A 55,958-nucleotide genomic window follows, 5' to 3' on the forward strand; every position below is an offset into this window, starting at 1 on the left:
CGACATGGCGGACCTGCCGGCCGACGTCGACGTCGTCTACACCACCCGCTGGCAGACCACCGGCACCAGCAAGCCCGACCCGGACTGGCGCACGCTGTTCGCGCCGTTCCAGGTGACGTCGGCGCTGTGGGAGAGCAGCCCGAAGGCCGTGTTCATGCACGACCTGCCCGCGCACCGCGGCGACGAGGTCACCGCCGAGGTCCTGGACGGGCCCGCGAGCATCGCCTTCGACCAGGCCGAGAACAAGATGCACAGCGCGATGGCGGTCCTGGAGTGGTGCAGGACATGACCCTGACCGAGGCCGCCGGTGCGGTGGCGGCCGACCCGCCGCTGCGCCGCAACCGCGACTTCCTGCTGCTGTGGTCGGGGGCGAGCCTGTCGTTCCTGGCCACCCGGGTCACCTCGGTGGCGTACCCGCTGATCGTGCTGTGGCACACCGGGTCGCCGCTGGCCATGTCGGTGGTGTCCACGGCCGCGCTGCTGCCGCTGCTGCTGGTGCAGTTGCCGGCCGGGGCGGTCGTGGACCGGTGGGACCGGCGCCGGGTGATGCTGGGCTGCGAGGCGGGCCGGATCGCGGCGGTCGGCAGCGTGGCCCTGGCCCTCGCGGCGGGCCGGCTGTCGGTGGCGCACCTGGCGGCCGTGGCCTTCACGGAGGCGTCCCTCGCCGTGTTCTACCGGCTCGCCGAACGCGGTGCCGTCCGCAACCTGGTCCCGGCCTCCCAACTGCCCGCCGCCCTCGCCCAGAACGAGGCGCGGGGCCGGGCGGCGGGCCTGCTGGGCCAGCCCGCCGGGGTGCTGCTCCAGTCGGCGGGCCGCGCGCTCCCCTTCGCCTTCGGCGCGGTGGGCTACCTGGTCTCGGCGGTGAGCCTGCTGCTGATCCGCAAGCCGTTCCAGGAGGAGCGGTCCGACGGCGCCGACCGCTCCTCCCGGCTCGCCGGCGAGGTCGCCGAAGGGCTGCGGTGGCTGTGGCGGCAGCGGTTCCTGCGGTCCGCCCTCGGCTACGTCGCCGCCACCAACGTGCTGTTCCAGATGCTCGCGCTCGCCCTGGTCCTGCGGATCAAGGAGGCCGGGCTGCCCTCGCAGACCCTGGCCGTCGTGGTCGGCATCGGCGGTGTCGGCGGACTGTGCGGGGCGCTGGCGGGAGGCCGGCTCCAGCGCCGTGTCCCGCGGCAGCGCACGCTGCTCATCGCCGGCGCGGTGTCCTGGGCCCTGCTCATCGGGGCGATGGGGCTCACCGGCAGCCCGGTGGCCCTGGGCGCCCTGTACGCGGGGACCGGTTTCGTCGGCGCGGTCTTCAACGTGGCCGCCGCCGTCTACCAGGTCCGCACCACGCCGGATGCCCTCCAGGGCCGGGTGGCCGCCGCCGCGGGGCTGATCGGCTCCGGCACCAACGCCGTCGGCTCCTTCGCCGGCGGACTGCTCCTCGCCGCCTGGGGCGCCCTGCCCACCGTACGCACGATCGCCGGTGCGATGGCCGTCCTGGCCGTGGTCGCCGCACTGGCACCGGATCTGAAGGGAGAGCTGACGGATGACGCACCCGACGAAGACCGCGCCGACCGAGCGTGAGGACCCCTGGCTGCGCCGCCACCCCCCGAGGCGCGCCGCCCGCCTCCGCCTCGTCTGTTTCCCGCACGCCGGCGGCAACGCCCAGCTCTTCCACACCTGGCCCGCCCACCTCCCGGACGACGTCGAGCTGGTCGCCGTCCGCTACCCCGGCCGGCAGGAGCGGCTGGCCGAGCCCTGCGCCGAGGACATGGCCACGCTCGCCGACGCCGTCACCGCGGCCCTGCTGCCCCTCCTGGACCGGCCCCTCGCCCTGTTCGGGCACAGCATGGGGTCCTCCGTCGCCTACGAGACCGCGCTGCGGCTGGAGGAGCGGCACGGGGTGGTGCCCCGGCGCCTGTTCGTGTCGGCCCGCTCCGCCCCGCACCGCGCCCGCCCCACCGGACTGCACCTGCGCGGCGACGACGAACTCGTCGCCGGCGTACGCAGGCTGGGCTCGTTGGGTTCCGAGGTCTACGACATCCCGGAGCTGCGCGAACTGCTGCTGCCCGCCCTGCGCGCCGACTACCGCCTCATCGAGAACTACCGGCCCGCGTCCCCGCCCCGCCGCACCCGGGCCCCGATCACCGCGCACCTCGGCACCGAGGACCCCGGCTGCGACCCCGACGACGTACTGGCCTGGGCCGAACTGACCCACACGGCCGACTTCGCCCTGCGCACCTACCCGGGCGACCACTTCTACCTCGCCCAGCGGGAGGCCGAACTGGTCGCCGACCTCACCAAGGACCTGGAGGCATGACCCCATGACGACCCGCGACACGACCCGCGAGACCATCTGGACGCCGCTGGACCTCGAGTCCGAGGGCGTCGGCGGCGCCGACGAACTCCTCGCCCGGCTCAAGGAGATGGGCCCGGACGAGCTCGCCCGGCTGCTCACCCAGGAGAAGGGCCTGGTCTTCCGCGGCTTCGGGGTCACCCCCGACCGCCTGGACGAGGTCCTCGACCTGCTGCTGCCCAACCGACTCGCCTACGTGCACGGCAACTCCCCGCGCACCAAGGTCGGCAGCAACGTCTACACCTCGACGGAGTACCCGCAGGAGTTCACCATCTCGATGCACAACGAGATGAGCTACGCCCACGCCTGGCCCGCCCGGCTCGCCTTCTACTGCCAGATCCAGCCGGGCAGCGGCGGCGCCACCCCGGTCGTCGACGCCGAGCTGTGGCTGAACTCCCTGGACCGCGAGGTCCGCGAGGCCTTCGCCGGCGGGGTGCGCTACGTGCAGAACCTGCACGACGGCTACGGCCTCGGCAAGAGCTGGCAGGACACCTTCGAGACCACCAGCCGCGAGGAGGTCGAGGCCTTCCTCGACCCGACCGGCGCCGAGTGGCAGTGGAAGGCCGACGGCGGCATCCGCGTCACCTCGATCCGCCCGGCCACCACCCGGCACCCGGTCACCGGCACCGAGACCTGGTTCAACCAGGCCGACCAGTGGCACCCGGCCGGCCTCGGCGACGACACCGCCGCCGCGCTCGCGCAGATCCTGCCCGAGGACGACCTGCCGCAGAACGTCACCTTCGCCGACGGCAGCCCCATTCCCGCCGAGTACGTCGTGCAGATCCGCGACCGCGGCCTGGAGCACGCCGTGGACGTCGACTGGCGCACCGGCGACCTGCTGCTGATCGACAACATCCTGCTCGCCCACGGCCGCCGCCCCTTCACCGGCGACCGCCGGGTCCTCGTGGCGATGTCGGACTGATCCCGGCCGCCGACGCTCGACCCACCGACGAACGGACTGAGGCGATGACCGCCGCATACGAACAGCTCAGGGACCACGACGCGGTCCACATCTGGCGGGGGCGGGCGCCCGACACGCTCGCCCCCGGCGCCACCGACCTGCTGTCGGACGACGAGGCCGCGATGGTCCGGCGGCTGCCGGAGGCGGCCGCGGCACGGTACGCGGCGGCTCACACGGCCGTGCGCCGGGTGCTCTCCGGCTACCTCGGCGTGCCCCCGCGCGAGGTGGTCCTCGGCCGCCGCCCGTGCCCGCGCTGCGCCCACCCCGAGCACGGCCGGCCCCGCGTCGACTGGCCGCCCACCGACCTCGACTTCAACCTCTCGCGCTCCGGCCCGCACTGGCTGCTGGCCGTGGTCGTCGGCCACCAGGTGGGCGTCGACCTGGAGGACGACCGCACCCTGGACGTGGAGGGCGCGTCCCGGTTCGTGATGAGCGCCTCCGAGCTGGCCCACATCCTGTCCGCGCCCGGCGGCCCCGCCCGCACCCACGCCTTCTTCCGGTGCTGGACCCGCAAGGAGGCCGTGGTCAAAGCGATCGGCGTCGGCATCATCACCGACCTGAGCGAGGTCGACGTACAGCCGGCGAAGGACGGTCCGGTCCTGGTCGCCCACACCGAGCCGACCGGCCCCGACACCTGGGTGGTGGAGGACCTGCCGGTGGTCGACGGGGTGTTCGCGGCCCTGGCCCGGGAGGCGGGCGCCACCGGCCCGGTGGTGTTCCGGCGCTACGACCAGGAACCGGCAGAGGAGACACGGACGAGAGAGGTACTGGTCCCATGACCGCCATCGAGGACACCACCGTCCAGGACACGACCGCCGTCGCGTACACGGGCGAGCCCGGCACGTCGGTGCACGACTACATCCGCGAGCACCGCGACAAGCTTCGCGCAGTCCTCGGCGAGCGCGGCGCGATCCTGCTGCGCGGCTTCGAGGTCGGCGGCGTCGACGGCTTCGACACCGTGGTGCGCGGCTTCTCCGGCAGCGCCCCGCTGACCTACGCCGAGCGCTCCTCGCCGCGCTCCACGATCAAGGGCCAGGTCTACACGTCCACGGACTACCCGGCCGACGAGGAGATCTTCCTGCACAACGAGAACTCCTACCAGGCCGTCTGGCCGAACACCCTGTACTTCTACTGCATCGAGCCGGCCCTCACCGAGGGCGCGACCCCGCTCGCCGACATCCGCGAGGTGTACCGGGCCATCGACCCGGCGGTGCGCGAGGAGTTCGTACGACGCGGCGGCTGGCGGGTGGTGCGCAACTTCCACGCCGACTTCGGGGTGCCGTGGCAGCAGGCGTTCAACACCACCGACCGGGACGCGGTCGTGGAGTACTGCCGGGCCAAGGGCATCACGGCCGAGTGGCGGTCCGACGGCGGCCTGCGCACGACGGCCGTCCGACCCGTGGTGCACACCCACCCCGGCTCCGGCGAGCAGGTGTGGTTCAACCACGCCACCTTCTGGCATGTCACCTCGCTGGCCCCGGAGGTCCAGGAGGGGCTGCGGGAGATCTTCGACGACGAGGACCTGCCCACCAACACCTACTACGGCGACGGCGGCCGTGTCCCCGACGAGACCGTCGCCCATCTGCGGGCCGCCTACCGTTCGGCGACCACCCGCTTCGACTGGCAGCGCGACGACGTCCTGATCGTCGACAACATGCTGGCCGCCCACGGCCGTGAGCCGTTCACCGGTCCGCGGAAGATCGCGGTCGCGATGGCGGAGGTGTACGACCCCGCGGCCTGATTTTTCTGTGCCCGAACGACGGCCGGTCGCCCCCGACTTGGGGGCGACCGGCCGTCGTTTCACGTGAAACATGCCCCGGACGGCCGCGGCGGACCGGCGTGTGAACAAAGACAGCACGACGGCCGGGTCGCCCTGCGAGAGGCGGCTCGGCCGTCGTTCCGCCCGAGGGCCCCGGGGTGGGCCCGCGAGCGGGGTGGCGCCGACCGAGACGGGGGAGGTACCGATCGGCGCCGGTCCGGAAGTCACTCCCGCATGCCGGCCAGTTCCACTGCCCGGCGCCGCATGGCCAGCCCGGCCGGGGCGACGGAGAACACCACCGCGAGCACGGCACACGCGCCCACGGTCGCCCCGAGCTCCGCCCACGGCATCTCCACCGGGCTCCACACCGACAGCAGGCCGAGCGCGCTCCACATGCCCGCCAGATTGAGCCCGGCGACCAGGAGCCCCAGCACCCCGCCGACCACGACGACCATCAGGGCCTCGCCGGCGACCAGCCGCAGCACCTGCCACTGGGTGGCCCCGGCCAGCCTCAGCACGGCCAGGTCGCGCACCCGGTCGGAGGTCGCCATGACCATCGTGTTGGCCAGGGAGATCCCGGTGTAGAGGAGGGCGATGCCGAGGACCAGGATGAAGCCGTACCGGGTGGTCCGGTTGGTCTCGGGGTAACTGGCCTGCACCCACTGGCTCCTGGTGAGGACGTGCCCGCCCGCCCTGGTGAGTGCGGCGGCCACGGCGGCCCGGTCACCACCGTCGGCCACGGTCACGTCGACGCGGTCGACGCTCGCGCCGGGGGCATTGGCGGGGGTGACGTAGGCGCCGTTGTTGCCGGTGCCGGTGGTCATCACCGCGGCGATCCGCAACGACTTCTTCGTGCCGTCCCCGAGCCACACGTCGACGCGCTGGCCGACGGTGTGCTTCTCCCACTCCTCGTTGACGATGATCGAGCCGTCGTCGAGGTCGCTGACCTTCCCGGCGGCCAGCGGCAGGCGCACGGTCTCGGCGAGCGGGCCCGCCTCGGCCGCGCGGGCCTCGGACTTGATGAGGGCGACGCCGTCCTCCAGGACGTACACGGCACTCGACGAGGTGGCCGAGACCACGGCCCCCTTGACCGCTTCGAGCTTCCGCACGGTCGCCGCGTCGAACCCGGTGTCCCCGGCCGGGGTGACGACGAACGACGCCGCCGTCTGCTCCCGCGTCTCGGTGGCCTTCGCCTCGTTCAGCGTGGCCGTGGCGCCCAGCAGCGAACCCGCGAGGGCGACGGTGACCAGGACGGGCGCAGCGACGGCCGCGGTACGGCGGATGCCCGCGGCGGCGTTCTCCCGCACCAGCATCCCGCCCGCGCCGGGCAGTTGGGCCGGCAGCCAGGCGATCAGCCGGGTGAGCGGACGCACCAGGATCGGCGCGAGCAGCGCGATCGCGGTGATCAGCAGCATCGGACGGCTCACATACGTCTTGCGGTGCAGCAGCTCACCGGGGTCGGAGACCAGGGCGAGCCCCAGCGTGACCGCCGCGGTCAGCAGCAGCCCCGCCCCGAACAGCCAGCGGCCCCACGTCATCGCCTTGGTGTCCACGGACGCCTCGCGCAGCGCCTGGGTGGGCCCGGTGCGGCCGGCCCGCCAGGACGCGGCGATCACACCGAGCAGCGCGACGAGCAGTCCGGTCCAGAAGGCCATGTGGTACGGCCAGGTGAAGTCGCCGATGGTGAACCACTCGGGCGCGAGGCCGCCGTCGACCACCCACGCGGCCAGTTGCGGGGCGCCGTACGCGCCCAGCACACAGCCCGCCGCCGACGCCAGCACGCCGACCACCAGGGCCTCCGCGAACACCATCCGCCGGACCTGGCCCGGGGTGGCGCCCGCGGTGCGCAGCAGGCCGAACTCCCGGCGCCGCTGGGCGACCGCGAAGGCGAACGTGGACGCCACCACGAACACCGACACGAACGCGGTGACCCCGCCCGCGGTGCCGAACATGGCGTTCATCGCGGTGAGCGCCTCGCTGTCGCGGTCCGGGTCGGCGTCGGCGAGCCGGCGGTCGGTGCCGGTGAGGACCTGGAGGTCCTGGCCGGCGACGGCCGCGCGGACGTCCTTCGCGTCCGCCTCGACCACCACCTGGGTGCTCTTCGGCGACAGTTCGGCGGCCTGGGCGTCGGTCCAGAAGACGGCGTCCTCGAAGCCGCGCGAGGCGGCGGTGCCGACCACCGTCACGGTGCCGCGGTCGGTCGTGACGCGCTCACCGGGGCGCGCCCAGTCGCCGCTGACGACGACCTCGCCGGCCGCGCGGGGAGCACGGCCCGCGTCGATGTCGTACCGCGCGAAGGCGGCCGTGGACCAGGGGTGCCCGACCAGGTCGCCGGGGCCCTTCGCGGCCCGCACGGGGAAGGACCGGTCCTCGACGACCGTGCCGAGCCGGCGCAGCTCGGCCACGGTCTCCTCGGGCACCGCCCGGGGGTGGGCGAGCTTCTGGGTGCGGTCGCCGATCGAGGTCGGCACGGTCAGGGTGTCCTGCCCCTGGACGACGACCGGTGCCGCGGCGAACCGCTCCGGCTGCCGCTCGGGCGCGTCCAGGGAGGAGGCGAGGGCCAGGCCCATCACGGCGAGCAGGGCGACGCCCAGCGAGAGCGCGACGAAGCTGCCCACGAAGGTGACCCAGCGGGTGCGCAGGGTGCGCAGGGCGACGCTCAGCACGGCACGGCCTCCAGCTTGGTCATGCGTGCGGCGATGTCGTCCGCGCCGGCGCCGATCAGTTCGCCGTTGACGCGGCCGTCGACGAGGAAGACCACGCGGTCGGCGTAGGAGGCGGCCACCGGGTCGTGGGTGACCATGATGATCGTCTGGCCCTCGCTGTCGACCATGGAGCGCAGCAGGGCCAGTACCTCACGGCTGGTCTGCGAGTCCAGGGCGCCGGTCGGCTCGTCGCCGAACAGGACCTCGGGGCGGGTGATCAGGGCGCGGGCCAGCGCGACGCGCTGCTGCTGGCCGCCGGACATCTCGCTCGGCCGGTGCCGGGCGCGGTCGCCGAGCCCGACCTGCTGGAGCACCTCGCGGACCCGGGACTTCGCCACCCGCTTGCCGGCCAGGCGCAGCGGCAGGGCGACGTTCTGCTCGGCGGTCAGCGAGGGCAGCAGGTTGAACGCCTGGAAGACGAACCCGATGCGCTCGCGGCGCAGCAGCGTCAGCTTGGTCTCGCTGAGCTTGGTCAGTTCGGTGCCGCCCACCGAGACCGAGCCCGAGGTGGGCCGGTCCAGTCCCGCGGCGCACTGCAGGAGGGTCGACTTGCCGGACCCGGAGGGGCCCATGACGGCGGTGAAGGTGGCCCGCGGGAAGGAGAGGGAGACCTGGTCGAGGGCCGTCACGGCGCTGTCGCCCGACCCGTAGCTCCTGCTGACGGAGCGCAACTGGATGGCGTCGTTGTTCATCTGTCCCAACTCGTTCGGTGTCGGTCCTCCCGCGCACCAGGGCGGGACGGAGGGTTCGGGGCTCGGGGAGCCGGCGCCGGCACGGCCATTGTGGGCGGGGCCGGGGCGCCGGGTCCGGCGTTGCGGGTGGCAGGTGGCTGCCGTGGCAAGAGGCTGCGTGGGCCGCCGCCGGGGCGGTGTCACCCGGGTCCGGCGGGGCCGATGACGTAGCCGATGAGCACGAACGCCGGGGCCCACACGGCGCTGCTGACCACGGACCACAGCAGGTAGCGGCGCAGGGGCATGCGCAGCGCCCCGCACAGCGTCGGCACCAGGGTCCGCAGCACCGCGGTGAAGCGGCCGACGAACACCGCGCCGGCGCCCCGGCGTTCGATGAGGCCGAGGGCCCGCTCGGTGTACCGGCGCCGGCCCGCCCGGGCCTGCAGCGGGGCCAGCACCCGGCCCTTCCAGCGCCGCCCGACCGCGTATCCGGCCAGGTTGCCGAGGACCGCCCCGGCCAGCGCGGTGAGCAGCGCCGCCTCGACCGTCACATGGCCCTGCCAGGCGAGCATCCCACCCAGCACGACCGCCGTCTGCCCCGGCAGCAGCACGCCGATCACCGGCAGGGCCGCCTCCAGCGCGGGCATCAGCAGCACCACGGCGAGGATGCCGACACCGCCGTGCGCCGCCATCTGCTCCGCCAGCCAAGCCGTCATCCGGGTGCCGCCTCTCTCGTCCTTACGGTGACTCCACGAAACCGCGTGGGGACCCTCGGGCGCAGTGCGGCAGGGACGAGACCTGGGGTAGGGCTGGGCATACCCACCGGACTCGGGCCCGCTCACCGGGAGCTCCCCGTGGGGGGTCACGGTGGGGGCACCGCGGGGGAGCGGATCAACTCGCCCGGCGGGCGCCCCGACGGGCGCGGGAGCAGGCTCAACCCGCCGCCGTCAGCCGCCTGCCGGAGCTCGTGCCGGCGGTCTCGGTCACCGCCGCCAGGCGGACCAGTCCGTGGAAGCGGTACCGCGGGCGGCCCTCCGCGTCGATGCCCGCCATCTCCAGCAGCGCGCCCTCGACCAGCCGTTCCAGGAGTTCCTCGGCCGTGTCCTCGGACAGTCCGGCCTCCACCCCGGCCTCGGCCGCGGTGAACGTGCCGCCGCTCGGCGACGCCAGCGCACCCGCCAGGTCCCGCTCACCGCGCGGCCGGGCCCGCAGCGCCGAGCCGAGGACACGGCCCACGTCCAGGTCACCGGTGCGCAGCTCGCCGAGCCGCAGCGCGGGGTCGGCGAGCCGCCGGGCCAGCCGGGCCGCCGGCCGGTGCGGACGGGCGGCGAGCCGGATCCCGGCGGCCCGCAGCGCGAGCGGCAGCCCGGCACAGGCCCGCACGATCACGTCGGCCGCCTCCGGCTCGACCACGATCCGGCTGTTCCCGGCGATCGCCGCGAGCAGCGCCAGGGACTCCGAGTCACCCATCGGCTCCAGGACGACGGTGCGTGAACCGGGCACGGCCGTGAGCCGGTTGCGGCTCGTCACCAGCACCGCCGCGTCCGTCGTGGCCGGCAGCAGCGCGTCGAGCTGGAGCTCGTTGGCCGCGTCGTCCAGCAGGATCAGCAGCCTGCGGCCCGCCGTGCGGGTGCGATAGCGGTGGATGAGGTCGTCCAGCCGGTCCGGGGCGTCCGGCGCCGCCATGTCCTCGCCGCGCTCCCCGAGCGCCCGCAGCAGCCGCACGAGCACCTCGGCGGAGTCCTTGACCGTGCCGTCCTCGTTCCGCAGCCGGGCGTGCAGCAGCCCGTCGGGGAACTCCCCGGCCACGGCGTGCGCCACCTGGAGGGCGAGGGCGGTCTTGCCGACCCCGGCCATCCCGGTGATCAGCAGGCGCCGTGTGCGGAAGCCGGAGGACCGGCCGGCCGGCGTCAACCGCGCGCACAGCTCGGCGAACTCGCCCTCCCGGCCGATGAAGTCGGCGGTCGCGGGCGGCACCATGACCGGCGGTGCCACCAGCGACACCGGTCCGGCGGCGGGCGGCTGCGGCCGCAGGCTCAACTCCCCGCTGAGCACGGCCTGGTAGGTGGCCGTCAGCTCGGGACCCGGGTCCACGCCGAGCTCCTCGGCGAGCACCCCGCGCCCCTCGTGGAAGACCCGCAGCGCCTCGGCCTGCCGCCCGCACCGGTACAGGGACGTCATCAACTGGGCGCGCAGCCGCTCCCGTACCGGGAACTCGGCGACCAGGCCGGTCAGTTCGGAGACGACCCGCTGGTGCCGGCCCAGGGTCAGGTCCGCCTCGATGCGGTGCTCCAGGGTGCTGGTGCGGGCCTCCTCCAGGCGCGGCAGCTCCGCCTCGGCGAGGTGGGGCGTCACATTGGCCAGCGCCGGCCCCCGCCACAGCTCCAGCGCCCGCCGCAGCGTCTCGGCCGCGTCCTCGAACCGCCGCTCCTCCAGCGCCCGCCGGCCCAGCCGGTCCAGGCGCTCGTACTCCAGGACGTCGACATGGGCACCGGCCGCCGTCAACTGGTAGCCGGGCTGGCGCCGGACCAGGTCGACACCGGGGCCCAGCAGTTTTCGCAGCCGGGATATGTAGGTGTAGATCTGCGCGTTCATGGTGGCGGGCGGACTCCACCCCCACAGCAGTTCGCTCAGCCGTCCGTCGCTCACCACCCGTCCCCGGGCGAGCAGCAGTACGGCGAGAACGGTGTGCACCTTGGAGCCGGACAGCGCGATGCGCCGGGCCCCGTCTCTCGCCTCCACCGGTCCGAGAAGCTGGAATTCCACGTGTGACTCCCCCATCTCGTGCGGCCACGGCCCGTGGAGCGGCCCGGCCGGCGCGGAACGCCGAAGCGTTGTCCTTTGGCCATTGTTCGCACCGCACGTTGGCGGAATTGTGCCTTCAATTTGGCAGCAGGCTGCCGTGGCAAGAGCCTGCGAGCGGACGGCCGTGACCCGTCCTGGGGCGGCCGAGATCGTCGTACGACATCCCGCGCGGCCCTGCGGCGGACCCGTGCCCGTGCGCTGACCTGGCCGGATCCCGTCGCTCGCGGCGCCGGGGGTATGGCTGGCCCTACCCCCGGCCCGCCCCCTGGACCCATGGCAGGCCGCCCGGCCGCCCTTCTACGGTGATGCCATGCACCCTCGGAATGTGTGGCAGGCCATGTCCCGGCCCGGCTTCCTGCTGTCGGCGTGGCCCTGGCGCTCGGTCTGCTACCTGCTGACCGGCGCGGTCACCGGTGTCCTCGCCCTCGTCGGGCTGGTGACGCTGGCGGCCGTCGGCGGGGCGCTGGCCATAGTGCTCGTCGGGCTGCCGCTGCTGGTCGTGCTCGCCCTCGCCGGCCTGCCGGTGGCCTGGGTGGAACGGCGCCGGCTCGGCCTGGTCGACCTCGACCCCGCACCGGACCCGCACCAGCCGCCGCCCGCCGAGGGCCTGGTGTCCTGGCTGACGACCCGGCTGCGGGAACAGGTCACCTGGCGCGAACTCGCGTACACCGTGCTGTTCGCGGGCCTGCTGTGGCCGCTGGACGCGCTGGTGTTCACGGTCGCGCTGCTCTTCCCGGTCTCCATGGCGGCCACCCCGCTGCTCATGGCCACCGTCGGCGAGGGCCGTGAGACGAAGGTGCTCAAGCAGTGGACGGTCACCACCTGGCCCACGGCCTTCGGCGTCGCCGTGCTCGGACTGCTGCTGCTGGCCCTCGGCGCCTACGTCCTCGGCGTCGCGGCCGGCGCCCGCGCCGAACTGACCCGGCTGCTGATCGCCGACCGGGACGGCGACCTGGGCGCCAGGGTCGTCGAACTGAGCCGTTCCCGGGTGCGGTTGGTGGACGCCTTCGAGGCGGAGCGCCGGCGCATCGAACGCGATCTGCACGACGGCGCCCAACAGCGCCTGGTCGCCCTGACGATGACCCTGGGCCTGGCCCGCCTCGACGCCCCGCCGGGTCCCCTCGCCGACCAGCTCGCCAAGGCCCACGACGAGGCCGGCAAGGCCCTCGCGGAACTGCGCGAGCTCATCCACGGCATTCACCCGAAGGTCCTCGCGGACTACGGCCTCGGGGCCGCCGTGGCCGACGCCGCCGACCGGTCCGTGGTCCCCGTCGACGTGGACCTCCCGCTGCCGGGACGGTTCGAGCAGGCGGTGGAGGCGGCCGCCTACTTCGTGGTCTGCGAGGCCCTCGCCAACATCGCCAAGCACAGCGGGGCCGACCGCGCCCAGGTGCGCGGCGGCCACGTGGGCGGGCGGCTGGTCCTGGAGGTGCGCGACGACGGCCGCGGCGGCGCCGACGCCTCGGCGGGCAGCGGACTGACCGGACTCGCGGACCGGGTGTCCGTCCTGGATGGCAGACTCTCCCTGTCCAGCCCGCCGGGCGGACCGACCCTGCTGCGTGTGGAGTTCCCTTGCGAGGTGACCGAGTTGAGCGAGACGGCCGATCGCTTCGCGTAGTCCTGGCCGAGGACAGCGTGCTGCTGCGCGAGGGACTCATAGGTCTGCTCGGCCGCTGCGGCCACGAGGTCGTCGCGGCCGTGGGCGACGCCCAGGCGCTGATCGCGGCGGTCGAGGAGCACGGCCCGGACATCGTGGTCACCGACGTGCGCATGCCGCCCGGCTTCCAGGACGAGGGCCTGCACGCGGCGGTCCGCCTGCGCGAGAGCCGCCCCGCCCTGCCGGTGCTGGTCCTCAGCCAGTACGTGCAGCGGACCTACGCCTCCGAACTCCTCGACTCCGGCGACGGCACCGGCGTCGGCTACCTGCTCAAGGACCGCGTCGGCCAGGTCGAGGAGTTCGTCGACGCGCTCGCCGAGGTCGCCGACGGCGGCACGGTCGTGGACCCGGAGGTCGTACGGCAGTTGCTGCGCCGGCGCCGCGATCCGCTGGAGCGGCTCACCCCGCGCGAGCGGGAGGTGCTGGCCCTGATAGCGGAGGGCAAGTCCAACGGCGCCATCGCCCGCGAACTCGTCGTCTCCGAGGCGGCGGTGGGCAAGCACATCGGCGGCATCCTGACCAAGCTGGACCTGCCACCGGCGGACGAGACGCACCGGCGGGTGCTGGCGGTCCTGGCGTATTTGCGCACGTGACCGAGTCCTGACCTGGCCGGGTCCTGCTCGGGCCCTGCCCAGGCCCTGCCCAGGCCCGACCTGGCACGTATAGCTGCGTCATGCGGGCGGCATAGAGCGTCCCCTTCTTCTGGGCCACGCCCCGGCGAATCCCCGCCGGGGCGTCCCCATGCCCGGAGGAAGAGCCCCCATGCGCAGTCGTCTCGCCGCGCCTCTGATCACCGCCGCCCTCGCCGTGACCGCCGTCCTGGTGCCGGCCTCCGCCGCCCAGGCCGCCCCCGCCGACAAGGGCGCCGTGCTCAGCAGTTGGACCCAGTCCGGCACCACCAGCTACAACGCCTTCTTCGCGGCCCGCGCGAACCAGGGCGCCTGGAGCGCGTACGGCTTCGACTGGTCGACCGACTCCTGCACGACCTCCCCCGACAACCCCTTCGGCTTCCCCTTCGCGAACGCCTGCGTCCGCCATGACTTCGGATACCGCAACTACACGGCGGCCGGCACCTTCGACGCCGCCAAGTCCCGCCTGGACGACGCGTTCTACGCCGACCTCAAGCGGGTGTGCGCCACGTACTCGGGCGTGAAGAAGACGTCGTGCGACGCGACGGCGTGGACGTACTACCAGGCGGTCGACAAGCTGGGCTGAGTGCCGGGACAAGCTGCGCGCCGACGCGGAGTTGTCCACAGGGTCTGACGCGTTTCGGCTGGTGGTTGTACGGTCGGCACGAGTTGATGTTCCTGCGAGCATGGGGGAGGCGGTCGCGGTGACCGAGGGCGGTGCGGAGACCACGGCCGGGGCGCGGGCGAGCGAGGCGGCGGCCGGTTCGCCCCCCGACGCGACGGCGGGGGCCCGGCGGCCCCTGGTGCGCGGCTTCGCCCAGTGGCCCGTCGAGGGCTCGCCCAAGAAGAAGGGCAAGGCCCTGCGGGAGAGCGTCCCGCGCAGTGCCCACGCGGCGCTCGACCTCGACATCGCCCGCCCCGGCGCGGTCGACGCGGTGGAGGAGTCGAGCCGCGGCCGCCTGCCCGAGCTCGCACCGATCCGGGTGGGCCGGATGGCGGCCACACCGTTCGCGTTCCTGCGCGGCTCGGCCGGCCTCATGGCGTACGACCTGGCCCGCACCCCGATGACCAGGATCCGCGCCCAGATCTGCGGCGACGCGCACGCGGCCAACTTCGGCCTGTACGGCGACGCCCGCGGCGGCCTGGTCATCGACCTGAACGACTTCGACGAGACGGTGTACGGCCCCTGGGAGTGGGACCTCAAGCGGCTCGCCGCCTCCCTGGTCCTCGCGGGCCGGGAGACCGGCGCCGACGAGGACACCTGCCGCGCGGCGGCGCACGGCGCGGTGGGCGCCTACCGGCGCACCATGCGGCTGCTGGCCAAGCTCCCGGTGCTGGACGCGTGGAACGCCATCGCCGACGAGGAACTCGTCTCCCACACCGACGCCCACGACCTGGTCGGCACCCTGGAGCGGGTCTCCGAGAAGGCGCGCGCCAACACCAGCGGCCGCTTCGCGGCACGCTCCACGGAGCTCACGGAGGACGGCGGCCGACGCTTCGTGGACGCCCCGCCCGTGCTGCGCCGGGTGCCCGACGAGGAGGCGGCGGCGGTGGCCGCCGCCCTGGAGCACTACCTGACCACGCTCTCCGAGGACCGCCATCCGCTGCTGGCCCGGCACGCGGTGCACGACGTGGCGTTCCGCGTCGTCGGCACCGGCAGCGTCGGCACCCGCTCCTACGTCGTCCTGCTGCTGGACCACCGCGGCGAACCGCTGGTCCTCCAGGTCAAGGAGGCGCGGGCCTCGGCCCTGCTGCCGCACCTGGTCACCGCGGGCTTCGACGCCCCCCCGGTCGACCACGAGGGCCGCCGGGTGGTCCTCGGCCAGAAGCGGATGCAGGTGGTCAGCGACATGCTGCTGGGCTGGACGACCGTGGAGGGCCGTCCCTTCCAGGTCCGGCAGTTCCGCAACCGCAAGGGCAGCGTCGACCCGGCCGCCCTCTCCGCCGACCAGATAGACGACTACGGCCGGATGACCGGCGCCCTCCTGGCCCGCGCCCACTCGCACAGCGCCGACCCCCGCCTCGTCGCCGGCTACTGCGGCAAGAACGACGAGCTCGACGAGGCGATCGCCACCTTCGCCGTGACCTACGCGGACCGCACGGAGGCCGACCACGCGGAACTGGTGGCGGCGATCCGGTCAGGGAGGGTGGCGGCGGAGACGGGGGTGTGAGCCCGCGGGGAGGCGAGTGGGCGAGGGCATCCTGACGGCCGTGCCCGCACCCATCCAGGGGGCGCGGGGCTGTGTCCATGTGCGGCTCCGCCGCGGGCGCGATCGACCCCCACTCGCCGACACCCGTCCGACTGCCTGACCCCGACACCCCGGATGGCGCCCGCCTCACACCGACACGGTTACGCTGTCCGGATGACGTCCCCGGAAACCGACGGCCCGACCGCCGCAGGCGCAGGCACCGCGCGGCTGGAGCGAGCCGTGCGGGCCGCGGAGCAGGCGCTCATCGAGTACGAGATCGCGGTCGAGACCTTCCGCATCGAGGTGGAGAACTTCTCCCGCCTGCACCACCAGAAGCTCGGCCCCATGTACACCCGCCTCGACGAGCTGGACGCCCAGATCGCGGAGATCCGGGCCGCCCGCAGCGGCGACCCGGAGGATCTGCGCAGGGCGGAGGAGGCCCGCGCCCGCGTGCTGCCGATGCCCGGCGTCGAGGAGCTGTTCCACGGCTGGATGGACGGGGAGGGCCTGTTCCCCGAGGCCGCCGCGATGCTCACCGACCAGCCGGTGCGGCCCCCGCAGCGGGTGCGCCCCAGCGACGAGGCCCGCAAGCTCTACCGCGAGCTCGCCCGCAAGGCCCACCCGGACCTGGCCCAGGACGACACCGAGCGGGCGCGGCGCGAGGAGTTCATCACCCGGGTCAACGGCGCCTACTCCCGGGGCGACGAACCCCTCCTGCGCGAACTGTCCGAGGAGTGGGCCGCCGGTCCCAAGCCGCCGGAGCAGGGCCCCACCCCCAGCGAGGAGCTCTACGCCCGCCTCGAATGGCTCTCCCAGCGCAAGGAACTGCTCTCGGTGGTCGCCCGTGAGCTGGAGGAGAGCGCGATCGGCTCGATGCTGCGGATGGCACCGGACGACCCGGACCGCCTCCTGGAGGAGATCGCCGAGAAGCTCCTGGCCGACGTGTCCGCGCGCGAGGCCGAGCTCACGGAGCTGCTCGCCCAGGAGTGACCGGCCGCGTCCCCGTGGCGTCGGGTAGCGTCGGTCTCATGAATTTCGGTGCTGGTGTGCCCACGGTGCAGGTCACGGACCTCAAGGACGACGACTTCCTGCTGGACGTCCGCGAGGACGACGAGTGGCAGGCGGGTCACGCCGAAGGGGCGCTGCACATCCCCATCAGTGAGTTCGTGGCCCGCTACGGCGAGCTGACCGAGGCCGCCCCGCAGGACGGCCGCGTCCATGTGATCTGCCGGTCCGGCGGCCGCTCGGCCCAGGTCACGATGTACCTGGCCCAGCAGGGCATCGACGCCGCGAACGTCGACGGCGGCATGCAGTCCTGGGCCGGCGCGGGCCGCCCCGTGGTGACCGACGACGGCCGACCCGGCTTCGTGCTCTAGCGTCCCGCAATCCCGGCGGCGGTCGGCGGTCGTCGTCCTGGCCGCCCCAACCGTCCCGCCCGTCACGGTCGGCGGGCGTTCAGTCGTCTCCGCCGCTCGGGTTCCGGTCGTAGCGGCTCGCGCGGCGGGCCGTCTCGCCCGCCGCGAGCGTCGCGGCGGACACCGCGTGCGTCCAGCGCGGACCGCCCCGGGCGGCCCACCAGACGCAGACGCAGCCCCCGATGGTGAGCACGAGGATGCCGGACAGGGCGAGCACCATCATGCTCGGTCTCCTTCGTCGGTGCGGTTCCGTCACCCTCTCAGTCGCCGGTCAGGGGCCGCGCGGTTTCGCCTCACCCCAGGGGATGTGCCGCCAGCAGATCGCCCAGCGCCTCCTCGTGCGCCGCCGCCGGACCGAGCGACAGCTCCAGATGCTTGGCCCAGGCGTGGTACCGGTGCAGCGGGTAGTCGACATCGGCGCCGAATCCGCCGTGCAGATGCTGAGCCGTCTGCACCACCCGCCGTACCCCCTCCGACGCCCAGATCTTCGCCACGGCCACGTCCCCCGCGACCGGCAGCGCCCCCCGCGCCCCCGAGTCGAGCCGCCAGGCGGCCTGCCACAGCGTGACCTCCATCGCGCGCAGGTCGATGTAACGGTCGGCGGCCTGCACCGCGACCGCCTGGAACGTGGCGACCGGGAACCCGAACTGCATCCGCCCACTGGTGTATTCACTGCTCATCCGCAGCACCCGCTCGCCCAGGCCGAGCGCCAGGGCACAGGTCCCCGTGGTCAGCAGGTGCCGCAGCCACTCCCACGCGCCCTCGACGTCGATCACGTCCCGGGCGGCGATCCCCACCGACTCCAGCCGCAGCTCGCCCAGCCGCTCCCCACTGGTGGAGAACTGCTCGCCGAGCGCGACCCCGTCCTGGTTCGGGGACACCAGCGCGAGGACCGTCCGGCCCCCGGCCGTGTGCGCCGGTACGACGACGAAGTCCGCGTCGTACGCCCACGGCACCGCCGTCTGCACCCCGTCCAGGACCCAGCCGGCGTCCTCCCCCTCCGCCCGCCGCACGGTGACGGCGAGTTCGGCGGGGTCGTGTCCGGTACGGCCACTCGCGGCGACGGTGAGCACGAGCTCCCCGCGCCCGGCCCGCTCCAGCAACGCCCCCCGCAACTCCGGCCCGCCGTACGCCTGTACGGCAGCCATGGCCGCGCTGTTCTCCAGCAGGGGCACCCGCGCCAGCACCTTCGCCGACTCGCGCAGCACCAGGCACAGCGCGACGGCGTCCAGCCCCGCCCCGCCGTACTCCGGCGCCGACAGCAGGCTCAGCAGATCCGCGTCGGCGAGCCTGGCCCACAGCGCGCGGTCGAACTCGTCGGCCACGGCACCCGTGGTCATCGCCGGGGACGGCACCGGGTCCGGCGCGACATCGGCGAACACCCCCCGCGCCGCCTCGGCCGCCGCCTGCTGCTCCTCGCTGAAGGTGAAGTCCACGGTCCCTGTCCTTCCGACGGGTCGGCAGATCACGCCACGATCTGACGGTCCGTCAAGATAGAACAGGTTCTAGAAGAAGGGAACGGGCTGCCGGGACCTGCCCGTCGGAGAACGCCCCCGGCCTCCCGCCGATCCCCGCCCCTCACCTGTCGAAGTCCAGCTCCACCTTCTCCGTCACCGGATGCGACTGGCACGCCAGCACATAGCCCGCCTGTGTCTCCTCCGGCTCCAGCGCGAAGTTGCGCTCCATGCGCACCTCCCCGGAGACCAGGAAGGCCCGGCAGGTCCCGCACACCCCGCCCTTGCAGGCGTAGGGCGCGTCGGACCGGTTGCGCAGCACCGTCTCCAGCAGCGACTCGCCGTCCTGGACGGGCCAGCTCCCGCCGCGTCCGTCGAGCCGGGCCGTCACCGTGCTGTGGGCGGGCGCGGGAACCGTCTGCGCCGGGGCGGCCCCCGCGTCCACGTGGAAGATCTCCTCGTGGATCCGGGTACGGCCGACCCCGAGCTCCCGCAACGCCCTCTCCGCCCCCTGCACCAGACCGAACGGTCCGCACAGGAACCACCCCGCCACCTGGTCCACCGGCAGCAGCGCGGGCAGCAGCCCGGTCAACCGCTGCCGGTCGAGCCGACCGGACGGCAGCCCCGCCTGCTGCTCCTCCCGGGAGAGCACCGTGACCAGTTGGAACCGCTCGGGGTGGCGGTCCTTCAGGTCGGCGACCTCCTCCAGGAACATCGTCGACGCGGACGTACGGTCGCTGCGGATCAGACAGAACCGGGCTCCGGGCTCACGCGCCAGCAGGGTCGCCGCGATCGACAGCACCGGGGTGATCCCGCTGCCGCCCACGATCGCCGCGTACAGACCGGGCGCCGGGTCGAGGGTGAACCGGCCCGCCGGCGTCATCACCTCCAGTTCGTCCCCGACGTTGATCTCCTTGAGCGCGTACGTCGAGAAGGCGCCGCCCTCCACCAGCCGTACGCCGACCCGCAGTTCGCTCGGTCCCGCACCCTCGGGAGCCGGGGAGCAGATGGAGTAGGTCCGGCGAATCTCCTTGCCGTCAGCCGTGCGGCGCAGGGCGAGATGCTGCCCGGCGGCGTGCCGGAACTCCTCGCGCAGCTCGGGCGGCACGGTGAGGGTCAGGGCCACGGAGTCGTCGGTGAGCCGGTCGACCGCGGCCACCGGGAGCGGGTGGAAGCGGGCCATCACAACTCCTTGAAGTGGTCGAACGGTTCACGGCAGTCCAGGCACCGCCGCAGCGCCTTGCACGCGGTGGAGGAGAACCGGCTGAGCAGTTCGGTGTCGGTGGAACCGCAGTGCGGGCAGACCACGGCCTCGAGCTCCTCCTTGTGCCGGGTCGGGCCGAGCCCCACCGGGACCGGACCGGCCGCCGTCACCCGCGGTGGCGCTATGCCGAACTCCCGCAGCTTGCGGCGCCCTTCGGCCGTGATGTCGTCGGTCGACCAGGCGGGCGCGAGCACCGTGCGCACGGTGACCTCCCGCACGCCGTGCTCGTGCAGCACCCGCTCTATGTCCAGGGACATCGCCTCGATCGCCGGGCAGCCGGTGTACGTCGGGGTCAGTTCGACCTCGACCGAGTCCCGGCCCTGGGCACGCACCGCGCGCACCACGCCCAGCTCGCGCAGGGTGAGCACGGGCAGTTCGGGGTCGGGCACCGAGCCGGCGAGCGCGAACAGCTCGGTCTCCAGCGGGGTGAGCGTCACCATGACGCCCCCGGGTGACTGCGGTGCAGGTGCTGCATCTCGGCGAGCATCCGGCCGAACGACTCGGTGTGCAGACCCTGCCGGCCCGCGCCCGCGGCCCAGGCGCCCGAGCGCGGACCCTCGGGCACGCTCAGGGTGGCCCGGCGCAGGACGTCTCCCACGGACGCCAGCCAGGCGGCCTCCAGGCGCTCCTCGTCGACGTCCACTCCCTCCACCGGCTGGAACATCTCGCCGGTGAACCGCCACAGCGCCTCGCACGCCCGCCGCATCCGCGCGTGCGACTCCTCGGTGCCGTCGCCGAGCCGCAGGGTCCACTGCTCGGCGTGGTCGCGGTGGTAGGCGATCTCCTTGACGGTCTTCGCGGCCAGCGGGGCGAAGGGGCCGTCGCCCGCCGCCAGCTCGGTGTGGAGCAGGTGCTGGTAGGTGGAGAAGAAGAGCTGGCGGACGATGGTGTGCGCGAAGTCGCCGTTCGGCTGCTCCACGAGCTGGAGGTTGCGGAAGGCGCGCTCCTCGCGCAGATACGCCAGCTCGTCCTCGTCGCCGGCCATGGACAGCAGCACCCGGGCCTGGCCGAGCAGGTCGAGGGCGATGTTCGCGAGGGCGACCTCCTCCTCCAGGACGGGGGCGTGGCCGGCCCACTCGCCGAGGCGGTGCGAGAGCACCAGCGCGTCGTCGCCCAGGGCGAGGGCCGCCGCCGTCGGAACCGGGGTGGGCAGGACCGAGGTGTGAGGGACCGGGGTGGGCGGGGCCGGGGTGGGCACGGGGGCCGTCGTGGTCCCGGACGCCGTGTCGGGCGCGGTCACAGGTGCTTCACCCCTTCCGGGATCTCGTAGAACGTCGGGTGCCGGTACGGCTTGTCGGCGGCGGGCTCGAAGAACGGGTCCTTCTCGTCGGGCGAGGAGGCCGTGATCGCGGTCGAGGGCACCACCCAGATGGAGACGCCCTCGCCGCGCCGGGTGTACAGGTCACGGGCGTTGCGCAGGGCGAGCTCCGCGTCCGGGGCGTGCAGGCTGCCGGCGTGGGTGTGCGAGAGGCCGCGGCGCGAGCGCACGAAGACCTCCCACAGGGGCCAGTCGGTGGTCGTCATGCGCGTGCCGCTCCTGTCTCGCCGGTGTGCTTCGCCGCTGTGTGCTGATCCGGGGTGTGCCGGTCCGCTGTGTGCCGGTCCGCTGGGTGCTTGTCCGCTGTGTGCTTCGCCGCGTGGGCCGCGGCCGCCTCCCGCACCCAGGCGCCCTCGTCGTGCGCCTGGCGGCGCTGGGTGATCCGCTGCTCGTTGCACGGCCCGTTGCCCTTGAGGACCTCCTTGAACTCCGTCCAGTCGATCGGGCCGAAGTCGTGGTGTCCCCGCTCCTCGTTCCACCGCAGCTCCGGGTCGGGGAGCGTGAGGCCCAGGGACTCGGCCTGGGGGACGCAGATGTCGACGAAACGCTGGCGCAGCTCGTCGTTGGAATGGCGCTTGATCTTCCAGGCCATCGACTGCGCGGAGTGCGCGGACTGGTCGTCGGGCGGGCCGAACATCATCAGGGACGGCCACCACCAGCGGTCCACGGCGTCCTGGGCCATCGCGTGCTGCTCGGGCGTGCCCTTGCTCAGGGCCAGCAGCAGCTCGTACCCCTGGCGCTGGTGGAAGGACTCCTCCTTGCAGATGCGGACCATCGCGCGTGCGTACGGGCCGTAGGAGCAGCGGCACAGGGGAACCTGGTTGGTGATCGCGGCGCCGTCCACCAGCCAGCCGATCGCGCCGACGTCCGCCCAGGTCAGGGTGGGGTAGTTGAAGATCGAGGAGTACTTCTGGCGCCCGGAGTGGAGCTTGTCCAGGAGCTCGTCGCGGCCGGTGCCGAGGGTTTCCGCCGCGCTGTAGAGGTACAGGCCGTGCCCCGCCTCGTCCTGGACCTTGGCCATCAGGATGGCCTTGCGGCGCAGGGAAGGGGCACGCGTGATCCAGTTCGCCTCCGGCTGCATGCCGATGATCTCGGAGTGGGCGTGCTGCGCGATCTGGCGGACCAGGGTCGCGCGATAGGCGTCGGGCATCCAGTCACGCGGCTCGATGCGCTCGTCGGCGGCCACCGCGGCGTCAAAAGCCTCTTGGTACGCGGTGGTGTCGCCGACGGCGCCCGCAGCGCCGTACGTCTGTGTGCTCGCCGTCTGTTGCGCGGCTGCTGTCGCCATGAGACCCCCTCGACCTGGGCTCCGCCGGAACCTGCTCCCGACCGATCGTTCGGTTCGTGCGATTCCATGGTGTGCCGGGCGCCGTAAGGTGTCAACCGCTGTGGAAAACCCGCGGGACAGCCTGTGGAAAACCGGGGCCGGAGTGAGCACGGCCACGGCGGGGCCGTCCGGAAGGGGCTGTGCGGGGCGGTCGGGGCTGAGTACCGTGCCGGTGCGAGCCACCGCGGCGAGGCGGGTGCGGGCGCCGACGACCGGCCGCCGCCTCCCGCGGCCGGGTGGCGGTGGACGGACCGGAATCGGGAACGGGGCGGAATGGACGCGTACGACGGAGGCTCGGACGCCCGGCGACGACCGGGTGCCCCGAGCGGACCGGGTGCCCCGAGCGGACCGGGTGGACCGGGCGGACCGGGTGGACCGAGCGGACCGGGCGGACCGGGTGGACCGAGCGGACCGGGCGGGCCGGGTGGACCCGACGGTGCCCCCGAGCCAAAAGCGTCCGCCGTACCGGACGTACCGGGTGAGCCGGATATGCCTGGTGAATCCGACGTGGCCGGTGAGCCCGCCCTGGCTGATGAGCCGGAGGAGCCGGGCGGCTCCGGAGTGGCCGGGAAACCGGAGGGGGCGGGTGGCCCGGGAGTGGCCGGCGAGCCGCAGGGACCGGGCAGCCCCGAAAAACTGGCCGAGGAGTCGGACACCGCGCTCACCGAGCCGCGCGAGCCCGCCCCTGCGCCGAATCGCCGGCCCGCTCCCGAACCGGACCGTCAGCCCGCTCCTGCGCCCAATCGCCGGCCCGTTCCCGAACCGAGCCGTCAGCCTGCGCCCGCGCCGCATGGCTGGCCCGCTCCCTCATCGAACCGTCAGCCCGCCCCCGCCCCGACACGCAAGCCCGCCGACGAGCAGCGACCGGCACCGCCCGATCCGTACGCGGAGCCCTCCGCCCCCCACCCCCTCCACACCGCAGCGATACGCATCACCGCCCCGTACCCGCCCCCGCCCGCTCCCCCCGCCGGCGTCGCCGCCCTCTCCCTTCGCTACCAGATCGCGGTCGTCCTGGCGCTCGCCGTCGTGGCCGTGGCCGTCTGCGTGCACATCGGGATGGTGTTCCTGCACGTCGCGCCGTCCAACACGGTCACCAAGCAGCACGGCAGGGCGATCGACGACTGGGTCTACCCCGAGTTCGAGCAGAACTGGAAGCTCTTCGCGCCCAATCCCCTGCAGCAGAACATCGCGGTGCAGGTCCGGGCCCGGATACGGGGCGCCGACGGCGGCAGCCGTACGACCGGCTGGTACGACCTGTCCGCCCAGGATGGCCAGGCCATCGACGGCAACCTGCTGCCCAGCCACACCCAGCAGAACGAACTGCGCCGCTCCTGGGACCTCTTCGTCGCCACGCACGGCACCGACAACCGCCCGGTCGGCCTGCGAGGCACCCTGTCCGAGACGTATCTCCGCCGCATCGTGGTGCTGCGTCTGGAGCGGGACCACGTGGCCGCGCCGACCGGCACCCTCGTCAGCGTCCAGGTCCGCTCCCGGACCTCCACCGTGCCCCCGCCGAAGTGGAGCGAGGAGAAGGCCACCGTGCAGCCGGTCTACCGCGAGCTGCCCTGGTGGGCCGTGACGGCGGACGACACCGAGGGGAGCGCCCGGTGAACCGATTCGCCCTGGCGGTCTCCCACGGCATCGCCCGCGTCACCGAGGCCGCCCTCGGCCCGTACCAGACCGCGATGATCCGTATCGGCTTCAGCGCGACCTGGCTGCTGTTCCTGCTGCGCGAGTTCCCGCACCGCCAGGAGCTGTACGGCCCGGACGGCCCGTGGAGCTGGAACCTCGCCGACGAGCTGATCTCGCTCAACGGCGCGTTCACGGCCCTGATGTGGTCGGACGGCCGGTTCTGGTTCGAGACGGTCTATGTGCTCGCGGTCGTGTCGAGCCTTCTGCTGCTGCTCGGCTGGCGCACCCGCACGATGTCCGTGCTCTTCATGGTCGGCGTGCTCTCGCTCCAGAACCGCAGCATCTTCATGGGCGACGGCGGCGACAACGTCCTGCACCTGATGTGCATCTACCTCGTCTTCACGCGCTGTGGCCAGGTCTGGTCGCTGGACGAGCGGCGGGCCCGGCGCACGCGGGAGGTACACGCGCGTGGCGAGTACGTCGTGGACCGCGTCGGCCCGGTCCTGTGGGTCGTCCTCGGGCTCGTGCTGGTGTCGGCGGCCTTCCTGGACAAGCTGAACGGCGACTGGGTCGTCCCGGCCGTCCTGTGGGCCCTGTGGCTGGCGCAGGCCCTGTGGTGGGTGGTCGGACGGTTCTCCCGGTCCGGACAGTCACGGATCACGCTCGACGTCGTCGCCAACGTCGTCCACAACGGCGCCCTCCTCGTGATCATGGCCGAGGCCTGTCTCATCTACGCGACGGCGGGCTGGTACAAGATCCAGGGCTCCCGCTGGCAGGACGGCACCGCCGTCTACTACCCCCTCCACCTGGAGTCCTTCTCGCCCTGGCCGGCCCTCGCCGACCTGCTGTCGGCCAACGGCGTCATGGTGATGCTGGTGACCTACGGCACGGTCGCCGTACAGGTCGCCTTCCCCTTCACGCTGTTCAACCGGCGGGTCAAGAACGTCCTGCTGGCCGCGATGATCACCGAGCACGCGGTGATCGCGGTCGTCCTCGGCCTGCCCTTCTTCTCGCTGGCTATGATCGCCGCCGACTCGGTCTTCCTGCCGACGTCGTTCCTCCGCCGCCTCGGCGACGGAAGCGCACGCGCGCGTGCCCGTCTGCGGGCCCGCCTGGCGGGCGGGGACGGCACAGGGCGGCTCGCCCCCGGCCGACCGCTCCCCCCGACGACACCGGGCTTCGCCAAAGCCCCGCTGACGGCATGGGGCGGCGCCGAACCCCCTCCGACGGCACCGGGCGTCGCCGAAGTCCCGCCGACGACACCGGACCTCGCGAAGACCCCTCCGACGGCACCAGGCGTCACGCACCCCTCACCCCCCGCCAACCGCCCCGGCGATCACTCCGACCCCCCGGAGAACCCCCACGCCCCGGAGAACCCCGCCCCCCGTCCCGGCGACCACCCCGGCGACCCCGAGAACCCCGATCCCCGCCACGTAGGCTTCCCCGCATGACCGGTCCCGATCCCGTGAACCAGTGGCACCGGCTCGCCGACACCTCCGTGCTGCTCGACGGCTTCCACGCCCTCAAGCACGCCGTGCGCTTCGGGGCCGAGGTCCCGGTGGCGGTCGCCGTCGACCGCGCCGCCGCGCTCGCCCTGGCCGAGGAGCTGGCGCCGGACGTACGGGACACCCTGGACGCGCTGCTCACGCAGGTACCGGAGGCGGTGTACACCGCTCTCGTGCCGCGCCCGCATCCCACGGCGGTCGCCGCCCTGGCCGTACGGCCGTCCCGGGCCGCCCACCTGGAGAGGCTCGCGCACACTCCGCGCACCGCGCCGGTCGTGGTCCTCGACAACCCCCGCAACCTCGGCAACGCGGGGGCCGTGATCCGGCTGGCCGCGGGGTTCGGGGCGACCGGTGTGGTCACCACGGGCACGCTCGACCCCTGGCACCCGACCGTCGTGCGCGGTGGGGCCGGCCTGCACTTCGCGACCGCGGTGGAACGTCTGACGGTCGCCGAGCTGCAGCCCGGCCCGGTGTTCGCCCTGGACCCGGAGGGCGACGACATCCGGGGCGTGAAGCTCCCGGACGACGCCGTCCTCGCGTTCGGCTCGGAGCGCAGCGGGCTGTCGCCCGAACTACGCGCGCGTGCCGATCATCTGCTGGCGCTGCCGATGCGCCCCCAGGTCTCCAGCTACAACCTGGCGACGAGTGTGGCGATGACGCTCTACCACTGGAGTCTCGGCGGTTCCTAGGCCTCCCGGCGCACCTCGACCACCCGGAAGCGGTTGGCGACGAACGCCCCGTCGCACAGCGCGGAGTTGGCGGCCGGGTTGCCGCCCGAGCCGTGGAAGTCGGAGAACGCGGCCGTCTGGTTGACGTAGACCCCGCCGACCAGGTTCAGCGACAACTGCGCCGCCTCCTCCAGACAGACCTCCTGGACGGCCTGCTCGAGCTCCTCGTCGGTGGTGTACGCGCCGACCGTCATCGCGCCCTTCTCGCGGATCGTGCGCCGCAGCAGCTCCACCGCGTCGCCCGCGGAGTCCACCGCGACGGCGAAGGAGACGGGCCCGAAGCACTCGCTCATGTAGGCGGCCTCGTCGTCCGGCTTGGCCCCGTCCAGCTTGACGACGACGGGGGTGCGCACGACCGCGCCCGGGAACTCCGGGTTGGCGATCTCCCGCGAGGCCAGGGCGACTTCGCCCAGCCCCGCCGCGGCCTCCAAACGTGCCTTCACGTCCGGGTTGACGATCGCGCCCAGCAGCGCGTTCGCGCGGGCGTCGTCGCCGAGGAGGCCGTCGACCGAGCGGGCGAGGTCCGCGACCACCTCGTCGAAGGTCTTGGGGCCCTCGTCGGTGCGGATGCCGTCGCGGGGGATCAGCAGGTTCTGCGGGGTGGTGCACATCTGGCCGCTGTAGAGGGACAGCGAGAACGCCAGGTTGGAGAGCATCCCCTTGTAGTCGGCGGCCGACTCCACGAGCACCGAGTTGACGCCGGCCTTCTCGGTGTAGACCTGCGCCTGGCGGGCGTTGGTCTCCAGCCAGTCGCCGAACTCCGTCGAACCGGTGTAGTCGATGATCCGGATCTCCGGGCGGGTGGCCAGGGTCTTCGCGATGCCCTCACCGGGGCGCTCGGCGGCGAGGGCCACCAGGTTCGGGTCGAAGCCGGCCTCGCCGAGGACGTCCCGTGCCACCTGGACCGTGAGCGCCAGCGGCAGCACCGCGCGCGGGTGCGGCTTGACCAGGACCGCGTTGCCGGTGGCCAGGGAGGCGAACAGGCCCGGATAGCCGTTCCACGTCGGGAAGGTGTTGCAGCCGATGACCAGGCCGATCCCGCGCGGGACCGGCGTGAACCGCTTGGTGAGCGCGAGCGGGTCGCGCTTGCCCTGCGGCTTGGTCCACTCCGCGGTGTCGGGGGTGCGGACCTGCTCCACGTACGCGTACGCCACCGCTTCCAGGCCGCGGTCCTGCGCGTGCGGGCCGCCCGCCTGGAACGCCATCATGAACGCCTGACCGCTGGTGTGCATGACCGCGTGCGCGAACTCGTGGGTCCGGTCGCTGATCCGCTTGATGATCTCCAGGCACACCACCGCGCGCATCTCCGCGCCCGCGTCCCGCCACGCCTTCTGGCCCGCCTTCATCGCGGGCAGCAGCACGTCCACGTCCGCGTGCGGGTACTCGACGCCCAGCTCGATGCCGTACGGCGAGACCTCGCCGCCCACGAAGCCGTCCGTGCCGGGCTGGCCGAGGTCGAGCCGGGTGCCGAGCAGGGCGTCGAAGGCGGCCTTGCCCGCCGCCATGTCCAGGCTGTCGCCCTCGCCGTAGGCCTTGGGGTGCTCCGGGTGCGGGGACCAGTACGCGCGGGTGCGGATCGCTTCGAGCGCCTGGTCGAGGGTGGGCCGGTGCTGGGCGATGAGCTTGTGGGCGGTCAGTTCGGCGGCCATGCGGGACCAACTCCTCGTCTTTCGAACTCTTCGTCGAGCTCATGACCTGGGCAGAAACATGGGCAGGAACAGGCGGTCAGAGTTAGAGTAACCGAACGATCGGTCGGGACAAGGGGGTCCGCCGCATCTGTGGAAAACCCCGTGCGGGAGGATCGCGCACATGACAGGACTCGACCTCAGCAGCCCCGTGGCCGTCGTCGGCACCGGCACCATGGGCCAGGGCATCGCCCAGGTCGCGCTGGTCGCCGGGCACCCGGTGCGGCTCTACGACTCCGTCCCCGGCCGGGCCCGGGAGGCGGCCGACGTGATCGGCGCCCGGCTGGACCGGCTCGTCGAGAAGGACCGGCTCACCGCGGCCGACCGGGACGCCGCGCGCGCCCGTCTCACGGCCGCCGAGCACCTCACCGACCTCGCGGACTGCACCCTGGTCGTCGAGGCCGTCCTGGAACGGCTCGACGTCAAGCAGCAGCTCTTCGGGGAGCTGGAGGACGTGGTGGGCGAGGACTGCCTGCTCGCCACCAACACCTCCTCCCTGTCGGTGACGGCCATCGCCGGCGCCCTTCGCCACCCGGGCCGCTTCGTGGGCCTGCACTTCTTCAACCCCGCGCCGCTGCTGCCGCTGGTCGAGGTCGTCTCCGGGTTCGCCACCGACGTCTCCTCGGCCACGCGCGCGTACGAGACGGCTCGCGCCTGGGGCAAGACGCCGGTCGCCTGCGCCGACACCCCCGGTTTCATCGTCAACCGCATCGCGCGGCCCTTCTACGCCGAGGCGTTCGCGGTCCACGAGGCCCAGGGCGCCGAGCCCGCCACCATCGACGCGGTCCTGCGCGAGTGCGGCGGCTTCAAGATGGGCGCGTTCGAACTGACCGACCTGATCGGCCAGGACGTCAACGAGTCCGTGACGCACTCCGTGTGGCGCGCCTTCTTCCAGGACGTGCGCTTCACGCCCTCCCTGGCCCAGCAGCGCCTGGTCGAGTCGGGCCGGCTCGGCCGCAAGAGCGGGCGGGGCTGGTACGACTACACGGACGGCGCCGAGCGCGACGAGCCGCACACCGCGGAGCCGGCCCAGGCACCCGCCTACGTCGTCGTCGAGGGCGATCTGGGCCCCGCGTCGGAACTGCCCGCGCTGATCCGCGAGGCGGGCATCCAGGTCCGCGAGGACGAGGAGGACCACGGCACCCGCATGGTCCTGCCGAGCGGCGGGCAGCTCGCGCTGGCCGACGGACAGACCTCGGTGGAGTTCCGGGACGTCGTCTACTTCGACCTCGCGCTCGACTACCGCAGGGCCACCCGCATCGCGCTCTCCGCCTCCCAGGACACCTCGCAGCAGACGCTCGCCGAGGCTGTCGGGCTCTTCCAGGCGCTTGGCAAGGACGTCAGCGTCATCGGGGACGTGCCCGGCATGATCGTCGCCCGCACGGTGGCCCGGATCGTCGACCTGGCGCACGACGCCGTCGCCAAGGGCGTGGCCACCCAGGAGGACATCGACACCGCCATGCGGCTCGGGGTGAACTACCCCCTGGGTCCCTTCGAGTGGAGCCGCAGGCTCGGCCGCAACTGGGCCTACGCCCTCCTCGACGACCTGCACCTGCGCGACCCGTCCGGCCGGTACGCACCCTCGCTCGCGCTGTACCGGCACGCTTACGCCTCCGACAAGCGGGAGGGCAGCACCTCATGACGAGCGCCAAGCGCGACACGTACACCCCGGAGACGCTGCTCTCCGTCGCCGTCCAGGTCTTCAACGAGCGCGGCTACGACGGCACCTCCATGGAGCACCTCTCCAAGGCGGCGGGCATCTCCAAGTCGTCGATCTACCACCACGTGGCCGGCAAGGAGGAACTCCTGCGCCGGGCCGTCAGCCGGGCCCTGGACGGCCTCTTCGGCATCCTCGACGAGGAGCACGCGCGCGTGGGCCGCGCCAGCGAGCGCCTGGAGTACGTGGTGCGGCGCATGGTCGAGGTGCTCATCGCCGAGCTGCCGTACGTGACCCTGCTGCTGCGCGTCCGCGGCAACACCGGCACCGAGCGGTGGGCCCTGGAACGGCGCCGCGACTTCGACCACCGGGTCGCCGAGCTCCTGAAGGCGGCGGCCGCGGACGGCGACGTGCGCGGTGACGTGGAGGTGCGCCTCGCGACCCGCCTCGTCTTCGGGATGATCAACTCCATCGTGGAGTGGTACCGCCCGGACGGCCGCGGGATGAACGAACGCGAAGTGGCGGACGCGGTGGCCCAGTTGATCTTCGGGGGCCTGCGCCGGGCGTCGTGACCTCAGCCCTGCGGTTCCAGGTCCTCCTCCTCGAAGACCAGGAGGGTGCGCGTGCTCAGGACCTCCGGGATCGCCTGGAGGCGGGTGAGGACCAGCTCGCGCAGGGACCTGTTGTCCGGGGTGTGGACCAGCAGCAGGACGTCGAAGTCGCCGCCGACCAGCGCGATGTGCGAGGCCCCGGGAAGCTGTCTGAGCTGCTCGCGGACCGTGCGCCAGGAGTTCTGGACGATCTTCAGGGTGATGTAGGCCGAGGTGCCCTGCCCCGCGCGCTCGTGGTTGACGCGGGCGCCGAAGCCGCGGATGACGCCGTCCTCGACGAGCCGGTTGATCCGCGCGTAGGCGTTGGCCCGGGAGACGTGGACCCGTTCGGCGACCGACCGTATCGACGCGCGGCCGTCCGCCTGGAGCATCTGGAGGATGTCCTGATCGATGGCGTCGAGCGGACGCGGGGGTGGAAGGGGGGTGCCGCCCTCCGCGCCTTCGGCCATTTGTTCAGGTGCCATGTCCCCCCGCCTCCCTACCATGGACGTACTGCGTCCATCTCAGGCTGTGGAGAACCGTTTGTCCACAGCCTGAGGGGGCCTGTAGCCAAAATGTGCCGACGACCGAACAATCGGTAGGTGAGGCGCCTCACACCCGTGGTGCGCCCGAAGCCGTCTCCCACGAGGAGGTGCCGTCATGACGGTCATGGAGCAGCGGGGCGCGTACCGGCCATCGCCGCCGCCCGCCTGGCAGCCCCGCACGGACCCCGCGCCCCTGCTGCCCGACGCGGAGCCCCATCGCGTCCTCGGCACCGAGGCGGCCGCGAAGGCCGACCCGGCCCTGCTGCGCCGGCTCTACGCCGAGCTGGTCCGCGGCCGCCGCTACAACACCCAGGCCACCGCCCTGACCAAGCAGGGCCGTCTCGCCGTGTACCCCTCCAGCACCGGCCAGGAGGCCTGCGAGGTCGCGGCCGCGCTGGCCCTCCAGGACCGCGACTGGCTCTTCCCCAGCTACCGCGACACCCTCGCCGCCGTCGCCCGGGGCGTCGACCCCGTCCAGGCGCTCACCCTCCTGCGCGGCGACTGGCACACCGGCTACGACCCGCGCGAGCACCGGGTGGCCCCCCTGTGCACCCCCCTGGCCACCCAGCTCCCGCACGCGGTGGGTCTCGCGCACGCCGCCCGTCTCAAGGGCGACGACGTGGTCGCGCTCGCCATGGTCGGCGACGGCGGCACCAGCGAGGGCGACTTCCACGAGGCGCTGAACTTCGCCGCCGTCTGGCAGGCCCCGGTCGTCTTCCTGGTCCAGAACAACGGCTTCGCGATCTCCGTCCCGCTCGACAAGCAGACCGCGGCCCCGTCGCTGGCCCACAAGGCCGTCGGCTACGGCATGCCCGGGCGCCTGGTCGACGGCAACGACGCCGCCGCCGTGCACGAGGTCCTCACCGCCGCCGTACAGCACGCCCGCGCGGGCGGCGGACCCACCCTGGTGGAGGCGATCACCTACCGCGTGGACGCCCACACCAACGCCGACGACGCGACCCGCTACCGCGGCGACGCCGAGGTCGAGACCTGGCGCGGACACGACCCGATCGCCCTCCTGGAGCACGAACTGACCGAGCGCGGCCTGCTCGACGAGGCCGCCATCGACGACGTGCGCCAGGACGCCGAGGACTTCGCCGCCGGGCTGCGCGAGCGCATGAACCAGGACCCGGTCCTCGACCCCATGGACCTGTTCGCCCACGTCTACGCCGAGCCCACCCCGCAACTGCGCGAGCAGCAGGCCCAGTTGCGCGCCGAGCTCGAGGCCGAGCACGACACCCGCGGGGGGACGCACCGATGACCACCGTCGCCCTCAAGCCCGCCACCATGGCGCAGGCCCTCACGCGCGCGCTGCGCGACGCGATGGCGGCCGACCCCACCGTGCACGTGATGGGGGAGGACGTCGGCACTCTCGGCGGTGTCTTCCGCGTCACCGACGGACTGGCCGAGGAGTTCGGCGAGGACCGCTGCACGGACACCCCGCTCGCCGAGGCGGGCATCCTCGGCACGGCCGTCGGCATGGCGATGTACGGACTGCGGCCGGTCGTGGAGATGCAGTTCGACGCCTTCGCGTACCCGGCGTTCGAACAGCTCATCAGCCATGTGGCGAAGATGCGCAACCGCACCCGCGGGGCGATGCCGCTCCCGATCACCATCCGGGTCCCCTACGGCGGCGGCATCGGCGGCGTCGAGCACCACAGCGACTCCTCCGAGGCCTACTACATGGCGACCCCGGGGCTCCACGTCGTCACGCCCGCCACCGTCGCCGACGCCTACGGACTGCTGCGCGCCGCCATCGCCTCCGACGACCCGGTCGTCGTCCTGGAGCCCAAGCGGCTGTACTGGTCGAAGGACTCCTGGAACCCGGACGACCCGCAGACCGTTGAACCGATAGGCCGCGCGGTGGTGCGGCGCCCCGGCCGGAGCGCCACACTCATCACGTACGGGCCGTCCGTACCCGTGTGCCTCGAAGCCGCCGAGGCCGCGCGGGAGGAGGGGTGGGACCTCGAAGTCGTCGACCTGCGCTCACTGGTGCCCTTCGACGACGACACGGTCGCGGCCTCGGTACGGCGGACCGGACGAGCGGTCGTCGTGCACGAGTCGGGCGGGTTCGGCGGACCGGGCGGGGAGATCGCGGCCAGGGTCACGGAGCGCTGCTTCCACCATCTGGAGGCGCCGGTGCTGCGCGTGGCCGGGTTCGACATCCCCTATCCGCCGCCGATGCTGGAGCGTCACCACCTGCCCGGCGTGGACCGGATCCTGGACGCCGTCGGGCGTCTGCAATGGGAGGCGGAGAGCTGATGGCGCAGGTCCTGGAGTTCAGGCTGCCGGATCTCGGCGAGGGCCTGACCGAGGCGGAGATCGTCCGCTGGCTGGTGGAGGTCGGCGACGTCGTCGCGGTCGACCAGCCGGTCGTCGAGGTCGAGACGGCCAAGGCGATGGTCGACGTCCCCTGCCCCTACGCCGGTGTCGTCACCGCCCGCTTCGGCGAGGAGGGCAGTGAACTCCCGGTGGGGTCACCGCTCATCACGGTCGCGGTGGGAGCCCCGGCGTCCGCGTCCGACGCCGACGCCGACGGCAGTGCCGGGGGCTCGGGGAACGTCCTCGTCGGGTACGGCACTTCCGAGGCACCCGCGCGCAGGCGCAGGGTCCGCCGCGAGCAGCAGGTCACCGTGCCGGTGAACGGCCGGACGGCGGCTCCCGAGGTGGTCGAGGGACCCGTCCCCGTGATCTCCCCGCTGGTCCGCCGCCTCGCCCGCGAGAACGGCCTCGACCTCAGGGAGCTGACCGGTTCCGGCCCCGACGGACTGATCCTCCGGGCCGACGTCGAGTACGCGCTGCGCGCCGCCGCCACCCAGGCACGCCCGGCCGCCACGACACCGGCACCGGCCTCCGCCGCCACGGCACCGGCACCGGCCTCAGCCACCACTGCACCGGCCCCCTCCGTCGCCCCGCAGACCCCTGCGGCGACCCCGGCCACCCCGTCCACCGGGACCCGTGTCCCCCTCAAGGGCGTCCGGGGCGCGGTCGCCGACAAGCTGTCCCGCAGCCGGAGCGAGATCCCCGACGCCACCTGCTGGGTGGACGCCGACGCGACGGAACTCATGCGCGCGCGCAGCGCGATGAACGCCGCCGGCGGACCGAAGATCTCCCTGCTGGCGCTGCTCGCCCGGATCTGCACCGCCGCCCTCGCCCGCTTCCCCGAGCTCAACTCGACGGTGGACACGGCGGCCAGGGAGATCGTGCGACTGGACGCCGTGCACCTGGGCTTCGCCGCGCAGACCGAACGGGGACTGGTCGTACCGGTCGTGAAGGACGCGCACACGCGGGACGCCGAGTCGCTGACCGCCGAGTTCGCCCGCCTGACCGAGGCGGCCCGCACCGGCACCCTCACCCCCGCCGACCTCACGGGCGGCACCTTCACGCTGAACAACTACGGCGTGTTCGGTGTCGACGGCTCGACGCCGATCATCAACCACCCCGAGGCGGCCATGCTCGGCGTCGGCCGCATCATCCCCAAGCCGTGGGTGCACGAGGGCGAGCTGGCGGTGCGCCAGGTCGTCCAGCTCTCGCTCACCTTCGACCACCGGGTGTGCGACGGCGGCACCGCGGGCGGCTTCCTGCGGTACGTGGCGGACTGCGTGGAACAACCGGCGGTGCTGCTGCGCACCCTGTGACCGGGAGACCCGTATCGGCGCGCACCCTGTGAGCGCGAGCCCCGCACCGGCTGCGCACCTGTGAGCGCGAGCCCCGCTCACCGGCTGCGCACCCGGTGACCGGGAGACCCGCACAACGAGATCCCGGCGCCGCACGTTCCCTGTGATCGCGACGGCACGCATACTCAGGGGGTGACCTCGTACGAGCCCCCGCGCGACCCAGACGCCGGTTCTGTGTACGACGTGGTCGTGCTCGCCGGGGGTGCCGCCCGGCGGCTCGGCGGCGCCGACAAGCCCGGTGTGCGGGTGGGCGGCCGCGCGCTGCTCGACCGCGTCCTCGCGGCCTGCGCCGACGCGGCCACCACCGTCGTCGTCGCCGACCCCCGCCCGACCGCCCGGCCGGTGACCTGGGCCCGCGAGGACCCGCCCGGCGGCGGTCCGCTGGCCGCCCTGGACGCCGGCCTGCGGCACACCACGGCGCGGCACGTCCTGGTGCTCTCCGCCGACCTGCCCTTCCTCCAGGAGGGCACCGCCCGACTGCTGTTGACGGTGCTGCGCACGGGCGGCGCCGACGGCGTGCTGCTCACCGACGGCGACAACCGCGACCAGCCGCTGGTCGCCGCGTACCGCACCCCCTCACTGCGCCAGGAGCTCGCCGCGCTCACGAAGGAGCACGGCACGCTCGCCGGCCTTCCCCTGCGCCGGCTGACCGCCGCGCTCGACCTCACCCGAGTCCCCGATCCCGTCGCGGCCTTCGACTGCGACACCTGGGACGACATCGCCACCGCCAGGGCACGCATCAGGGAGCATGGGCACGTGTTGGATGAATGGATTTCCGCAGTCAAGGACGAGCTGGGGATCGACCTCGACGTCGACACCGGCGTGCTGCTCGACCTCGCCCGTGACGCCGCGCACGGCGTGGCCAGGCCCGCGGCACCGCTGACCACCTTCCTCGTCGGCTATGCCGCCGCGAAGGCGGGCGGCGGTCCCGAGGCGGTCGCCGAGGCCTCCCGCAAAGCCGCGGCCCTCGCCCTGCGCTGGGCGGAGGAGGCCGAAGGGGAGACCACGCCCGACGGCGCCTCGGGCACCCGCCCGGACGCCGGATGACCGCCCGGTCCGTGCGCGCCGGGGACGCCGACGACCTCGACGTCGAGGAGGCGCTGGCCCTGGTGAGAGAAGACAACGGCACCGGGCACCCCGGGGACCCTCGCCCGTCCGCGCCCCCGCCCCAGGGCTCCGGCCCGGGAGCCAGGCCGGACGCCCACCACCGGGCGACGCCCTGGCCCGAGGCCCGGGCCGCCGCAGCCAGGACCGCCCGCACGGTCACCCGCGCCGCGGGCCGCGCCCCCGTCTCCGTACGGCTCGACGACGCCCTCGGTCTCACCCTGGCCGCCCCGCTCGACGCCCTCACCGACCTCCCCTCCTTCGACACCTCGGCCATGGACGGCTGGGCGGTCGCGGGGCCCGGCCCCTGGGCCGTACGGGACGAGGGCGTGCTCGCCGGCCACGCCGAGCCCGCGCCCCTCACCGACGGCGAGGCGGCCCGGATCGCCACCGGCGCGCGTGTCCCCCCGGACACCACCGCCGTCCTGCGCAGCGAGCACGGGCAGACCGACGAGAAGGGCCGGCTGCACGCCACCCGGGAGGTCGTGCACGGTCAGGACATCCGCCCGCGCGCTCAGGAGTGCCGCACCGGCGACCAGCTCCTGCCGCCCGGCACCCTCGCCACCCCGGCCGTCCTCGGCCTGGCCGCGGCCGCCGGGTACGACACCCTCGCCGTCGTCCCCCGCCCCCGCGTCGAAGTCCTCGTCCTCGGCGACGAGTTGCTGACCGAGGGCACCCCGCGCGACGGACTGATCCGGGACGCCCTCGGCCCGATGCTCCCGCCCTGGCTGCGCGCGCTCGGCGCCGAGGTCACCGCCGTCCGCCGGCTCGGCGACTCCGCCGCGGCCCTGCACAAGGCGGTCACCAGATCCGAGGCCGACGTGATCGTCACGACCGGCGGCACCGCGGCCGGGCCCGTGGACCACGTCCACCCCATCCTCGGCCGTATCGGCGCCGAACTCCTGGTCGACGGGGTCAAGGTGCGCCCCGGCCATCCCATGCTGCTGGCCCGCACCAAGGAGAACCAGCACCTCGTCGGCCTGCCGGGCAACCCCCTCGCCGCCGTCTCCGGCCTGCTCACGCTCGCCGAACCGCTGCTGCGCACCCTGGCCGCCCGCCCGGCCCCGGAGCCGTACACCCTGCCGCTGAGGGACGAGGCCCACGGTCACCCGTACGACACCCGGCTGGTCCCGGTCGTCCTGCGCGGGGACAGCGCGATCCCGCTGCACTACAACGGCCCGGCCATGCTGCGGGGCATCGCGGCCGCCGACGCCCTCGCCGTCGTACCGCCCGGGGGCACCCGGCCGGGGCAGGAGGCCGAACTGCTCGATCTGCCTTGGGCGTCCGCCGGAATCGGGGTGTGTTTCACGTGAAACTTCCGGGCCATGACGCGATCGCCCGCCAGGCGGACGAGCATCTCGTGACCCACAAGGTGAAGTTGCCGCGCAAGGTGGTGGAGCATCCGTTCCGCCAGGTCGCCAAGCGGGTGCTGATGGCCTTGCTGGTCCTGGCGGCGACCGCCCTGATCGTCTACGCGGACCACGACGGCTACAACGACAGCTCGGACCAGTCCGTCGACTTCCTCGACGCCTGGTACTACGCGACCGTCACCCTCTCCACCACCGGGTACGGCGACATCGCCCCGGTCAGCGACGCCGCCCGGCTCACCAACATCTTCGTCATCACGCCCCTGCGCGTGCTGTTCCTGATCATCCTGGTCGGCACGACGCTCGAGGTTCTCACCGAACGCACCCGGGAGGAGTGGCGACTCAACCGCTGGAGGTCCACCTTGCGCGACCACACCGTCGTCATCGGTTTCGGCACCAAGGGCCGGTCCGCGATCCAGACCGTCTGCGCGACGGGGCTGAAGAAGGAACAGGTCGTCGTGGTCGACCCCAGCGCCAAGGCGATCGACGCCGCGACCGCCGACGGCTACGCCGGGATCGCCGGGGACGCCACCCGCAGCGAGGTGCTCAAGCGCGCCGAGGTGCACAAGGCGCGGAAGATCATCATCGCCACCCAGCGCGACGACACCGCGGTCCTGGTGACGCTGACGGCCCGACAGCTCAACAAGGGCGCCAAGATCGTGGCCGCCGTGCGCGAGGAGGAGAACGCGCCGCTGCTCAAGCAGTCCGGTGCCGACGCCGTCATCACCAGCGCCAGCGCGGCCGGCCGGCTCCTCGGCCTGTCGGTGCTCAGCCCCGCCGCCGGCATGGTCATGGAGGACCTCATCCAGCAGGGCAGCGGCCTCGACATCGTCGAACGGCCCGTCATAAAGGCCGAGGTGGGCAGAGGGCCGAGGGAGACGGAGGACCTCGTGGTGAGCGTTCTGCGCGGGCACCGGGTGCTCGGCTACGACGATCCGGCCGTGGGGACGCTGGAGCTGACGGACCGGCTGATCACCATCGTGCGGGCGACGCCGGGCACCCAGGTGGCACCCGACGCCCGTCCGCTGCCCCCGATGCCCTCGACCTGATCACTTGCGGTTGTAGAGCCGCATGGTGACCGGTCCGAAGACCGCGACGAACAGGCCCGCCCACCCCAGCGACCAGGCGATCTCGTCGGCGGGCCAGTCACCCGCCATCAGTTCCCGCACGGCCGAGGACAGATGGGTGATCGGGCTGTTGTTGACGAAGGCCTGGAGCCAGCCCGGCATGGTCTTCGGGTCGACGAAGACGTTGGACAGGAAGGTCAGCGGGAAGATCACCATCATGCTGACGCCCATCACCGACTTCTCGGTGCGCAGCAGCAGCCCGAACATCGTCCAGATCCACGAGAACGCGAACGAGAAGACGACCAGGAGCACGATCCCGGCGACGACACCGCCGACCCCGCCCTCCGCGCGGTAGCCGAGGATCATGCCGACGGTGAGCATCACGACGGACGCGATCGTGTAGCGCAGCGCGTCACCGAGCAGATAGCCGACCATCGTCGAGGGCCGCCAGATGGGCAGCGAGCGGAAGCGGTCGAAGACGCCCTTCTCGATGTCGGTGTTGACGGAGACCCCGGTGTACATCGTGATCATCACGACCGACATCACCAGGATGCCCGGCAGCAGGAACTGGATGTACTCCTCCGGGGACCCGGCCAGGGCGCCCCCGAAGAGGTACGTGTACATCAGCACCATCATGATCGGGAACGCGGTGACGTCGAAGAGCTGCTCCGGCACGTGCTTGATCTTGAGGACCGCCCGCCAGCCGAAGGTCAGCGAGGCCGACAGCGCGCTCGGGCGCGGCGGCCGCTCCCCGGTGACCAGCAGCGCGGCCAGCGACTCGGCGCTGACGGGGGCGAGATCCTGGGTCTCGGTCTGTGTCGCGGTGCTCATGCCGCCACCTCGTCCTTGTCGTCGCGGGAGTCACTGGACCTGCGGGAGTCGCCGGCATCGCCGGACTCGCGGGCCTCGTGCGTGTCGTGCCCGGTGAGGGCGAGGAACACCTCGTCCAGACTGGGCTGGCCGAGCGAGAAGTTGTCGACGGTGATGCCGGTGCGGGCCAGTTCGGCCAGGGCGCGGGAGGCCTGTTCGGCGGCCGTGTCGCCGGCTGCCGTGGCGAGCCGGGCCGTCAGCGCGACCGAGTCGGGTTCGAGCTGCACCCGGGCGTCCAGGGCCCGCCGCAGGATCTCCGCCGCCTCCGGCCGCTGTCCGGCGTCCCGCAGGCGCAGATGGACGGTCCCGGCGCCCACGGAGGCCTTCAGCTCGCCCTTGGTGCCCTCGGCGATCACCCGGCCCCGGTCGATGACGGCGATCCGGGAGGCGAGCTGGTCGGCCTCGTCCAGGTACTGCGTGGTCAGCAGCACGGTGGTGCCCTGGGCGACGACGGCGCGCACGATGTCCCAGACCTGGTTGCGGCTGCGCGGGTCGAGACCGGTGGTGGGCTCGTCGAGGAAGAGCAGCTCGGGCGTGTTGAGGATGGACGCGGCGATGTCGATACGGCGCCGCATGCCGCCGGAGTAGTGCTTGACCTGCTTCCCGGCCGCGTCCGCGAGACCGAACGCCTCCAGGAGCTGCCCGGCACGCTCGCGTGCCGCCTTCTTGTGGTGGCCGAGGAGACGGCCGAGCAGCACCAGGTTCTCGGCGCCGGTGAGGTCCTCGTCGACGGAGGCGTACTGGCCGGTGAGGCTGACCCGGCCGCGGACCTCGTCGGCCTCGCGGACGACGTCGTGTCCGAAGACGTGGGCCTGGCCGCCGTCGGGCCGCAGCAGGGTGGCGAGCATCTTCACGGTGGTGGTCTTGCCGGCGCCGTTCGGGCCGAGGACGCCGTAGACCGTGCCGGCCGGCACCGCGAGGTCGACTCCGTCGACGGCCCTGGTCTCGCCGAACGTCTTCACGAGGCCCGCGGTCTCGATCGCCAGGGCTGACGTGTGCTGGCTCATGGGCGGGGTTCCTTCCGCGTGCTGGGGCTACGCATGGGGAGACCTTTACCGTCGCGCAAACTCATCGGTGCCGCACAGCGAATTTCAGGAGTCCGGTCCAAGGACGGAGAACCCGTGGGACCGGGGACCGAGGACGGGCGGAGCACCAGGAGTAGCGTCGGGCGCATGTATGCGATCACGATTCCCGAACCCGGTGGACCCGAGGCGCTGGTCTGGAGCGAGGTGCCGGATGCCGTGGCCGGCGAGGGCGAGGTGCTGGTCGAGGTGGTGGCCGGAGCCGTCAACCGCGCCGACATCCTGCAACGGCAGGGCTTCTACAACCCCCCGCCCGGCGCCTCCCCCTACCCCGGCCTGGAGTGCTCCGGACGGATCGCCGAGATCGGCCCCGGTGTCTCCGGCTGGGCCGTCGGCGACGAGGTGTGCGCACTGCTCGCGGGCGGCGGCTACGCCGAGAAGGTCGCCGTGCCGGCCGGGCAGTTGCTGCCCGTGCCCAAGGGCGTCGACCTGAAGCGGGCGGCCGCGCTGCCCGAGGTGGTCTGCACGGTCTGGTCGAACGTCTTCATGGTCGCCCACCTGCGCCCCGGCGAGACCCTGCTGGTGCACGGCGGTTCCAGCGGCATCGGCACCATGGCGATCCAGCTCGCCAAGGCCGTGGGCGCCAGGGTCGCGGTGACCGCGGGCACGCCGGAGAAGCTGGAGCGCTGCGCCGAGCTCGGCGCGGACATCCTGATCAACTACCGGGAACAGGACTTCGTCGAGGAGGTCGGCAAGGCCACCGACGGGGCGGGCGCCGACGTCATCCTCGACAACATGGGCGCGAAGTACCTCGACCGCAACATCAAGGCCCTCGCCGTCAACGGACGGCTCGCGATCATCGGTATGCAGGGCGGCGTCAAGGGCGAGCTGAACATCGCCACGTTGCTGAACAAGCGTGCCGCGATCAGCGCCACCTCGCTGCGGGCGCGGCCGCTGGACGAGAAGACGGCGATCGTGGCCGCCGTACGCGAGCACGTGTGGCCCCTGCTGGACGCCGGGCACATCCGTCCCGTGGTCGACCGCGAGCTGCCGATGAGCGACGCGGCCGGCGCGCACCGGGTCGTCGAGGAGAGCGGCCACATCGGCAAGGTCCTGCTGGTCACGCCGTAGATCCTCCGGTACGGCCCTACCCGCGCCGCAGCCGCAGCGCGAACAGGCCGAGGCCGAGGCCCACGCCGACCAGCACCAGCCCGGTGCCGAGCGGCAGGATGAACACCCTGGGCCCGGCCACCGGCCGTTCGGCGGCGCGGGTGGGCCGTGCCGCGGCGGTCTGCGGGGGCGGCTCCGACACGGCGGCGAGGTCGTCGTCCCCGGCGTCGGTCCCCCCGACGTCCGTGCTCTGCGCCTCCTCCGTCGGAGGAGCCTCGCGCCGGCCCGGCCGCTCCCGCCCCTCGCCCGCACGGCTCCCGGCGCGCGAGGGGGTGGCGGCCGAGGGGGAGGGCGCGAGCGTGGGCGAGGGCGAGGCCCGTTCCGGGCCGTGGCCGCGCGAGGAGTGCGAGCGGACCGCGGACGGGGAGGCGGGGTCCCGCGGTCCGTGCGCCGACGTCGGGCGCCGCGGGCCGTCGGAGGGGGCCGCCGACGGGCCCGGGGCGGGCCGCGACGGAAGCCCGGTGGCGTACGACCCGGGGGTCCTCGCCGGTGACGGGTGGGCCGGTGCCGAGACCGGGGACCGGGTGGCGGCGGCCGGGGTGCGCACGACCCCGCGCAGGGGGCCGTCGAAGGACACCGGGTCCGCCGGCCGCCGGTCGGGGGCGCTCGCGGGGACGCGCGGCGTCAGTTCGGTGCCGTAGGCCGGGCCGGCCTGCGGCAGGACGGTCGCGCTCGCGCCCACCACGATCGCGAGCACCGTAGCGCGCAGCCAGAGAGTCACGGGACAAGACTGGCATCACGCAACAGGACCGGCATTCCGGATGGCGCCATGGGAGCGATCTGCTCCGGGAGCGGTGGATCACCCCACACCGGGGGCACCTCAGTGGTGAGGTGTACGGGTGCGAGAGAATGGCGGCATGGAGATGCCGAGGAACGAAGGTTCGCCGGAAAGTCCCCAGATCCTGGTCGTGGGCCAGGACGGGATGGCACTGGGCGGCGGGGGTGACGACGAGTCCCGCGAGGTCCCGGTCACGGAGATGGTCGAGCAGCCCGCGAAGGTCATGCGGATCGGCAGCATGATCAAGCAGTTGCTCGAGGAGGTGCGTGCGGCTCCTCTCGACGAGGCCAGCCGGGCCCGGCTCAAGGAGATCCACCACAGCTCGGTGAAGGAGCTGGAGGACGGGCTCGCCCCGGAGCTCGTGGAGGAGCTGGAGCGCCTCTCGCTGCCCTTCAACGAGGAGGCGACCCCGAGCGACGCGGAACTGCGCATCGCGCAGGCCCAGTTGGTGGGCTGGCTGGAGGGCCTCTTCCACGGCATCCAGACCACCCTGTTCGCCCAGCAGATGGCCGCGCGGGCCCAGCTCGAGCAGATGCGCCGTGCCCTCCCGCCGGGTGTCGGCGGCCAGGAGGACGGCGTCGACCCGCGCGCGGGCGGCCGCTCGGGCGGACCGTACCTGTAACCCCTGACGTAGAAGGGCCCGGCAGCCGACGCTGCCGGGCCCTTCGTGTCGTCCTCGGCAGGTCGCCGCCGCAGATCGCCGCAAGAGGTCGCCGCCGGAAGTCGCCGGTGGGAAACGCTCGTTCGGGTTCTTCTCCGCCGCGGCCCCCGCCCGGCCGCCGACCTGGGTGTCCGCGGGCGTGACCTTGGCCACGGAGCCCGTTCCGGATGGGCCCGCACCGGCGGGTGCGGCGCGTTCGGGAAGTGCCCGTTCCGTGTCCGTACGCGAAAGAAAGGTCGCGCGGGCGTTACAGCGGCCGTACGGCCGGTACACAGAATTTGCACGCCGAGACGTAATGCGGGTTTGATGGCCGGTCCGTCCCGGGCCGGCCCCCGGGCTCATCCCGGACCGGAGGCTTGCGCGAAGGCTGTAGCGTGGCCGACGGAGACCGTAACAACACCGCGCGCACCGCGGGCAGAAACGACGGCGAGGACCGATGGCACAGCAGCAGCGCGCTCAGGGCCCGTCCGACCCCGAGGCGACTGGCGGCGGAATGTCAGATGCGCCGGAGCTGTGGGGTAACGGCGGACTGGTGGGCGACGGCCGATACCGGCTGACCCGCAGACTCGGCCGGGGCGGAATGGCCGAGGTGTTCGCGGCCGAGGACGTACGGCTCGGCCGGACCGTGGCGGTCAAGCTGCTGCGCGCCGACCTCGCCGAGGACCCGACCTCCAAGGCCCGCTTCACGCGTGAGGCCCAGTCCGTGGCCGGACTCAACCACCACGCGATCGTCGCCGTGTACGACTCCGGCGAGGACTTCGTGGGCGGCCAGTCGGTGCCGTACATCGTCATGGAGATCGTCGAGGGACGGACGATCCGCGATCTGCTCCTCAACGCCGAGGCGCCCGGACCCGAGCAGGCCCTGATCATCGTCTCCGGGGTCCTGGAGGCGCTCGCCTACTCGCACCAGCACGGCATCGTGCACCGCGACATCAAGCCCGCCAACGTGATCATCACGCACAACGGCGCCGTCAAGGTGATGGACTTCGGCATCGCCCGCGCCCTGCACGGCGCGTCCACCACGATGACGCAGACCGGCATGGTCATGGGCACCCCGCAGTACCTCTCCCCGGAGCAGGCCCTCGGCAAGGCCGTCGACCACCGCTCCGACCTGTACGCGACGGGCTGCCTGCTGTACGAACTCCTCGCGCTGCGCCCGCCGTTCACCGGCGAGACCCCGCTCTCCGTCGTCTACCAGCACGTCCAGGACATCCCGACGCCTCCGTCGCAGGTCTCCGACGCCGTCCCGCCGGAGCTCGACGGCCTGGTCATGCGCTCGCTCGCCAAGGAGCCCGACGACCGTTTCCAGACGGCCGAGGAGATGCGCGGGCTTGTCCAGTACGGCCTGCAGATGCTGTACGACCAGGGCGGCCACACCGGCACCTGGAACACCGGCCCGGTGACGGCCCACGACGGCCGCGGTACGCCCGCCGCGGGTTTCGCGAGCACCAGCGTGCTGGCGCACCCCGGCGCCACCTCCGGCACCACCCAGATCCCGCAGCCGATCCTGCCCTCCGGATACGGCGGCGGGGACGAGGGCGGCTTCGAGGGACACGGCAACCGGGGCAGCGGCCGCGGCAAGCTGTGGATCCTCGCCGTCCTCGCGGTGATCGCCGTCGCGGCGGGCGTGGCCCTCGCGCTCAACGGCGGCGACGACGGCGGGAGCAGCGGCGGCACCGGCACCTCCGTGTCGCCGACCACCTCGAAGAGCACCGACGACCAGACGGCCAGCGAGACGCCGAGCGACGACGCGACGAGCGAGGAGACCGACACCTCCACGGACGACAGCGGCAGCTCGGGCAACACCGGCTACACGCCGTCCTGGACCCCGTCGTACACCCCCTCCTACACGCCGTCCCCCTCGGCCACCCAGCCGTCCGAGACGGCGACGGAGCCGTCCGACACGGCGGAGCCCACGGACACCGCCGAGCCCACGGACACCGGGGAGCCGACCGGCAACCTGGTCGGCGGCTCGGACGGCGGCGGCGAGGGCGGCGACTCCTGACCCGGCGGTGACACCGCACACCCATCCGTGACGCTTCACGCGCGCGTGGCCCCGGGAACGGGCGCCACGCGCGCGTGCCGTTTCCGGGGCCCCGGCGTCAGCCCACGAACGCGTCGCACACCGCGTCGTACTCCCGCGTCCACCACACCACCAGTGCCGAGGCCGCCGGGAACTGGGGATCCGCGCGGGTGTCGCCGCGTTCGTAGTGCCAGCGCAGCATCCAGAAGTCGTTGAGCCGCTCCCACCACACGCGGTGCACGGCCGCCGCGAGCTCCGAGGGCGTGGCACCCGCCGTACGCCGGTACGCGCGCGCGTACGCCCGCACCTTCGGCAGGTCGAGAGTCCCGGCCGGCCGTACGAAGAAGATCGCGGCGGCGCGTACGGCCTCCTCGGCGCGGGGCTTCACGCCGAGCCGGTCCCAGTCGACGATCGCGGCGGGGGCGTCGCCCCGGTAGAGCAGGTTGAAGGGGTGGAAGTCCCCGTGCACCCAGCCGACCGGTCCGCCGTGCGGGGGCCGCCGGCCCACGTGCTGTTCGAGCAGGGCCCGCCGTTCCAGGAGCCGGTGCCGGGCGAGCTCGTCGAAGGAGTCGGCGGGCCGGTGCCTGCGCACGCGCGCGAGGAGGTCGTCGATGAGGGCGAACGTGGCGGCGGGGTCGGCACCGGTGTCGACGGGGTCCCGGTCGGGTGCCGTGGTCGCGGCGGCCGGGTGACCGTCGGGCGGCCGGTCCGCCCGGGCGCCGCCGGCCCGCGCGGGGGCGTGACGCGGCGCCGGAGCGCGCCCGACCGGCGGGTGCGACCCGGCGTCAGGGGCGCTTTCGCCGGTTCGCGCGCCCCCGCCTGCCCGCGCACCCTTCTCCGCCCGCTCCCGCCCTTGTGAGAGCGTCACCCGCTCCTGTTCCTGCGACGGCACAACCCGCTCCCACCCCTGCGACGGCATCACCCGTTCCAGGCTCGCGTGGACCACGCCCAGCAGTGCCCCGAGACGGCCGCACTGCTCGGGCGTGAGCTGGGCGCCGTGGCGGTGGCGGCCCTCGATCCAGGGGTGCAGGGCGTAGGCGTGGCCGCCGACGACGGCGACCGTGCGGCCGTCGTGCGCGGGGAGGGGCGGAGCGACCGGGACCCCGAGGGCGGCGAGGCGCTGGGTGGCGCGGTGCTGGCGGGCGATCGCCTCGGGGGCGGCCGTCTCGGGGTCGAAATGGTGCTTGAGGAAGTAGCGGCCGCGGGTCGTACGGAGCCGGTAGCCGCGGTTGAGGAGGCCCTGGTCGACGGGATCGCAGGCGAGCGCGGAGCCGGCGGCGTACTGGCGGAGGAGGGCGCCCAGCGGGGGCGCGTGAGGCATGAGGGGTGGTACAGGAGAGCGCGGCACGCGCCAGATGCTAGGGCACGAATCAGGGCCGTGAGCTGGGCGTTGTCACAGGCAGTCACAGACTGCCACAGTAAGTCGCGCTCGGTCTCCTTCGGTCAGGGGACGTCATGGGAGGCCCTCCGCGGCGGGGACGAGCGTCGTCGGCGACCAGGGTCGCGATGGGCGCCGTGGCCGGAATGCGCACCGGCGCCTCGATGGCCGTTTCCGCGAAACACCCCCATTTCTCCTTCTTCGTCCGCTCGGCAAGTCGCAGCCGATAAGTCTTCCGGTGACCTGGGTAGACGGGATAACGTGCCGTTGCTCCGGCCTCCTGCAAGGCTGTGACCAGCGCCCCTTCGGCCCTTTTCCGATTTACTTGGAAATCCAAGCAAAATCGCAGGTCAAAGGGGGTTTCACAGAAATGTGGAGCACTGGGTAACGTGATTCTTGCAGGGCGCTCGCCGGGGCACCTGTCACGCCTGTTCCGGCCGAGTGGCACCCACCCCGTGCGCGGGTGTCGGAACAGGTGAGCCGCACTGGTACACCCGGCAACCCCGGGGGCCGGACCGACGGAGGAGCACACGTGACCGTGGAGAGCACTGCCGCGCGCAAGCCGCGACGCAGCGCCGGGACGAGGAAGTCCCCGAGCACCAAGCCCGAACTGGTTCAGCTTCTGACGCCCGAGGGCAAGCGCGTCAAGAACGCCGAGTACGACAAGTACGTCGCCGACATCACCCCCGAAGAGCTTCGCGGCCTCTACCGCGACATGGTGCTCACCCGCCGCTTCGACGCCGAGGCCACCTCCCTCCAGCGCCAGGGCGAACTGGGCCTGTGGGCCTCCCTGCTCGGCCAGGAGGCCGCCCAGATCGGATCGGGCCGCGCGCTGCGCGACGACGACTACGTCTTCCCGACCTACCGCGAGCACGGCGTGGCCTGGTGCCGCGGGGTCGACCCGACCAACCTGCTCGGCATGTTCCGGGGTGTGAACAACGGCGGCTGGGACCCGAACAGCAACAACTTCCACCTCTACACGATCGTCATCGGCTCCCAGACGCTGCACGCCACGGGCTACGCGATGGGTGTCGCCAAGGACGGCGCCGACTCCGCGGTCATCGCCTACTTCGGCGACGGCGCCTCCAGCCAGGGCGACGTGGCCGAATCGTTCACCTTCTCCGCGGTCTACAACGCCCCGGTCGTGTTCTTCTGCCAGAACAACCAGTGGGCCATCTCCGAGCCGACCGAGAAGCAGACCCGCGTCCCGCTCTACCAGCGCGCGCAGGGCTTCGGCTTCCCGGGCGTGCGGGTCGACGGCAACGACGTGCTCGCGTCCCTGGCGGTCACCAAGTGGGCGCTGGAGCGGGCCCGCGCGGGTGAGGGCCCGACGCTCGTCGAGGCGTACACCTACCGGATGGGCGCCCACACCACCTCCGACGACCCGAGCAAGTACCGGGCCGACGAGGAGCGCGAGGCGTGGGAGGCGAAGGACCCGATCCTGCGCCTGCGCCGGTACCTGGAGGCCGCAAACCACGCGGACGAGGGATTCTTCGCGGAACTGGAGACCGAGTCCGAGGCGTTGGGAAGGCGAGTGCGTGAGGCGGTCCGGGCGATGCCGGACCCGGACCGTTTCGCCATCTTCGAGCACGCGTATGCGGACGGGCATGCGCTGGTGGACGAGGAGCGGGCCGGTTTCGCCGCCTACCAGGCGTCGTTCGCGGATGGGGAAGGGGCCTGATCATGGCAGCGGAGACTGTGACGTCCAAGAACATGGCTCTGGCCAAGGCGATCAACGAATCGCTCAGGCGTGCCCTGGAGACCGACCCGAAGGTCCTCGTCATGGGCGAGGACGTCGGCAAGCTCGGCGGCGTGTTCCGGGTGACCGACGGACTGCAGAAGGACTTCGGCGAGGACCGGGTCATCGACACCCCGCTCGCGGAGTCCGGCATCGTCGGCACCGCGATCGGCCTGGCGCTGCGCGGCTACCGGCCGGTGGTGGAGATCCAGTTCGACGGGTTCGTGTTCCCGGCCTACGACCAGATCGTCACCCAGCTCGCGAAGATGCATGCCCGCTCGCTGGGCAAGGTCAAGATGCCCGTCGTGGTGCGCATCCCCTACGGCGGCGGCATCGGCGCGGTGGAGCACCACTCGGAGTCCCCGGAGTCGCTGTTCGCGCACGTGGCGGGCCTGAAGGTGGTCTCGCCGTCCAACGCGTCGGACGCGTACTGGATGATGCAGCAGGCCATCCAGAGCGACGACCCGGTGATCTTCTTCGAGCCCAAGCGGCGTTACTGGGACAAGGGCGAGGTCAACACCGAGGCGATCCCCGGACCGCTGCACAAGGCGCAGGTGGTCCGCGAGGGCACCGATCTGACGCTCGTCGCCTACGGCCCGATGGTCAAGCTCTGCAAGGAGGTCGCCGACGCGGCCGCCGAGGAGGGCAAGAACCTGGAGGTGCTGGACCTGCGGTCGGTCTCGCCGCTGGACTTCGACGCGATCCAGGCGTCGGTTCAGAAGACGCGGCGGCTGGTGGTGGTGCACGAGGCGCCGGTGTTCTTCGGTTCCGGCGCGGAGATCGCCGCGCGGATCACCGAGCGGTGCTTCTACCACCTGGAGGCGCCGGTGCTGCGGGTGGGCGGCTACCACGCCCCCTATCCGCCGGCGCGTCTGGAAGAGGAGTACCTGCCCAGCCTGGACCGGGTGCTGGATGCCGTCGACCGCGCTCTGGCGTACTGAGGAGAGGGCCGTGACGACGATGACGGACGCGTCCGTACGCGAGTTCAAGATGCCCGACGTGGGCGAGGGCCTGACCGAGGCGGAGATCCTCAAGTGGTACGTCCAGGTGGGCGACACGGTCACCGACGGACAGGTGGTGTGCGAGGTGGAGACGGCCAAGGCGGCCGTCGAACTGCCCATCCCGTACGACGGCGTGGTGCGCGACCTGCGCTTTCCCGAGGGCACCACGGTGGACGTGGGCACGGCGATCATCGCGATCGACGTGAGCGGCGGCAGCGCCCCCGCGGCCGAACAGAGCCCCGCCGCGACTCCTGAGGCCGCGGTGGCTCCGGAAGCTCCCGCCGATCCCGAGCCCAAGCCGGAGGGCACCGGCCGGCAGCCGGTCCTGGTCGGCTACGGCGTGGCCGCCTCCTCCACCAAGCGGCGCCCCCGCAAGGGCCCCGAACTGCCGCTCCAGCAGGCCTCGGTGGCCATCCAGACGGAGCTGAACGGCCACGGCCCGGCCCCCGCGGCCCCGGCCCCGCAGGCGTCCGCGCCGGCCGTCACCGGGCAGTCCCGCCCGCTGGCCAAGCCCCCGGTGCGCAAGCTGGCCAAGGACCTGGGCGTCGACCTCACCACGGTGGTCCCCTCCGGCCCGGACGGCATCATCACCCGCGAGGACGTCCACGCGGCGGCCACCCCGGCCGAGGCCCCGGCAGCCCTGGAGCAGGCCCCGGCCGCGCAGGCCACGGCGCCGGTCCAGGTCCCGGCGGCCCCCGCCGCCTCCTACGACGCGGCCCGCGAGACCCGTGTCCCGGTCAAGGGCGTGCGCAAGGCCACCGCCCAGGCGATGGTCGGTTCCGCGTTCACCGCCCCGCACGTCACCGAGTTCGTGACGGTGGACGTCACCCGCACCCTCAAGCTGGTCGAGGAGCTCAAGCAGGACAAGGAGTTCGCGGGGCTGCGGGTCAACCCGCTCCTGCTGATCGCCAAGGCCCTGCTGGTCGCGATCAAACGGAACCCCGACATCAACGCCTCCTGGGACGAGGCGAACCAGGAGATCGTGCTCAAGCACTACGTCAACCTGGGCATCGCGGCGGCCACCCCGCGCGGTCTGATCGTCCCGAACATCAAGGACGCCCACGCCAAGACCCTGCCCCAACTCGCCCAGGACCTGGGCGAACTGGTGTCCACCGCCAAGGAGGGCCGCACCAGCCCCACCGCCATGCAGGGCGGCACGGTGACCATCACCAACGTCGGAGTCTTCGGCGTCGACACCGGCACCCCGATCCTGCCCCCCGGCGAGTCCGCGATCCTCGCGGTCGGCGCGATCAAGCTCCAGCCCTGGGTCCACAAGGGCAAGGTCAAGCCCCGCCAGGTCACCACCCTGGCTCTCAGCTTCGACCACCGCCTGATCGACGGGGAGTTGGGCTCGAAGGTCCTCGCCGACGTGGCGGCGATCCTGGAACAGCCGAAGAAACTCATCACCTGGGCGTGACCTGTCCCCAGGGACGGGGTTGTCACAGGGTGGAGGGACGGCCGCAACTTCGGAATGCGGCCGCCCCTCTGTCATGCACGGGGGTTGGTCAGGCGCGGTTCAGCACATACACCGGAGCGCCGTCCTCCGTGGCGCCCTGCGATCGGATGCAGGCGTGCTTGCGCAGCAGGCGCAGGCATTCGTTGACCCGATGGACCGTCAGACCCGTGCGTGCCGCGATCGAGTCGAGCGGCCGCCGGAGCTCACCCTCCTCGACCAGAACCGGCGCGATGACCACGGCCACGGTCCAGACGTCCTCCGTCACGGACAACCGCCGCCGCCAGTCGGCCAGCACGGACTCCGTCGTCGGCGGAGTGGACAGGTCGGCGGTGGGCGCCGGGGGTTCGAGGGTCAGGGCATCGAGCCGGTCCGCGATGCGCTCCATGGCCAGGGCCATGGCTTGCTGGGCGGCGAGAGCGGCACGTTGCGTCGCCAGCATCTCGCGCTGTGACTCCAGCATCTCGCGGTGCGACTTCAGCATCTCGCGGTGCGACTCCACGATCGCCTCCTGAAGCGCGATCGACTTGTGCTGGGCGGCGGCGAACTGCTCGTCGGCCTGGAGATTGCGCTCCTCGAGCCGGACGATGGCCTCGGCGACCTGCTCCGGCATGGCGTAGGCGATGGGCGCGCCGGGCTCGGAGGGCTGCACCTCGGCCTCTTCGAGGGTGTAGGAGCCCTCTCGCTGAACGGTCTCGATCACTTCGGCGGCCCACTGCTTGAAGGGTGCGCAGGCGGGCTTGGTGCAGGCGTTGACGAGAAGGATCAGACCCTGGAGAGAGATGACGTTCAGGTCTCGACGCCACTCTCTACCTGCGGGAACGCTGAGACCGTAACCTCCAGTTAGGGTCTCGAGAATGTCTCGGTGTTCTTCTGGGACATGGTCGGAGAGTGCCTTCTGGGTGTTGGTGTGTCCCAACTGCTTGCAGACATCCACCGCCGGAAACCAGTGACTCCCGCCCGGCATGGTCAACCGCCGAATCCGGTGTCCGGTCGCCGCGTACACGAAGTCGCCGACGTCGATCGCCTCATGCCTCTTGCCCGCCTCGGGCCGCTTGCTGGGTTCGTTCATGTGAACCACCTCCGCAGCGGAACCTAGGGCCGGGAAGATCGCATATGCCAACTGACGTAACGATATTCACCCTTGCGAGGGAAAATCCCCGGTTCGTGAGGTGTCAGGATGACGAAGGGGCCCGCCGCTGCATCAGCGGCAGGCCCCTCTTCGGATGTCCTGGGACGTCAACTGATCTTGGCGTACCCGTAGTTGATGAGCTTCTTCACGTCGGTCGTGCGGTTGGCCGCCGACGAGGAGGTCAGGACGGCGCCGATGACGGACTCGCCGTTCTTCGTGGCGGCGAAGACGAGGCAGTACTTGGAGTCGGTGCCCGAGCCGGTCTTGATGCCGAGCGTGCCGTTCCAGCCGAGCAGGGTGTTGGTGTTCGTCCAGGCACCCATGGTCCGGGTGCTGCCGGTCTTCGTGATCGTCTTTGCCGTGTACGACTTGGTCTTCACGACGGACTTGAAGGTCGAGCTCTTCATCACGTTGCGGGCGAGCAGCGTGAGGTCCTTCGGCGTCGAGGCGTTCGCACCATTGCTTATTCCGTCGAACGAGTCGAACTTCGTGTTCGTCATGCCGAGGCTGCGGGCCGTCGTGTTCATCTTCGCGATGAACGACTTGGTGCGCGCGGAGACCGTCGAGCCCGTGCCGAACTTGTCGGCGAGGGCCATCGCTGCGTCACAGCCGGACGGCAGCATCATCCCGTAGAGGAGCTGACGGACGGTCACCTTGTCGCCCACGATCAGGTGGGCGGAGGAAGCGCCCCGGGAGACGATGTAGTCGCTGTACGCCTTCTTGATGGTGACCTTGGCGTCCAGGTTCAGGTTCGACTGCGAGAGCACGACCTTGGCGGTCATGATCTTCGTGGTGGAAGCGGTCAGCCGCTTCGTGTTCGGCGCCTTGCTGTAGAGGGTCGTGCCGGTCGCGCTGTTCATCAGGAATCCGCCCTTGGCGGTGATGGTCGGCGTGGTGAGCGCCTGCGCGGGTGCCGCGGTGAGAGCTCCGGTGGCGAGCACTGCGCCGGTCGTGATCGCGACGGCTGCGGCTCTGCGGACGCGGAGGCCCTTGGTGGCGGTAATCAACTGAAATACCCCGAATACGTCGAATGCCCCTGGGTGCGGCCGAGTTGGAAGGGGAAGAAAGTGGGGCCGCACGTGTGTGACACGTAAGTAGCACACAAGGTTGTGCTCGCACTGGGTCGGGTGCCGAATTCCTCGGCGGGAGTGCCGCGAGGTCCGCATGCTGGACGGGGCACCTTATGCGTACGTGTTGTATCTATGCTGTGGGCATGAGTCTGGCCGTGAAACAGCCGCCCGCCGCCGATCGCGTCTACGCCCACGTCAAGCAGGCCGTCCTGGACCGCCGTTACGAGGGCGGGACCCTGCTCACCGAGGGCGAACTCGCCGAGGCCGTAGGGGTCTCCCGGACGCCCGTGCGGGAGGCGCTGCTGCGTCTCCAGGTCGAGGGGCTGATCAGGCTCTACCCGAAAAAGGGGGCACTGGTCCTGCCCGTCTCCGCGCAGGAGATCGCCGATGTCGTCGAGACCCGCCAGCTCGTCGAGGAGCACGCCGCCCGCAAGGCCGTGCCCGCCTCCCCCCAGCTCATCGCGCGCCTGGAGGAACTCCTCGCCCGGCAGCAGGAGCAGGCCGCCGCCGGGGACCTGGCCGGCGCCGCCGTCACCGACCGCTGCTTCCACGCCGAGATCGTCCGCAGCGGCGGCAACGAGATCCTCAGCCGGCTCTACGACCAGCTCCGCGACCGCCAGCTCAGGATGGGCGTCGCCGTCATGCACGCCCACCCGGACCGCATCACCAAGACGCTCACCGAGCACGAGCAGATCCTGGAGGCACTGCGCGCCGGCGACACGGAGGCGGTCGTGGGCCTGATCCACGGACACGTCGAGTGGTTCTCCCACCTCGCCCGGGGTGAGGTCCGATGAGCAGGTCCACTCTTCCGGGTGACTCCCGACCGGCGGGGGCACCCCCGGGCGGGCGGCGCGCGATGGCCGTGTGGGGCATCGGCGTCTCCGTCTACTTCGTCGCGGTCATCTTCCGTACGTCCCTCGGGGTCGCAGGACTCGACGCGGCCGACCGCTTCCATGTGAACGCCTCGGCCCTGTCGACCTTCTCGATCCTCCAGCTCCTCGTCTACGCCGGCATGCAGATACCCGTGGGCCTGCTCGTCGACCGGCTCGGCACCAAGAAGGTGCTGACGCTCGGGGTGGTGCTCTTCACCGCCGGACAGCTCGGCTTCGCGTTCTCCCCGTCGTACGGCACCGCCCTCGCCTCCCGCGCCCTGCTCGGCTGCGGCGACGCCATGACCTTCATCAGCGTGCTGCGCCTCGGTTCCCGCTGGTTCCCGGCCCGGCGCGGCCCGCTGGTCGCCCAGCTCGCCGGGCTCGCCGGCATGGCGGGCAACCTGGTCTCCACCCTGGTCCTGGCCCGGCTGCTGCACGGCGTCGGCTGGACCCCCGCGTTCGCGGGCAGCTCGCTCGCGGGCGTCGTCGTACTCGTCCTGCTGCTGCTCTTCCTGAAAGACCACCCCGAAGGACACGAACCGGAGCCCTTCCCGCACCGCGGAGCGGCCTACGTACGGCAGCAGATCGCCGCGTCCTGGCGGGAGCCCGGCACCCGCCTCGGGCTGTGGGTGCACTTCACGACCCAGTTCCCGGCGATGGTGTTCCTGCTGCTGTGGGGCCTGCCGTTCCTCGTCGAGGCGCAGGGACTGTCCCGGGCGGCGGCGGGCGAACTCCTCACCCTCGTCGTGCTGTCCAACATGGCCGTCGGTCTGGTCTACGGCCAGGTCGTCGCCCGGCACCACGGGGCGCGGCTGCCGCTGGCCCTCGGGACCGTGGGCGCGACCGCGCTGCTGTGGGCGGCCACGCTGGCCTGGCCCGGCGAGCGGACGCCGATGTGGCTGCTGGTCGTGCTGTGCGTGGTGCTCGGCTCGTGCGGGCCGGCGTCGATGCTCGGCTTCGACTTCGCGCGGCCCGCGAACCCGCCGGAGCGGCAGGGCACCGCGTCCGGCATCACCAACATGGGCGGCTTCGTCGCCTCGATGACCACGCTGTTCGCCGTCGGTGTCCTCCTGGACGCGACCGACGACAACTACACCGTCGCCTTCTCCTCCGTCTTCGTGCTCCAGGCGCTCGGCATCAGCCAGATCCTGCGGCTGCGCGGACGGGCGGCCCGCCGCGAGCGGGAGCGTCTGGTGGCGAGCCGGGTGGAGACGGTGCACGTCCCCGCGTAGCTCCGGGAGCCACGCGGGTCTCCCACCCGGTCGCCGTTCCTACGGCGTCACCGTGAAGTTCCGCAGGATCGCCGCCGTCAGTTCCGGGTCGCCCTCCGCCTTCACCCGGTCCGCCACCGACTCCAGGCTCACCCGGCCGCAGGCCAGACGGACGTAGGTCTCCCAGTCGAGGCTGAGGCTGGCCGCCGGGCCGAGGGCGGGGGCGGTCTCCAGGGTGCCGCGGCCCTGGATGTCGACACGGATGGTGCGCAGGAACTCGATCGGCCCGTGCACGTCGAACACGATCGCCGAACTGCGGGGCGCGTCGGCCTTGACGGCCACTATGTCGGGGAGCGCCGCGAGCAGGACGTCACGGGCGACGTGCGCGCCGGGGGAGTCGAGGCCGCCGGGCCGGCCGAGGGCCGTCCGCAGATCCTGCTCGTGCACCCAGACGTCGAAGGCGTGCTGCCGCATGGCCTCCCCGAGAGTCAGTTCGGTGCCGAGCGGGCCGCGCACCTTGGTGCCCGGGTCACGCGACTCGTTCCGGAGCTGACGGTTGCGGCGGATGACGACGTACTCCAGCTCGGAGGTCATCTCCGGTGCCGTGTGGTGGCGGCGGACGTCGACCTGCATCTCCATGTACCGCTGGTGGTCGTTGGTGACGTGGAAGAGGTCGCGGGGCAGGGTGTGGATGGGGCGCGGATCGCCCAGCATCTCGCAGTCCAGGCCGATGACATGGGAGACCACATCCCGCACCGACCAGCCGGGGCAGGGGGTGCGACGGTTCCACTCCCCCTCCACGAGAGGGTTCACCAGCTCGGATATCGCTTCGATGGAGTGGGTCCAGGCGTCGGCGTAGGGCTGGAGGGTGGGATGCAGACTCACGGAACGGGACCCCTCGGCGGTCGGAGCACGGGCTGGTGATGGCGGCGTTGCCAGTGGAGGTGGTGGCTGTCGGCGGGTGTCTTGAAACGCTAAGTTACGCTGCTGTGAGGCACCCCGGCAGTGCTTTCGTGTGACGATCGTAGGCCCGTAAGGGACGGCTCGAATGCCAGGACGGTGGTAGTGTGCGCGCCTCTGTGATCCAGATCGCCGTGGATGAGGGCGAATCGGTCGAAACGCGCAGGCGTCGCGTGGCCTCACTGGTACGGGAGCAGACCGGTTCCGACCTGGTCGTCCTGCCGGAGCTGTGGACCACCGGGGCGTTCGCCTTCGAGGAGTTCGCCGGCGCGGCAGAGCCGCTGGAAGGGCCGACCCACGAGGCCATGGCGAAGGCCGCGAGCGACGCGGGCGTGTGGCTGCACGCCGGCTCGATCCCCGAGCGGGCCCCCGACGGCACCCTCTACAACACCTCCCTCGTCTTCTCCCCCTCCGGCGACCGCGCCGCCTCCTACCGCAAGATCCACCGCTTCGGCTTCGACAAGGGCGAAGCCGTGCTGATGGGCCGCGGCGAGGACCTGGTGACGGTCCGTCTGCCGGAGACCACCCTCGGCGTCGCCACCTGTTACGACCTCCGCTTCCCCGAACTCT

General features: G+C 72.6%; 51 protein-coding genes and 1 pseudogene (2 of these 52 only partly in view). 32 read left to right on the forward strand and 20 right to left on the reverse strand.

The window, feature by feature from the left end; all coding sequences use genetic code 11:
* The 6 genes in view from ACZ66S_RS18810 to ACZ66S_RS18835 are tightly spaced (at most 44 nt apart) and all read left to right on the forward strand, a layout consistent with a single transcriptional unit that may run on beyond the window.
* Positions 1-289: the end of an ornithine carbamoyltransferase gene (locus ACZ66S_RS18810; protein WP_469902626.1), read on the forward strand. The gene continues 629 nt to the left of window position 1, outside the view; the window shows 289 of its 918 coding nt (coding positions 630-918); its start codon lies beyond the left edge, outside the window; it ends in the stop codon at positions 287-289.
* Positions 286-1,566 carry an MFS transporter gene (locus tag ACZ66S_RS18815; protein ID WP_469902627.1) on the forward strand — a complete coding sequence of 427 codons (1,281 nt, stop codon included), beginning with the start codon at positions 286-288 and terminating at the stop codon, positions 1,564-1,566. The genes ACZ66S_RS18810 and ACZ66S_RS18815 overlap by 4 nt, the downstream gene beginning before the upstream one ends.
* Positions 1,529-2,302 carry a thioesterase II family protein gene (locus ACZ66S_RS18820; RefSeq protein ID WP_469902628.1) on the forward strand — a complete coding sequence of 258 codons (774 nt, stop codon included), beginning with the start codon at positions 1,529-1,531 and terminating at the stop codon, positions 2,300-2,302. Before ACZ66S_RS18815 ends, ACZ66S_RS18820 begins: the two co-directional genes overlap by 38 nt.
* Before the next feature lie 4 nt (positions 2,303-2,306).
* Entirely contained in the window at positions 2,307-3,260 is a 954-nt protein-coding gene (locus ACZ66S_RS18825) for a TauD/TfdA family dioxygenase (RefSeq protein WP_469902629.1), read from the forward strand.
* Between the two features lie 44 nt (positions 3,261-3,304).
* Positions 3,305-4,078, forward strand: a complete 774-nt coding sequence (locus tag ACZ66S_RS18830; RefSeq protein WP_469902630.1) for a 4'-phosphopantetheinyl transferase family protein — start codon at positions 3,305-3,307, stop codon at positions 4,076-4,078.
* Positions 4,075-5,040 carry a TauD/TfdA family dioxygenase gene (locus ACZ66S_RS18835; protein ID WP_469902631.1) on the forward strand — a complete coding sequence of 322 codons (966 nt, stop codon included), beginning with the start codon at positions 4,075-4,077 and terminating at the stop codon, positions 5,038-5,040. Before ACZ66S_RS18830 ends, ACZ66S_RS18835 begins: the two co-directional genes overlap by 4 nt.
* A 242-nt stretch (positions 5,041-5,282) precedes the next feature.
* Here ACZ66S_RS18835 and ACZ66S_RS18840 read toward each other — a convergent pair whose 3' ends face one another.
* The 4 genes from ACZ66S_RS18840 to ACZ66S_RS18855 all read right to left on the reverse strand — a co-directional run bounded on the left by ACZ66S_RS18840 (position 5,283) and on the right by ACZ66S_RS18855 (position 11,200).
* Entirely contained in the window at positions 5,283-7,724 is a 2,442-nt protein-coding gene (locus tag ACZ66S_RS18840) for an FtsX-like permease family protein (protein ID WP_469902632.1), read from the reverse strand.
* Positions 7,718-8,455 (reverse strand): ABC transporter ATP-binding protein, encoded by a 738-nt coding sequence (locus ACZ66S_RS18845; RefSeq protein ID WP_469902633.1) that lies wholly within the window; start codon positions 8,453-8,455, stop codon positions 7,718-7,720. The genes ACZ66S_RS18840 and ACZ66S_RS18845 overlap by 7 nt, the downstream gene beginning before the upstream one ends.
* A gap of 179 nt (positions 8,456-8,634) precedes the next feature.
* Positions 8,635-9,150, reverse strand: coding sequence for a DedA family protein (locus ACZ66S_RS18850; RefSeq protein ID WP_469902634.1), 516 nt, complete (start codon positions 9,148-9,150; stop codon positions 8,635-8,637).
* 217 nt (positions 9,151-9,367) lie between these two features.
* Positions 9,368-11,200, reverse strand: coding sequence for an AfsR/SARP family transcriptional regulator (locus ACZ66S_RS18855; protein WP_469902635.1), 1,833 nt, complete (start codon positions 11,198-11,200; stop codon positions 9,368-9,370).
* A 376-nt stretch (positions 11,201-11,576) separates the two neighbouring features.
* Here ACZ66S_RS18855 and ACZ66S_RS18860 point away from each other — a divergent pair, with 376 nt between their 5' ends.
* The 6 genes from ACZ66S_RS18860 (at position 11,577) to ACZ66S_RS18885 (ending at position 17,090) form a co-directional block, all read left to right on the forward strand.
* The gene (locus tag ACZ66S_RS18860) at positions 11,577-12,857 is read left to right on the forward strand and encodes a sensor histidine kinase (protein WP_469903016.1); all 1,281 of its coding nucleotides are present in this window, start codon (positions 11,577-11,579) and stop codon (positions 12,855-12,857) included.
* A gap of 17 nt (positions 12,858-12,874) precedes the next feature.
* Positions 12,875-13,489 (forward strand): LuxR C-terminal-related transcriptional regulator, encoded by a 615-nt coding sequence (locus tag ACZ66S_RS18865; RefSeq protein ID WP_469902636.1) that lies wholly within the window; start codon positions 12,875-12,877, stop codon positions 13,487-13,489.
* A gap of 169 nt (positions 13,490-13,658) precedes the next feature.
* Positions 13,659-14,111 carry a phospholipase gene (locus tag ACZ66S_RS18870; RefSeq protein ID WP_469902637.1) on the forward strand — a complete coding sequence of 151 codons (453 nt, stop codon included), beginning with the start codon at positions 13,659-13,661 and terminating at the stop codon, positions 14,109-14,111.
* A gap of 100 nt (positions 14,112-14,211) precedes the next feature.
* Complete coding sequence (locus tag ACZ66S_RS18875; protein WP_469902638.1) at positions 14,212-15,696, forward strand: DUF2252 domain-containing protein; 1,485 nt, start codon at positions 14,212-14,214, stop codon at positions 15,694-15,696.
* A gap of 192 nt (positions 15,697-15,888) precedes the next feature.
* Entirely contained in the window at positions 15,889-16,704 is an 816-nt protein-coding gene (locus ACZ66S_RS18880) for a J domain-containing protein (protein WP_469902639.1), read from the forward strand.
* Between the two features lie 56 nt (positions 16,705-16,760).
* Positions 16,761-17,090 carry a rhodanese-like domain-containing protein gene (locus tag ACZ66S_RS18885; protein WP_469903017.1) on the forward strand — a complete coding sequence of 110 codons (330 nt, stop codon included), beginning with the start codon at positions 16,761-16,763 and terminating at the stop codon, positions 17,088-17,090.
* Positions 17,091-17,169: 79 nt separating this feature from the next.
* Here the strand turns inward: ACZ66S_RS18885 and ACZ66S_RS18890 are convergent, their stop codons facing one another.
* The 7 genes from ACZ66S_RS18890 to paaA form a co-directional block, all read right to left on the reverse strand.
* Positions 17,170-17,352 (reverse strand): hypothetical protein, encoded by a 183-nt coding sequence (locus tag ACZ66S_RS18890; protein WP_469902640.1) that lies wholly within the window; start codon positions 17,350-17,352, stop codon positions 17,170-17,172.
* Between the two features lie 70 nt (positions 17,353-17,422).
* Positions 17,423-18,565, reverse strand: a complete 1,143-nt coding sequence (locus tag ACZ66S_RS18895; RefSeq protein WP_469902641.1) for an acyl-CoA dehydrogenase family protein — start codon at positions 18,563-18,565, stop codon at positions 17,423-17,425.
* A gap of 142 nt (positions 18,566-18,707) precedes the next feature.
* Complete coding sequence (locus ACZ66S_RS18900) at positions 18,708-19,766, reverse strand: 2Fe-2S iron-sulfur cluster-binding protein (protein ID WP_469902642.1); 1,059 nt, start codon at positions 19,764-19,766, stop codon at positions 18,708-18,710.
* Complete coding sequence (gene paaD / locus ACZ66S_RS18905; protein ID WP_469902643.1) at positions 19,766-20,287, reverse strand: 1,2-phenylacetyl-CoA epoxidase subunit PaaD; 522 nt, start codon at positions 20,285-20,287, stop codon at positions 19,766-19,768. Before paaD ends, ACZ66S_RS18900 begins: the two co-directional genes overlap by 1 nt.
* Complete coding sequence (paaC, locus tag ACZ66S_RS18910; protein WP_469903018.1) at positions 20,281-21,000, reverse strand: 1,2-phenylacetyl-CoA epoxidase subunit PaaC; 720 nt, start codon at positions 20,998-21,000, stop codon at positions 20,281-20,283. The genes paaD and paaC overlap by 7 nt, the downstream gene beginning before the upstream one ends.
* Positions 21,001-21,083: 83 nt before the next feature.
* Positions 21,084-21,371, reverse strand: a complete 288-nt coding sequence (gene paaB / locus ACZ66S_RS18915) for a 1,2-phenylacetyl-CoA epoxidase subunit PaaB (protein ID WP_469902644.1) — start codon at positions 21,369-21,371, stop codon at positions 21,084-21,086.
* Complete coding sequence (gene paaA, locus ACZ66S_RS18920) at positions 21,368-22,453, reverse strand: 1,2-phenylacetyl-CoA epoxidase subunit PaaA (RefSeq protein WP_469902645.1); 1,086 nt, start codon at positions 22,451-22,453, stop codon at positions 21,368-21,370. Before paaA ends, paaB begins: the two co-directional genes overlap by 4 nt.
* A gap of 528 nt (positions 22,454-22,981) precedes the next feature.
* Here paaA and ACZ66S_RS18925 point away from each other — a divergent pair.
* From ACZ66S_RS18925 to ACZ66S_RS18935, 3 genes and pseudogenes are all read left to right on the forward strand, one after another.
* Positions 22,982-24,103: a DUF5819 family protein gene (locus ACZ66S_RS18925; protein ID WP_469902646.1), complete on the forward strand. Its 1,122-nt coding sequence runs from the start codon at positions 22,982-22,984 to the stop codon at positions 24,101-24,103.
* Positions 24,100-25,269: pseudogene (locus ACZ66S_RS18930) on the forward strand (HTTM domain-containing protein); the annotation flags it as partial. The gene ACZ66S_RS18925 and the pseudogene ACZ66S_RS18930, both read left to right, overlap by 4 nt.
* Positions 25,270-25,571: 302 nt before the next feature.
* On the forward strand, positions 25,572-26,318 hold the full coding sequence (locus ACZ66S_RS18935; protein WP_469902647.1) for a TrmH family RNA methyltransferase: 747 nt from the start codon (positions 25,572-25,574) through the stop codon (positions 26,316-26,318).
* On the opposite strand, the gene paaN is transcribed toward ACZ66S_RS18935, so the two are convergent.
* Positions 26,315-28,006 carry a phenylacetic acid degradation protein PaaN gene (gene paaN, locus ACZ66S_RS18940; RefSeq protein ID WP_469902648.1) on the reverse strand — a complete coding sequence of 564 codons (1,692 nt, stop codon included), beginning with the start codon at positions 28,004-28,006 and terminating at the stop codon, positions 26,315-26,317. The two genes, ACZ66S_RS18935 and paaN, sit on opposite strands and share 4 nt — an antisense overlap.
* 160 nt (positions 28,007-28,166) lie before the next feature.
* On the opposite strand from paaN, the gene ACZ66S_RS18945 reads away from it, so the two are divergent.
* Both ACZ66S_RS18945 and ACZ66S_RS18950 read left to right on the forward strand, forming a co-directional pair.
* Complete coding sequence (locus tag ACZ66S_RS18945; protein WP_469902649.1) at positions 28,167-29,684, forward strand: 3-hydroxyacyl-CoA dehydrogenase; 1,518 nt, start codon at positions 28,167-28,169, stop codon at positions 29,682-29,684.
* The gene (locus ACZ66S_RS18950) at positions 29,681-30,271 is read left to right on the forward strand and encodes a TetR/AcrR family transcriptional regulator (protein ID WP_469902650.1); all 591 of its coding nucleotides are present in this window, start codon (positions 29,681-29,683) and stop codon (positions 30,269-30,271) included. The genes ACZ66S_RS18945 and ACZ66S_RS18950 overlap by 4 nt, the downstream gene beginning before the upstream one ends.
* Positions 30,272-30,273: 2 nt before the next feature.
* Here ACZ66S_RS18950 and ACZ66S_RS18955 read toward each other — a convergent pair whose 3' ends face one another.
* On the reverse strand, positions 30,274-30,774 hold the full coding sequence (locus ACZ66S_RS18955; RefSeq protein WP_373413200.1) for an Lrp/AsnC family transcriptional regulator: 501 nt from the start codon (positions 30,772-30,774) through the stop codon (positions 30,274-30,276).
* 175 nt (positions 30,775-30,949) lie between these two features.
* Here ACZ66S_RS18955 and pdhA (ACZ66S_RS18960) point away from each other — a divergent pair, with 175 nt between their 5' ends.
* The 6 genes from pdhA (ACZ66S_RS18960) (at position 30,950) to ACZ66S_RS18985 (ending at position 38,031) form a co-directional block, all read left to right on the forward strand.
* The gene (gene pdhA / locus ACZ66S_RS18960) at positions 30,950-32,095 is read left to right on the forward strand and encodes a pyruvate dehydrogenase (acetyl-transferring) E1 component subunit alpha (protein ID WP_469902651.1); all 1,146 of its coding nucleotides are present in this window, start codon (positions 30,950-30,952) and stop codon (positions 32,093-32,095) included.
* Positions 32,092-33,096, forward strand: coding sequence for an alpha-ketoacid dehydrogenase subunit beta (locus ACZ66S_RS18965; RefSeq protein WP_469902652.1), 1,005 nt, complete (start codon positions 32,092-32,094; stop codon positions 33,094-33,096). Before pdhA (ACZ66S_RS18960) ends, ACZ66S_RS18965 begins: the two co-directional genes overlap by 4 nt.
* Positions 33,096-34,472: a dihydrolipoamide acetyltransferase family protein gene (locus tag ACZ66S_RS18970; RefSeq protein ID WP_469902653.1), complete on the forward strand. Its 1,377-nt coding sequence runs from the start codon at positions 33,096-33,098 to the stop codon at positions 34,470-34,472. Before ACZ66S_RS18965 ends, ACZ66S_RS18970 begins: the two co-directional genes overlap by 1 nt.
* Before the next feature lie 171 nt (positions 34,473-34,643).
* Entirely contained in the window at positions 34,644-35,558 is a 915-nt protein-coding gene (locus ACZ66S_RS18975) for an NTP transferase domain-containing protein (RefSeq protein ID WP_469902654.1), read from the forward strand.
* Positions 35,555-36,928, forward strand: coding sequence for a molybdopterin molybdotransferase MoeA (locus ACZ66S_RS18980; RefSeq protein ID WP_469902655.1), 1,374 nt, complete (start codon positions 35,555-35,557; stop codon positions 36,926-36,928). The genes ACZ66S_RS18975 and ACZ66S_RS18980 overlap by 4 nt, the downstream gene beginning before the upstream one ends.
* Positions 36,916-38,031 (forward strand): potassium channel family protein, encoded by a 1,116-nt coding sequence (locus ACZ66S_RS18985; protein WP_469902656.1) that lies wholly within the window; start codon positions 36,916-36,918, stop codon positions 38,029-38,031. The genes ACZ66S_RS18980 and ACZ66S_RS18985 overlap by 13 nt, the downstream gene beginning before the upstream one ends.
* Here ACZ66S_RS18985 and ACZ66S_RS18990 read toward each other — a convergent pair whose 3' ends face one another.
* Complete coding sequence (locus ACZ66S_RS18990; protein WP_469902657.1) at positions 38,032-38,880, reverse strand: ABC transporter permease; 849 nt, start codon at positions 38,878-38,880, stop codon at positions 38,032-38,034.
* A complete protein-coding gene (locus ACZ66S_RS18995) occupies positions 38,877-39,926 on the reverse strand; it encodes an ATP-binding cassette domain-containing protein (RefSeq protein WP_469902658.1) in 1,050 nt (349 codons plus the stop codon). The genes ACZ66S_RS18990 and ACZ66S_RS18995 overlap by 4 nt, the downstream gene beginning before the upstream one ends.
* Positions 39,927-40,091: 165 nt before the next feature.
* Between ACZ66S_RS18995 and ACZ66S_RS19000 the strand changes: the two genes are divergently transcribed.
* Positions 40,092-41,072, forward strand: coding sequence for an NAD(P)H-quinone oxidoreductase (locus ACZ66S_RS19000; protein ID WP_469902659.1), 981 nt, complete (start codon positions 40,092-40,094; stop codon positions 41,070-41,072).
* Positions 41,073-41,088: 16 nt separating this feature from the next.
* On the opposite strand, the gene ACZ66S_RS19005 is transcribed toward ACZ66S_RS19000, so the two are convergent.
* Positions 41,089-41,832, reverse strand: a complete 744-nt coding sequence (locus ACZ66S_RS19005) for a hypothetical protein (protein ID WP_469902660.1) — start codon at positions 41,830-41,832, stop codon at positions 41,089-41,091.
* A 136-nt stretch (positions 41,833-41,968) separates the two neighbouring features.
* Between ACZ66S_RS19005 and ACZ66S_RS19010 the strand changes: the two genes are divergently transcribed.
* Both ACZ66S_RS19010 and ACZ66S_RS19015 read left to right on the forward strand, forming a co-directional pair.
* Positions 41,969-42,511, forward strand: a complete 543-nt coding sequence (locus ACZ66S_RS19010) for a bacterial proteasome activator family protein (protein ID WP_469902661.1) — start codon at positions 41,969-41,971, stop codon at positions 42,509-42,511.
* A gap of 475 nt (positions 42,512-42,986) precedes the next feature.
* Positions 42,987-44,555 carry a protein kinase domain-containing protein gene (locus ACZ66S_RS19015; protein ID WP_469902662.1) on the forward strand — a complete coding sequence of 523 codons (1,569 nt, stop codon included), beginning with the start codon at positions 42,987-42,989 and terminating at the stop codon, positions 44,553-44,555.
* A gap of 97 nt (positions 44,556-44,652) precedes the next feature.
* On the opposite strand, the gene ACZ66S_RS19020 is transcribed toward ACZ66S_RS19015, so the two are convergent.
* Complete coding sequence (locus tag ACZ66S_RS19020; RefSeq protein ID WP_469902663.1) at positions 44,653-45,894, reverse strand: phosphotransferase; 1,242 nt, start codon at positions 45,892-45,894, stop codon at positions 44,653-44,655.
* A 589-nt stretch (positions 45,895-46,483) separates the two neighbouring features.
* Between ACZ66S_RS19020 and pdhA (ACZ66S_RS19025) the strand changes: the two genes are divergently transcribed.
* Genes pdhA (ACZ66S_RS19025) through ACZ66S_RS19035 form a run of 3 tightly spaced genes read left to right on the forward strand, consistent with a single transcriptional unit; the run spans position 46,484 to position 50,107 of the window.
* Entirely contained in the window at positions 46,484-47,632 is a 1,149-nt protein-coding gene (gene pdhA / locus ACZ66S_RS19025; RefSeq protein ID WP_037707068.1) for a pyruvate dehydrogenase (acetyl-transferring) E1 component subunit alpha, read from the forward strand.
* A gap of 2 nt (positions 47,633-47,634) precedes the next feature.
* A complete protein-coding gene (locus ACZ66S_RS19030; protein WP_469902664.1) occupies positions 47,635-48,630 on the forward strand; it encodes an alpha-ketoacid dehydrogenase subunit beta in 996 nt (331 codons plus the stop codon).
* A 10-nt stretch (positions 48,631-48,640) separates the two neighbouring features.
* Positions 48,641-50,107: a dihydrolipoamide acetyltransferase family protein gene (locus ACZ66S_RS19035; RefSeq protein WP_469902665.1), complete on the forward strand. Its 1,467-nt coding sequence runs from the start codon at positions 48,641-48,643 to the stop codon at positions 50,105-50,107.
* A gap of 88 nt (positions 50,108-50,195) precedes the next feature.
* Here ACZ66S_RS19035 and ACZ66S_RS19040 read toward each other — a convergent pair whose 3' ends face one another.
* On the reverse strand, positions 50,196-51,215 hold the full coding sequence (locus tag ACZ66S_RS19040) for a BRO-N domain-containing protein (protein ID WP_469903019.1): 1,020 nt from the start codon (positions 51,213-51,215) through the stop codon (positions 50,196-50,198).
* A gap of 167 nt (positions 51,216-51,382) precedes the next feature.
* The gene (locus tag ACZ66S_RS19045; RefSeq protein ID WP_469902666.1) at positions 51,383-52,282 is read right to left on the reverse strand and encodes a D-alanyl-D-alanine carboxypeptidase family protein; all 900 of its coding nucleotides are present in this window, start codon (positions 52,280-52,282) and stop codon (positions 51,383-51,385) included.
* 206 nt (positions 52,283-52,488) lie between these two features.
* Between ACZ66S_RS19045 and ACZ66S_RS19050 the strand changes: the two genes are divergently transcribed.
* Positions 52,489-53,139, forward strand: a complete 651-nt coding sequence (locus ACZ66S_RS19050) for a GntR family transcriptional regulator (RefSeq protein WP_469902667.1) — start codon at positions 52,489-52,491, stop codon at positions 53,137-53,139.
* A complete protein-coding gene (locus tag ACZ66S_RS19055; RefSeq protein WP_469902668.1) occupies positions 53,136-54,449 on the forward strand; it encodes an MFS transporter in 1,314 nt (437 codons plus the stop codon). The genes ACZ66S_RS19050 and ACZ66S_RS19055 overlap by 4 nt, the downstream gene beginning before the upstream one ends.
* A 39-nt stretch (positions 54,450-54,488) precedes the next feature.
* On the opposite strand, the gene ACZ66S_RS19060 is transcribed toward ACZ66S_RS19055, so the two are convergent.
* Positions 54,489-55,313 carry a maleylpyruvate isomerase family mycothiol-dependent enzyme gene (locus ACZ66S_RS19060; protein ID WP_469902669.1) on the reverse strand — a complete coding sequence of 275 codons (825 nt, stop codon included), beginning with the start codon at positions 55,311-55,313 and terminating at the stop codon, positions 54,489-54,491.
* A gap of 182 nt (positions 55,314-55,495) precedes the next feature.
* Here ACZ66S_RS19060 and ACZ66S_RS19065 point away from each other — a divergent pair, with 182 nt between their 5' ends.
* Positions 55,496-55,958, forward strand: partial view of a carbon-nitrogen family hydrolase gene (locus ACZ66S_RS19065; RefSeq protein WP_469902670.1) — the 5' portion only. It continues 311 nt past the right edge of the window; the window shows 463 of its 774 coding nt (coding positions 1-463); its start codon is at positions 55,496-55,498; its stop codon lies off the right edge, out of view.

It is taken from the genome of Streptomyces sp. NPDC107471, assembly GCF_055582845.1.

Bases quoted from the DNA above. Each gene is read 5' to 3' on its own strand.
- ACZ66S_RS18965 (WP_469902652.1), top strand. From the start codon at position 32,092: ATGACCACCGTCGCCCTCAAGCCCGCCACCATGGCGCAGGCCCTCACG.
- ACZ66S_RS18875 (WP_469902638.1), top strand. From the start codon at position 14,212: ATGGGGGAGGCGGTCGCGGTGACCGAGGGCGGTGCGGAGACCACGGCC.
- ACZ66S_RS18850 (WP_469902634.1), bottom strand. From the start codon at position 9,150: ATGACGGCTTGGCTGGCGGAGCAGATGGCGGCGCACGGCGGTGTCGGC.
- ACZ66S_RS19020 (WP_469902663.1), bottom strand. From the start codon at position 45,894: ATGCCTCACGCGCCCCCGCTGGGCGCCCTCCTCCGCCAGTACGCCGCC.
- ACZ66S_RS19040 (WP_469903019.1), bottom strand. From the start codon at position 51,215: ATGAACGAACCCAGCAAGCGGCCCGAGGCGGGCAAGAGGCATGAGGCG.
- ACZ66S_RS19055 (WP_469902668.1), top strand. From the start codon at position 53,136: ATGAGCAGGTCCACTCTTCCGGGTGACTCCCGACCGGCGGGGGCACCC.
- ACZ66S_RS18815 (WP_469902627.1), top strand. From the start codon at position 286: ATGACCCTGACCGAGGCCGCCGGTGCGGTGGCGGCCGACCCGCCGCTG.
- ACZ66S_RS19015 (WP_469902662.1), top strand. From the start codon at position 42,987: ATGGCACAGCAGCAGCGCGCTCAGGGCCCGTCCGACCCCGAGGCGACT.
- ACZ66S_RS18970 (WP_469902653.1), top strand. From the start codon at position 33,096: ATGGCGCAGGTCCTGGAGTTCAGGCTGCCGGATCTCGGCGAGGGCCTG.
- ACZ66S_RS18820 (WP_469902628.1), top strand. From the start codon at position 1,529: ATGACGCACCCGACGAAGACCGCGCCGACCGAGCGTGAGGACCCCTGG.
- ACZ66S_RS18950 (WP_469902650.1), top strand. From the start codon at position 29,681: ATGACGAGCGCCAAGCGCGACACGTACACCCCGGAGACGCTGCTCTCC.
- ACZ66S_RS18825 (WP_469902629.1), top strand. From the start codon at position 2,307: ATGACGACCCGCGACACGACCCGCGAGACCATCTGGACGCCGCTGGAC.
- paaA (WP_469902645.1), bottom strand. From the start codon at position 22,453: ATGGCGACAGCAGCCGCGCAACAGACGGCGAGCACACAGACGTACGGC.
- paaB (WP_469902644.1), bottom strand. From the start codon at position 21,371: ATGACGACCACCGACTGGCCCCTGTGGGAGGTCTTCGTGCGCTCGCGC.
- ACZ66S_RS18890 (WP_469902640.1), bottom strand. From the start codon at position 17,352: ATGATGGTGCTCGCCCTGTCCGGCATCCTCGTGCTCACCATCGGGGGC.
- ACZ66S_RS18860 (WP_469903016.1), top strand. From the start codon at position 11,577: ATGTCCCGGCCCGGCTTCCTGCTGTCGGCGTGGCCCTGGCGCTCGGTC.
- ACZ66S_RS18955 (WP_373413200.1), bottom strand. From the start codon at position 30,774: ATGGCACCTGAACAAATGGCCGAAGGCGCGGAGGGCGGCACCCCCCTT.
- ACZ66S_RS18990 (WP_469902657.1), bottom strand. From the start codon at position 38,880: ATGAGCACCGCGACACAGACCGAGACCCAGGATCTCGCCCCCGTCAGC.
- ACZ66S_RS18935 (WP_469902647.1), top strand. From the start codon at position 25,572: ATGACCGGTCCCGATCCCGTGAACCAGTGGCACCGGCTCGCCGACACC.
- ACZ66S_RS18880 (WP_469902639.1), top strand. From the start codon at position 15,889: ATGACGTCCCCGGAAACCGACGGCCCGACCGCCGCAGGCGCAGGCACC.
- ACZ66S_RS19000 (WP_469902659.1), top strand. From the start codon at position 40,092: ATGTATGCGATCACGATTCCCGAACCCGGTGGACCCGAGGCGCTGGTC.
- ACZ66S_RS19050 (WP_469902667.1), top strand. From the start codon at position 52,489: ATGAGTCTGGCCGTGAAACAGCCGCCCGCCGCCGATCGCGTCTACGCC.
- ACZ66S_RS19010 (WP_469902661.1), top strand. From the start codon at position 41,969: ATGGAGATGCCGAGGAACGAAGGTTCGCCGGAAAGTCCCCAGATCCTG.
- ACZ66S_RS18830 (WP_469902630.1), top strand. From the start codon at position 3,305: ATGACCGCCGCATACGAACAGCTCAGGGACCACGACGCGGTCCACATC.
- ACZ66S_RS18900 (WP_469902642.1), bottom strand. From the start codon at position 19,766: ATGGCCCGCTTCCACCCGCTCCCGGTGGCCGCGGTCGACCGGCTCACC.
- ACZ66S_RS19030 (WP_469902664.1), top strand. From the start codon at position 47,635: ATGGCAGCGGAGACTGTGACGTCCAAGAACATGGCTCTGGCCAAGGCG.
- ACZ66S_RS18980 (WP_469902655.1), top strand. From the start codon at position 35,555: ATGACCGCCCGGTCCGTGCGCGCCGGGGACGCCGACGACCTCGACGTC.
- ACZ66S_RS18925 (WP_469902646.1), top strand. From the start codon at position 22,982: ATGCCTGGTGAATCCGACGTGGCCGGTGAGCCCGCCCTGGCTGATGAG.
- ACZ66S_RS18945 (WP_469902649.1), top strand. From the start codon at position 28,167: ATGACAGGACTCGACCTCAGCAGCCCCGTGGCCGTCGTCGGCACCGGC.
- ACZ66S_RS18870 (WP_469902637.1), top strand. From the start codon at position 13,659: ATGCGCAGTCGTCTCGCCGCGCCTCTGATCACCGCCGCCCTCGCCGTG.
- pdhA (WP_469902651.1), top strand. From the start codon at position 30,950: ATGACGGTCATGGAGCAGCGGGGCGCGTACCGGCCATCGCCGCCGCCC.
- paaD (WP_469902643.1), bottom strand. From the start codon at position 20,287: ATGGTGACGCTCACCCCGCTGGAGACCGAGCTGTTCGCGCTCGCCGGC.
- ACZ66S_RS18845 (WP_469902633.1), bottom strand. From the start codon at position 8,455: ATGAACAACGACGCCATCCAGTTGCGCTCCGTCAGCAGGAGCTACGGG.
- ACZ66S_RS18995 (WP_469902658.1), bottom strand. From the start codon at position 39,926: ATGAGCCAGCACACGTCAGCCCTGGCGATCGAGACCGCGGGCCTCGTG.
- ACZ66S_RS18835 (WP_469902631.1), top strand. From the start codon at position 4,075: ATGACCGCCATCGAGGACACCACCGTCCAGGACACGACCGCCGTCGCG.
- paaN (WP_469902648.1), bottom strand. From the start codon at position 28,006: ATGGCCGCCGAACTGACCGCCCACAAGCTCATCGCCCAGCACCGGCCC.